At 69.8% G+C, this 55,300-nt stretch carries 55 protein-coding genes (2 of these 55 only partly in view); 28 read left to right on the top strand and 27 right to left on the bottom strand.

Features of this window, described 5'->3' with window-relative positions; translation table 11 throughout:
- Positions 1-1,322 carry the 5' portion of an acetolactate synthase 3 catalytic subunit gene (locus AC07RV_RS19200; RefSeq protein ID WP_296789226.1) on the bottom strand. It extends 463 nt beyond the left edge of the window, so the window shows 1,322 of its 1,785 coding nt (coding positions 1-1,322); its start codon is at positions 1,320-1,322; its stop codon lies off the left edge, out of view.
- A gap of 296 nt (positions 1,323-1,618) precedes the next feature.
- Here AC07RV_RS19200 and AC07RV_RS19205 point away from each other — a divergent pair, with 296 nt between their 5' ends.
- From AC07RV_RS19205 to AC07RV_RS19230, 6 genes are all read left to right on the top strand, one after another.
- Complete coding sequence (locus tag AC07RV_RS19205) at positions 1,619-2,185, top strand: RNA polymerase sigma factor (protein WP_208511881.1); 567 nt, start codon at positions 1,619-1,621, stop codon at positions 2,183-2,185.
- Positions 2,182-2,613: a DUF3619 family protein gene (locus tag AC07RV_RS19210; RefSeq protein ID WP_093341407.1), complete on the top strand. Its 432-nt coding sequence runs from the start codon at positions 2,182-2,184 to the stop codon at positions 2,611-2,613. Before AC07RV_RS19205 ends, AC07RV_RS19210 begins: the two co-directional genes overlap by 4 nt.
- A 168-nt stretch (positions 2,614-2,781) precedes the next feature.
- Positions 2,782-3,660 carry a DUF3106 domain-containing protein gene (locus tag AC07RV_RS19215; protein ID WP_296789225.1) on the top strand — a complete coding sequence of 293 codons (879 nt, stop codon included), beginning with the start codon at positions 2,782-2,784 and terminating at the stop codon, positions 3,658-3,660.
- Between the two features lie 12 nt (positions 3,661-3,672).
- Complete coding sequence (locus AC07RV_RS19220) at positions 3,673-4,251, top strand: RDD family protein (protein WP_296789224.1); 579 nt, start codon at positions 3,673-3,675, stop codon at positions 4,249-4,251.
- Positions 4,248-4,655: a diacylglycerol kinase gene (locus AC07RV_RS19225; protein ID WP_057592491.1), complete on the top strand. Its 408-nt coding sequence runs from the start codon at positions 4,248-4,250 to the stop codon at positions 4,653-4,655. Before AC07RV_RS19220 ends, AC07RV_RS19225 begins: the two co-directional genes overlap by 4 nt.
- A gap of 31 nt (positions 4,656-4,686) precedes the next feature.
- Positions 4,687-5,277, top strand: coding sequence for an LOG family protein (locus AC07RV_RS19230; RefSeq protein WP_296789222.1), 591 nt, complete (start codon positions 4,687-4,689; stop codon positions 5,275-5,277).
- Between the two features lie 44 nt (positions 5,278-5,321).
- Here AC07RV_RS19230 and AC07RV_RS19235 read toward each other — a convergent pair whose 3' ends face one another.
- Entirely contained in the window at positions 5,322-5,660 is a 339-nt protein-coding gene (locus AC07RV_RS19235) for a P-II family nitrogen regulator (RefSeq protein ID WP_013540975.1), read from the bottom strand.
- Entirely contained in the window at positions 5,657-7,348 is a 1,692-nt protein-coding gene (locus tag AC07RV_RS19240; RefSeq protein ID WP_296789219.1) for an NAD+ synthase, read from the bottom strand. The genes AC07RV_RS19235 and AC07RV_RS19240 overlap by 4 nt, the downstream gene beginning before the upstream one ends.
- 19 nt (positions 7,349-7,367) lie before the next feature.
- Between AC07RV_RS19240 and AC07RV_RS19245 the strand changes: the two genes are divergently transcribed.
- The 3 genes from AC07RV_RS19245 (at position 7,368) to AC07RV_RS19255 (ending at position 10,155) form a co-directional block, all read left to right on the top strand.
- The gene (locus tag AC07RV_RS19245; protein ID WP_296789218.1) at positions 7,368-8,534 is read left to right on the top strand and encodes a GNAT family N-acetyltransferase; all 1,167 of its coding nucleotides are present in this window, start codon (positions 7,368-7,370) and stop codon (positions 8,532-8,534) included.
- Positions 8,535-8,618: 84 nt separating this feature from the next.
- A complete protein-coding gene (locus AC07RV_RS19250) occupies positions 8,619-9,371 on the top strand; it encodes a hypothetical protein (protein WP_057592495.1) in 753 nt (250 codons plus the stop codon).
- Between the two features lie 115 nt (positions 9,372-9,486).
- Positions 9,487-10,155, top strand: a complete 669-nt coding sequence (locus AC07RV_RS19255) for a lysozyme inhibitor LprI family protein (protein WP_296789216.1) — start codon at positions 9,487-9,489, stop codon at positions 10,153-10,155.
- A 30-nt stretch (positions 10,156-10,185) separates the two neighbouring features.
- Here AC07RV_RS19255 and ppa read toward each other — a convergent pair whose 3' ends face one another.
- Entirely contained in the window at positions 10,186-10,713 is a 528-nt protein-coding gene (gene ppa, locus AC07RV_RS19260) for an inorganic diphosphatase (RefSeq protein WP_093341396.1), read from the bottom strand.
- A 264-nt stretch (positions 10,714-10,977) separates the two neighbouring features.
- Here ppa and AC07RV_RS19265 point away from each other — a divergent pair, with 264 nt between their 5' ends.
- From AC07RV_RS19265 to AC07RV_RS19285, 5 genes are all read left to right on the top strand, one after another.
- Entirely contained in the window at positions 10,978-13,482 is a 2,505-nt protein-coding gene (locus AC07RV_RS19265) for a sodium-translocating pyrophosphatase (RefSeq protein ID WP_093342400.1), read from the top strand.
- A gap of 173 nt (positions 13,483-13,655) precedes the next feature.
- Positions 13,656-15,095, top strand: a complete 1,440-nt coding sequence (locus AC07RV_RS19270) for a TolC family protein (protein ID WP_296789213.1) — start codon at positions 13,656-13,658, stop codon at positions 15,093-15,095.
- The gene (locus tag AC07RV_RS19275) at positions 15,096-16,082 is read left to right on the top strand and encodes an HlyD family secretion protein (protein ID WP_093341394.1); all 987 of its coding nucleotides are present in this window, start codon (positions 15,096-15,098) and stop codon (positions 16,080-16,082) included.
- 3 nt (positions 16,083-16,085) lie between these two features.
- On the top strand, positions 16,086-17,270 hold the full coding sequence (locus AC07RV_RS19280; RefSeq protein WP_296789211.1) for an ABC transporter permease: 1,185 nt from the start codon (positions 16,086-16,088) through the stop codon (positions 17,268-17,270).
- The gene (locus AC07RV_RS19285) at positions 17,270-18,418 is read left to right on the top strand and encodes an ABC transporter permease (protein ID WP_296789210.1); all 1,149 of its coding nucleotides are present in this window, start codon (positions 17,270-17,272) and stop codon (positions 18,416-18,418) included. The genes AC07RV_RS19280 and AC07RV_RS19285 overlap by 1 nt, the downstream gene beginning before the upstream one ends.
- Here the strand turns inward: AC07RV_RS19285 and AC07RV_RS19290 are convergent.
- A complete protein-coding gene (locus AC07RV_RS19290; RefSeq protein ID WP_209540631.1) occupies positions 18,415-19,041 on the bottom strand; it encodes a TetR/AcrR family transcriptional regulator in 627 nt (208 codons plus the stop codon). The two genes, AC07RV_RS19285 and AC07RV_RS19290, sit on opposite strands and share 4 nt — an antisense overlap.
- A 129-nt stretch (positions 19,042-19,170) precedes the next feature.
- On the opposite strand from AC07RV_RS19290, the gene AC07RV_RS19295 reads away from it, so the two are divergent.
- Positions 19,171-20,022 (top strand): metal-dependent hydrolase, encoded by an 852-nt coding sequence (locus AC07RV_RS19295; RefSeq protein WP_296789209.1) that lies wholly within the window; start codon positions 19,171-19,173, stop codon positions 20,020-20,022.
- 10 nt (positions 20,023-20,032) lie between these two features.
- Here the strand turns inward: AC07RV_RS19295 and AC07RV_RS19300 are convergent, their stop codons facing one another.
- The 8 genes from AC07RV_RS19300 to AC07RV_RS19335 form a co-directional block, all read right to left on the bottom strand.
- Positions 20,033-20,623 (bottom strand): hypothetical protein, encoded by a 591-nt coding sequence (locus AC07RV_RS19300; protein ID WP_296789208.1) that lies wholly within the window; start codon positions 20,621-20,623, stop codon positions 20,033-20,035.
- A gap of 256 nt (positions 20,624-20,879) precedes the next feature.
- A complete protein-coding gene (locus AC07RV_RS19305) occupies positions 20,880-21,140 on the bottom strand; it encodes a hypothetical protein (protein WP_057592505.1) in 261 nt (86 codons plus the stop codon).
- Positions 21,127-21,498: a hypothetical protein gene (locus AC07RV_RS19310; RefSeq protein ID WP_208511219.1), complete on the bottom strand. Its 372-nt coding sequence runs from the start codon at positions 21,496-21,498 to the stop codon at positions 21,127-21,129. Before AC07RV_RS19310 ends, AC07RV_RS19305 begins: the two co-directional genes overlap by 14 nt.
- Before the next feature lie 17 nt (positions 21,499-21,515).
- Entirely contained in the window at positions 21,516-22,451 is a 936-nt protein-coding gene (locus AC07RV_RS19315; protein ID WP_296789207.1) for a DUF6999 family protein, read from the bottom strand.
- Positions 22,438-24,363, bottom strand: coding sequence for an iron-containing redox enzyme family protein (locus AC07RV_RS19320; protein ID WP_296789206.1), 1,926 nt, complete (start codon positions 24,361-24,363; stop codon positions 22,438-22,440). Before AC07RV_RS19320 ends, AC07RV_RS19315 begins: the two co-directional genes overlap by 14 nt.
- Positions 24,364-24,366: 3 nt before the next feature.
- A complete protein-coding gene (locus tag AC07RV_RS19325; protein ID WP_296789205.1) occupies positions 24,367-25,290 on the bottom strand; it encodes a fatty acid desaturase in 924 nt (307 codons plus the stop codon).
- Positions 25,274-26,068, bottom strand: coding sequence for a sterol desaturase family protein (locus AC07RV_RS19330; protein WP_296789204.1), 795 nt, complete (start codon positions 26,066-26,068; stop codon positions 25,274-25,276). The genes AC07RV_RS19325 and AC07RV_RS19330 overlap by 17 nt, the downstream gene beginning before the upstream one ends.
- A 10-nt stretch (positions 26,069-26,078) precedes the next feature.
- Positions 26,079-27,659: a phospholipase D family protein gene (locus AC07RV_RS19335; RefSeq protein ID WP_296789203.1), complete on the bottom strand. Its 1,581-nt coding sequence runs from the start codon at positions 27,657-27,659 to the stop codon at positions 26,079-26,081.
- Positions 27,660-27,828: 169 nt separating this feature from the next.
- On the opposite strand from AC07RV_RS19335, the gene AC07RV_RS19340 reads away from it, so the two are divergent.
- Entirely contained in the window at positions 27,829-28,392 is a 564-nt protein-coding gene (locus AC07RV_RS19340) for a peroxiredoxin (RefSeq protein ID WP_296789202.1), read from the top strand.
- Between the two features lie 42 nt (positions 28,393-28,434).
- Entirely contained in the window at positions 28,435-29,868 is a 1,434-nt protein-coding gene (locus AC07RV_RS19345; protein ID WP_093341372.1) for an aldehyde dehydrogenase family protein, read from the top strand.
- Positions 29,869-29,942: 74 nt separating this feature from the next.
- Here AC07RV_RS19345 and AC07RV_RS19350 read toward each other — a convergent pair whose 3' ends face one another.
- Complete coding sequence (locus tag AC07RV_RS19350; RefSeq protein ID WP_296789283.1) at positions 29,943-30,833, bottom strand: ZIP family metal transporter; 891 nt, start codon at positions 30,831-30,833, stop codon at positions 29,943-29,945.
- Between the two features lie 38 nt (positions 30,834-30,871).
- Positions 30,872-31,522, bottom strand: coding sequence for a superoxide dismutase (locus AC07RV_RS19355; protein WP_296789201.1), 651 nt, complete (start codon positions 31,520-31,522; stop codon positions 30,872-30,874).
- Positions 31,523-31,708: 186 nt separating this feature from the next.
- On the opposite strand from AC07RV_RS19355, the gene AC07RV_RS19360 reads away from it, so the two are divergent.
- From AC07RV_RS19360 to AC07RV_RS19395, 8 genes are all read left to right on the top strand, one after another.
- A complete protein-coding gene (locus AC07RV_RS19360; protein WP_296789199.1) occupies positions 31,709-32,416 on the top strand; it encodes a hypothetical protein in 708 nt (235 codons plus the stop codon).
- Positions 32,417-32,528: 112 nt separating this feature from the next.
- Complete coding sequence (gene moaA / locus AC07RV_RS19365) at positions 32,529-33,674, top strand: GTP 3',8-cyclase MoaA (RefSeq protein WP_296789198.1); 1,146 nt, start codon at positions 32,529-32,531, stop codon at positions 33,672-33,674.
- Positions 33,675-33,682: 8 nt separating this feature from the next.
- A complete protein-coding gene (gene moeA, locus AC07RV_RS19370; protein WP_296789282.1) occupies positions 33,683-34,996 on the top strand; it encodes a molybdopterin molybdotransferase MoeA in 1,314 nt (437 codons plus the stop codon).
- 169 nt (positions 34,997-35,165) lie between these two features.
- Positions 35,166-36,146 (top strand): Bug family tripartite tricarboxylate transporter substrate binding protein, encoded by a 981-nt coding sequence (locus AC07RV_RS19375; RefSeq protein WP_296789197.1) that lies wholly within the window; start codon positions 35,166-35,168, stop codon positions 36,144-36,146.
- Between the two features lie 14 nt (positions 36,147-36,160).
- On the top strand, positions 36,161-37,906 hold the full coding sequence (locus tag AC07RV_RS19380; protein ID WP_296789196.1) for a CocE/NonD family hydrolase: 1,746 nt from the start codon (positions 36,161-36,163) through the stop codon (positions 37,904-37,906).
- 60 nt (positions 37,907-37,966) lie between these two features.
- Entirely contained in the window at positions 37,967-38,638 is a 672-nt protein-coding gene (locus AC07RV_RS19385; protein ID WP_093341362.1) for a TetR/AcrR family transcriptional regulator, read from the top strand.
- A 25-nt stretch (positions 38,639-38,663) separates the two neighbouring features.
- On the top strand, positions 38,664-39,107 hold the full coding sequence (locus AC07RV_RS19390) for a VOC family protein (RefSeq protein ID WP_093341360.1): 444 nt from the start codon (positions 38,664-38,666) through the stop codon (positions 39,105-39,107).
- Positions 39,104-40,321 (top strand): FAD binding domain-containing protein, encoded by a 1,218-nt coding sequence (locus AC07RV_RS19395; protein WP_296789195.1) that lies wholly within the window; start codon positions 39,104-39,106, stop codon positions 40,319-40,321. The genes AC07RV_RS19390 and AC07RV_RS19395 overlap by 4 nt, the downstream gene beginning before the upstream one ends.
- 9 nt (positions 40,322-40,330) lie before the next feature.
- Here AC07RV_RS19395 and AC07RV_RS19400 read toward each other — a convergent pair whose 3' ends face one another.
- From AC07RV_RS19400 to AC07RV_RS19455, 12 genes are all read right to left on the bottom strand, one after another.
- Complete coding sequence (locus AC07RV_RS19400) at positions 40,331-41,320, bottom strand: acetamidase/formamidase family protein (RefSeq protein WP_296789194.1); 990 nt, start codon at positions 41,318-41,320, stop codon at positions 40,331-40,333.
- Positions 41,321-41,345: 25 nt separating this feature from the next.
- Entirely contained in the window at positions 41,346-42,059 is a 714-nt protein-coding gene (locus tag AC07RV_RS19405) for an ABC transporter ATP-binding protein (protein ID WP_093341355.1), read from the bottom strand.
- Complete coding sequence (locus AC07RV_RS19410; RefSeq protein WP_296789193.1) at positions 42,046-42,774, bottom strand: ABC transporter ATP-binding protein; 729 nt, start codon at positions 42,772-42,774, stop codon at positions 42,046-42,048. The genes AC07RV_RS19405 and AC07RV_RS19410 overlap by 14 nt, the downstream gene beginning before the upstream one ends.
- Positions 42,771-43,865, bottom strand: coding sequence for a branched-chain amino acid ABC transporter permease (locus AC07RV_RS19415; RefSeq protein WP_296789192.1), 1,095 nt, complete (start codon positions 43,863-43,865; stop codon positions 42,771-42,773). The genes AC07RV_RS19410 and AC07RV_RS19415 overlap by 4 nt, the downstream gene beginning before the upstream one ends.
- A gap of 33 nt (positions 43,866-43,898) precedes the next feature.
- Complete coding sequence (locus tag AC07RV_RS19420) at positions 43,899-44,765, bottom strand: ABC transporter permease subunit (RefSeq protein WP_296789191.1); 867 nt, start codon at positions 44,763-44,765, stop codon at positions 43,899-43,901.
- Positions 44,766-44,803: 38 nt separating this feature from the next.
- Positions 44,804-46,027, bottom strand: coding sequence for an urea ABC transporter substrate-binding protein (locus tag AC07RV_RS19425; RefSeq protein WP_093341349.1), 1,224 nt, complete (start codon positions 46,025-46,027; stop codon positions 44,804-44,806).
- Positions 46,028-46,092: 65 nt separating this feature from the next.
- Positions 46,093-47,493: an amidase gene (locus tag AC07RV_RS19430; protein ID WP_203205634.1), complete on the bottom strand. Its 1,401-nt coding sequence runs from the start codon at positions 47,491-47,493 to the stop codon at positions 46,093-46,095.
- A 151-nt stretch (positions 47,494-47,644) separates the two neighbouring features.
- Positions 47,645-49,057, bottom strand: coding sequence for an amidase (locus tag AC07RV_RS19435; RefSeq protein ID WP_296789190.1), 1,413 nt, complete (start codon positions 49,055-49,057; stop codon positions 47,645-47,647).
- A complete protein-coding gene (locus tag AC07RV_RS19440; protein WP_296789189.1) occupies positions 49,054-49,293 on the bottom strand; it encodes a hypothetical protein in 240 nt (79 codons plus the stop codon). The genes AC07RV_RS19435 and AC07RV_RS19440 overlap by 4 nt, the downstream gene beginning before the upstream one ends.
- A gap of 127 nt (positions 49,294-49,420) precedes the next feature.
- The gene (locus tag AC07RV_RS19445; protein ID WP_296789188.1) at positions 49,421-50,356 is read right to left on the bottom strand and encodes an AraC-like ligand-binding domain-containing protein; all 936 of its coding nucleotides are present in this window, start codon (positions 50,354-50,356) and stop codon (positions 49,421-49,423) included.
- Positions 50,357-50,512: 156 nt separating this feature from the next.
- Complete coding sequence (rnhA, locus tag AC07RV_RS19450; protein ID WP_057594204.1) at positions 50,513-50,962, bottom strand: ribonuclease HI; 450 nt, start codon at positions 50,960-50,962, stop codon at positions 50,513-50,515.
- Positions 50,963-51,005: 43 nt separating this feature from the next.
- Positions 51,006-51,791, bottom strand: coding sequence for a class I SAM-dependent methyltransferase (locus tag AC07RV_RS19455; protein ID WP_256222384.1), 786 nt, complete (start codon positions 51,789-51,791; stop codon positions 51,006-51,008).
- Between AC07RV_RS19455 and gloB the strand changes: the two genes are divergently transcribed.
- From gloB to AC07RV_RS19470, 3 genes are all read left to right on the top strand, one after another.
- A complete protein-coding gene (gene gloB, locus AC07RV_RS19460; RefSeq protein WP_296789187.1) occupies positions 51,790-52,569 on the top strand; it encodes a hydroxyacylglutathione hydrolase in 780 nt (259 codons plus the stop codon). The two genes, AC07RV_RS19455 and gloB, sit on opposite strands and share 2 nt — an antisense overlap.
- Positions 52,566-54,152, top strand: a complete 1,587-nt coding sequence (locus AC07RV_RS19465) for a transglycosylase SLT domain-containing protein (RefSeq protein WP_093341336.1) — start codon at positions 52,566-52,568, stop codon at positions 54,150-54,152. Before gloB ends, AC07RV_RS19465 begins: the two co-directional genes overlap by 4 nt.
- Positions 54,153-54,234: 82 nt before the next feature.
- A protein-coding gene (locus AC07RV_RS19470; protein WP_296789186.1) for a monovalent cation:proton antiporter-2 (CPA2) family protein crosses the window boundary here: on the top strand, positions 54,235-55,300 show its 5' portion. It continues 701 nt past the right edge of the window; the window shows 1,066 of its 1,767 coding nt (coding positions 1-1,066); the start codon lies at positions 54,235-54,237; its stop codon lies beyond the right edge, outside the window.

Genomic DNA, 55,300 nt, shown 5'->3' on the forward strand with positions numbered 1-55,300 from the left:
CCGGAGTTGATCCAGCGGCGCGGCTCGTCGAAGCGGTAGTACTGCGCGGCCCACATCTGGTGCTGGCCGACGTCGGACGTGATGTACGCGTCGGCGTCCTTGGTCATGTTCCACAGCGTCTCGACGACGAACTGCGGCTTGATCACGTCCTTGTTGCCACGGTCGTACTTGAGGCAGTCGCGCGAGCGCCAGCCTTCGATGGTGGTCCACCAGTTGGCGAGCGCGCCGGCATCGGGCTTGGTCGTGCTCTCGCGGATCATCGAGATCAGCTCGGTGAGCACGTCCTTGACGTCGCCCACGATCGGGATGTCGACCTTCACGCGCTTGGAGATGCTCGACGGGTCGATGTCGACGTGGATGATCTTGCGTTCGTTCTGCGCGAAGTGCTTGGGGTTGCCGATCACGCGGTCGTCGAAGCGCGCACCCACGGCCAGCAGCACGTCGCAGTTCTGCATCGCGTTGTTGGCTTCGATGGTGCCGTGCATGCCCAGCATGCCGAGGAACTTGCGATCGCTCGCCGGATAGGCGCCCAGGCCCATCAGCGTGTTGGTGACCGGGTAGCCGAGCATGTCGACCAGCGTGCGCAGCTCGTTGGTGGCATTGCCCAGCAGCACGCCGCCGCCGGTGTAGATGTAGGGGCGCTTGGCGTTGAGCAGCAGCTGCAGCGCCTTGCGGATCTGGCCGCCGTGGCCCTTGCGCACCGGGTTGTACGAGCGCATCTCGATCTTCTCGGGATAGCCGGCATAGGCCACCTTCTTGAACGAGACGTCCTTGGGCACGTCCACCACCACGGGGCCCGGACGGCCGCTGCGTGCGATGTGGAAGGCCTTCTTCATCGTCATCGCCAGGTCCTTCGGATCCTTGACGAGGAAGTTGTGCTTGACGATCGGGCGCGTGATGCCGACGGTGTCGCATTCCTGGAAGGCATCCAGGCCGATCGCCGCCGTGGGGACCTGGCCCGAGATGATCACCATCGGGATCGAGTCCATGTAGGCCGTGGCGATGCCCGTGACCGCGTTCGTCAGGCCCGGGCCCGAGGTGACCAGCGCCACGCCCACCTCGCCGGTGGCGCGCGCATAGCCGTCGGCGGCGTGGACGGCCGCCTGCTCGTGGCGCACCAGCACGTGCTGGATGGTGTCCTGCTTGTAGAACGCGTCGTAGATGTAGAGAACCGCGCCGCCGGGGTAGCCCCAGACGTACTGGACGCCTTCGGCCTGCAGTGCCTTGACCAGCACTTCGGCGCCCATGAGTTCTTGCGTGTGATTGCCGGCGCCGGAGGACGCGGCTGCTGCGGAAGCGAGTTCCGCCTTCGAGATTTCCATGATCAACCTTTGGAGTTTTTTCGGGAACGAAAAACCTTGGGTGCCCCTTGCCAACCCTTGTGGGGCCGCGCCAGGACTTGAGGCCAAAGCCATGAGCGGACTGATTGTTCCGCCGGACCGTGACCCGTTTGCCTTTTGACTTGCGAGCGCGATTATGACACCGCCGCGGCGTTCCGCCGAGCCCGTATCGCCCCGCAACACGATTCGTCAAGAGCGGCGGGCATAATTCGCGGCCAACAACGAGGCATTCCCGCCCGACATCCATTCCCACGCGGCGCCCGGCGCCCCTCTCACGCTTGGCCACCGAACAAGAACTCTCCGATTTCCTGAAAAGCGTCGAACGCCGCGCTTTCAAGCGGTCGGTCTATCACGTGCGAGACGAGGAAGCGGCGCTCGACATCGTGCAGGACAGCATGATGAAGCTGGCCCAGCACTACGGCGACAAGCCCGCCGCCGAGCTGCCGATGCTGTTCCAGCGCATCCTGTCGAACTGCACGCTCGACTGGTTCCGCCGCCAGAAGACCCGCCGCGCCCTGTTCTCGAACCTCAGCGATTTCGAGGCCACCGACGACGACGGCGATTTCGACCTGCTCGAGAACTTCGCCTCGCCGACCGACTCCAGAGAAACCGAGAGCGCCGAGGACACCACGCGCCGGGCACAGGTTCTGCATGAGATCGAAGAACAGATCGCGGCATTGCCGGGCCGTCAACGCGAGGCTTTCCTGATGCGTTACTGGGAAGAAATGGACGTCGCAGAGACGGCCGCCGCAATGGGCTGCTCCGAGGGCAGCGTCAAAACCCACTGCTCGCGCGCCGTCCACGCTCTGAGCAAGGCGCTCAAAGCCAAGGGAATTTCGCTATGAATACTAAGGTTCCTCTTTCTTCTGTCGCCGAAAACGAATTCGGTCAACGCGTGGCCGCGCGCCTGTCCGCCGGCAACCAGGCGTTGCCGCACGACATCGGCGAACGCCTGCGCGTGGCGCGCGCGCAAGCCGTGGCCCAGCGCAAGCAAGCCCCGCAGTTGCGCGCCGCACCCGCCGTGGTACAGGCGGGCAACACCGCCGCGTTGGGCGGCGGTGGTGGCTGGGGCTGGTGGACGCGCATCGGCACCGTGGTGCCGCTCGTAGCTCTGGTGGCCGGCCTGGTCACCATCAGCGTGATGCAGGACGAGGACCGCGCCAGCGAGCTGGCCGAGGTCGATTCCGCGCTGCTCACCGGCGACCTGCCGCCGGCGGCCTACACCGACCCGGGCTTCGCGCAGTTCCTCAAGTCCGACGGCGCTTCCGACTGACGAGGGCCTCACCCGCCCTGTCAGCTCCGCGCCCGGCTTCGCCGCTCCCGTCTGCCGCCTAGACCTTCCCGCCTGTCCGAAGCCTCCATCCGACCGATCATCCGAATGCCACGCCGCCCCCTGCCCCCCGCGATTTCGCCCCGCTCCTCGCGCTCGTGGTCGCAAGGCGTGGCGGCTCGTCTCGCCGGCGCCGGCACCGTGGCCGCCGCGGCACTGGGACTGACGATCGCGGCCGCGCAGACCACGCCCGTGCGTTCGGAAGCCGTTCGCGCGGAGACGCCCAAGGCCGCGCCGACCGGCACCATGGCCGCGTCCGCCGCCGCCAAGCCGCCCACCCTCACCAAGCCGCTGTGGGCCGAGCTCACCGCCGAGCAGCAGCAGGCCCTGCAACCGCTGGCGCCGCACTGGAACACCCTCAACGTCGGCCAGAAGCGCAAGTGGCTCGCGCTGTCGCGCAACTACGCCTCGCTGCCGGCCGAGGACCAGATCACGCTGCGCAGCCGCATGATCGAGTGGGCCGCGCTCAGCAACCAGCAGCGCGTCCAGGCGCGCCTGAACTTCGCCGAGGTCAAGCGCGTGCCGGCCGACGAGCGCAAGGCCAAGTGGGAGCAGTACCAGGCGCTGAGCGAAGAGGAAAAGCGCAAGCTCGCCGAGCGTGCGCCGGCCAAGCCCAAGGGCGCCGCCATCCCGGTGCGGCCGGTGTCGTCCCAGAAGCTCGTGGCCGTGCCCACGGTCACACCGCCCGGGCAGCACACGCCCCGCATCCAGCTCGCGCCGCCGATGGCGCCCGCGACGCCGGCCATCGTGCCCGCTGCGGCCATCGTCGCGACCCCGCCGGCCGCATCGTCCGGCACGGCTGCGGCCACCGTCGCCCCGGTGACGCCCTCGGCCGCGGCCCCCGCCACCTTCACGCCCCAGCCGGTGCCGGCCGAAGCCCAGGTGCCGTCTCCGTACTCTTCATCGTCCGGCCCGTCGACTTCGGTATCCTCCACACCGTCTTCCACTTCTGCGGGGCGCACGCTCGAGCAACCCTCGGCCGCCCCCTGACCCAAGGTCTCGATGGTTTCCAGCTCTTCCGAGGTTTCGGAGTCGGATTCGCCTGCTTCGCTCGTCCCTCCTGCGTCTGACGTTTCTTCTTCCACGGCACAGGGCCCGGTTCCTGGACTCTGGCGCCGCATGGCCTGCTGGCTCTACGAAGGCATGCTGCTGTTCGCGGTGGTGTTCGTTTCGGGCTGGCTCTTCAGCACGCTGGGCCAGATGCGCGACGCCATGGATTCGCGGCGCCACCTGTTTCAAGCCTTCCTCTTCGTGGTGTTCGGCGTCTATTTCGTCTGGTTCTGGGCCAAGGGCCAGACGCTGGCGATGAAGACCTGGAACATCCGCATCGTCGACACGCACGGCCACCCGGTCAGCCAGCGCCGCGCGCTCGCGCGCTACCTGCTGAGCTGGATCTGGTTCCTGCCGCCGCTCGCTGCCGTCGCGCCCTTCAAGCTGTCGGGCCCCGAAGTCACGGTGCTCGTCTTCGGCTGGGTGGCCATCTGGGCCCTGCTGGCACGCTTCCATCCGCAACGCCAGTTCTGGCATGACGCCTGGGCCGGCACCCGGCTCATTACCTCCAAGCCCATGAGCCGCCGATGAGCGCCCTGCCCGAACTTCCCGATCCCGCCGTCAATCCGCAGAAGGCCCGCAAGGGCTTCGATCGCGTCTGGCACGCCACGCTGATCTCGCTGCACGGCCTGCGCGCCGGCTGGGGCGAGCCGGCCTTCCGGCAGGAAGCCATCCTGTCGATGGTCATGATCCCCGCCGCCTTCTGGCTCGGCCGCAGCTGGGTCGAGATCGCCCTGCTCGCGGGCAGCGCGGTGCTGGTGATGATCGTGGAGCTGCTCAACACGGCGGTGGAAGCGGCCATCGACCGCATCGGCCCCGAATGGCACGACCTCTCCAAGCGCGCCAAGGACATGGGCAGCGCCGCGGTGCTGCTGTCGCTGTCGCTGTGCACCTGCATCTGGGCCGCCGCCCTGTGGACACGCTTCGTGTCATGAGCGGGCCCGCCACGCGAGGCATGATCGGGGGATGACCCCTGAATTTTCGATTTGCGTGTATTGCGGCTCGCGCCCCGGCGAGCGTCCCGAGTTCACTGAAGCCGCCATGGCGGTCGGCCGCTGGATCGGCCAGCAGCGCGGCCAGCTGGTCTACGGCGGCGGCCGCACCGGCCTGATGGGCACGGTGGCCGAGGCCACGCGCGCCGCGGGCGGACGCGTGGTCGGCATCATCCCCAAGGCACTGGTCGACAAGGAACTGGCCAACCCGCTGTGCGACGAGCTGCACGTGGTCGACACCATGCACGAACGCAAGGCGATGATGGGCGAGCGCGCCGACGCCTTCCTGGCCATGGCCGGCGGCATCGGCACCTTCGAGGAACTGTTCGAGATCTGGACCTGGCGCCAGCTCGGCTACCACGACAAGCCGGTCGGCATCCTCAACAGCGCCGGCTACTACGACAAGCTGCTCGACTTCCTCGACCAGAGCGTGCGCGACGGCCTGATGGGCGACTGGCAGATGAGCCTGGTGCGCACCGGCACCGAAGCCGAGCCGCTGCTCGCGGCGCTGCGTGCCGAGGTGCCGCGCCATCCGCGCGACGACCGGCTGGCCGAGAACCTCTGAACCTCTTGTGAAAGGCCGGCGAGCGCCGGCCCCTGCGGTTCAGCTCAGACCGCGTTCTCGTTCTCTTCGCCGGTGCGGATGCGCACGATGCGCTCGACGGCCGTCACGAAAATCTTGCCGTCGCCGATCTTGCCGGTGCGCGCCGAATTGACGATGGCCTCGATGCAGCGCTCGACGTCGCCCTCGTTGACGACGACCTCGACCTTCATCTTCGGCAGGAAGTCGACCACGTACTCGGCGCCGCGGTACAGCTCGGTGTGGCCCTTCTGGCGGCCGAAGCCCTTGACCTCGGTCACGGTGAGTCCGGTGACGCCCACTTCGGCCAGGGCCTCGCGTACGTCCTCGAGCTTGAAGGGTTTGACGATGGCGGTGATCTGCTTCATGGTTTGCGTGCTCCGGCGGTTTCGTTGAATTTGCTGGTGATAGGGTAACGCCAATCCTTGCCAAAACTGCGGTGCGTCACCCGGATGCCTACCGGCGCCTGGCGCCGCTTGTATTCGTTGATCTTGATGAGCCGTGCCACCCGCTCGACCACCGCGCGGTCGTAGCCCGCGGCAATGATCTCGTCGATGCCCTCGTCGTCCTGCATGTAGCGTGCCAGGATCGCGTCGAGGATGTCGTAGGGCGGCAGGCTGTCCTGGTCGGTCTGGTCGGGCCGCAGCTCAGCGCTCGGGGGCCGCGTGATGATGCGTTCGGGGATCGGCTCGGCGCCGGTGCCGTAGGGATCGTGGGCATTGCGCCAGCGCGCGAGCGCGAACACTGTCGTCTTCAGCAGGTCCTTGATGACCGCGAAGCCGCCCGCCATGTCGCCGTAGAGCGTGCAGTAGCCGGTGGCCATCTCGCTCTTGTTGCCCGTGGTGAGAACGATCGAGCCGAACTTGTTCGACAACCCCATCAGCAGCGTGCCGCGGATGCGGGCCTGGATGTTCTCTTCGGCCGTGTCCTCGGCCCGGCCCGCGAAATCGGGGGCCAGCGCCGCCTTGAACGACTCGAAGGTGTGCCGGATCGAGATCTCGTCGTAGCGCACGCCCAGGCGACCCGCCATGTCGCGCGCATCGATCCAGCTGATGTCGGCCGTGTAGGGCGAGGGCATCATCACCGCTCGCACCTTGTCCTTGCCGAGCGCATCGACCGCGATCGCGAGCACCAGCGCCGAATCGATGCCGCCCGACAGCCCGAGGATCGCGCCCGGAAAACCGTTCTTGCCGACGTAGTCGCGCACGCCGAGCACCAGCGCATCCCAGAGCTGGGCCTCGGCGTCGCGCGGCGCGGCGATGGGCTCGGGCAGGAAGCGCACGCCCTGCGACGGTGCACGCTCGAGCTCGGCCAGCACCAGCTTCTCCTCGAAGCCCGGCGCCTGCATCGCGAGCGCGCCGTCGGCCTGCAGCGCGAAGGAGGCGCCGTCGAACACCACCTCGTCCTGCCCGCCCACGAGGTGGGCATAGACCAGCGGCAGCCCCACGGCGCGCGCGCGATCGGCCATGCGCGCCACGCGCTCGCCCTCCTTGCCCACGTGGTAGGGCGAGGCATTGATGACGGCCAGCACCTCGGCGCCGGCGGTGCGTGCCAGCTCGGCCGGCGCGTCGAACCAGGCGTCCTCGCAGATCAGCAACCCGACCGATACGCCGCCGGCCTCGAACACGCAGGTGCCCTGCCCCGGCGCGAAGTAGCGGCGCTCGTCGAACACCTGGTAGTTGGGCAGCTCGCGCTTGGCGTAGGTCTGGAGGATGCGGCCTTCCTTGAGCACGCTGGCCGCGTTGTGGCGCAGTTGCACCGACACGGAGCGCCCGCGCAGGCTGCCGCCGCTCGGATGCCCCACCACCACGACCATGTCTTTGAGGTCGGCCAGCGCGGCGGCGATGCCTTTCACGGCATCATCGCAAGCTTCGATGAAGGCCGGCCGCAGGAACAGGTCCTCGGCCGCATAGCCGGCGATCGAGAGTTCGGGCGTCAGCAGAAGGCGAGCGCCCCGGGCATGGGCCTCGCGCGCGGCCGCCACGATTTTTCGGGCATTGCCGGGGAGATCGCCCACCACGAAATTGAGTTGCGCGATGGCGAGCTTGAGCGTCATACGGAAGGAAGAAACAGGCTTGAACGATTATGTCATTCGGGTTGTCGCGTCGCCGTCGGACGTGAACCCGCAGGCCTGGAACGCGCTGCTCGCCGCGCAGGCCGAACCCTCGCCCTTCATGCGCCACGAGTACCTGGCCGCGCTGCACCAGAGCGGCAGCGCCACGCCCGAGAGCGGCTGGACGGCCCAGTTCTTCACCCTCTGGCGCGGCGACACCCTCGAGGCCGCCTGCCCGGTCTACGTCAAGGACCACTCCTACGGCGAGTACGTGTTCGACTGGGCCTGGGCCAACGCCTACCAGCAGCACGGCCTGGCCTACTACCCGAAGGCGACGGTCGCGGTGCCGTTCACGCCCGTGCCCGGCGCGCGCCTGCTCGCGCGCGACGCGGCCGGCCGCGCGCTGCTGGCCCAGGCGCTGGTGGCCTGGTGCAAGGAGAGCGAGCTGTCGTCGCTGCACCTGCTGTTCGGTGCCGAGGCCGACATCGAGGCCTGCACGGAGGCCGGGCTGATGCTGCGGCACACGGTGCAGTTCCATTGGCAGAACCCGGCGCCCGGCTACGCGGACTTCGAGGCCTTCCTCGCGAGCCTCTCGCACGACAAGCGCAAGAAGATCCGCCAGGAGCGCCGCAAGGTCGCCGATGCCGGCGTGCGCTTCCGCTGGTCGCGCGGGACCGACATCTCGCGCGCCGACTGGGACTTCTTCTACCGCTGCTACGCGCGCACCTACCGCGAGCACGGCAACCCGCCCTACCTCACGCGCGACTTCTTCCATCGCATGGCCGACACGCTGCCCGAGGCCTGGCTGCTGTTCGTCGCCGAGCGCGAGGGCAAGCCGATCGCCGCCAGCCTGATCGCATTGGCCACCGACGAGAGCACCGGCAGCCCGCTCGTGGCCTACGGCCGCTACTGGGGCGCGGTCGAGCGCGTCGACTGCCTGCACTTCGAGGCCTGCTACTACCAGCCGCTGGCCTGGTGCATCGCGCACGGCGTGCAGCGCTTCGAGGGCGGCGCGCAGGGCGAGCACAAGATGGCGCGCGCCCTCATGCCCGTGAAGACCACCAGCGCCCACTGGCTCGCGCATCCGGCCTTCGCCGACGCGGTCGAGCGCTTCCTCGAGCGCGAGGGCGAAGGCATCGAGAACTACATGGACCACCTGGGCGAGCGCAGCCCGTTCAAGGCCGCCTGAAAGCGACGGCGGGCCCGCGTCAGGCCACGGCCAAACACGGCTGCTATAAACCCCGGCAGATCACCAACAACAAGGGGAAAAGTCATGCCATTCGTCGGCCTGGGTCTGCACATCCTGATCGCGCTGTTCTTCGCGGTGCACGCGATGCGCCACGGCAAGCAGATGTACTGGCTCTTGATCCTGTTCAGCTTTCCGCTGCTGGGCAGCATCGTCTACTTCGTGGTCGAGTACCTGCCCGCCTCGCGCATGCAGCGCACCGCGGGCAAGGTCGCGAGCGCGGCCATCGGCTTCATCGATCCCGAGCGCGAATACCGCGCGGCCGAGCAGGCCTACGACCTCGCGCCGACAGCGCAGAACAAGCTGCGCCTCGCCAAGGCCGCGCTCGACCGCGGCCAGGCCGGCGAGGCGGTCGGGCACTACCGCGATGCGCTCAAGGGCCCGCTGGCCTCCGATCCCGAGCTGCAGTTCGGCCTCGCGAGCGCACTGCTGGCCGCGGGCGGTCCCGGCGCGGGCGGCGAGGCCATGCAGGCGCTGCAGAGCCTGCGCTCGACCCGCGACGACTACCGCAAGGACGAGGTCGCGCTGCTGGTAGCCCGCGCCCTGGCCGCCGAGGGCCGCAACGACGAGGCGCGCCAGGCCTTCGAATCGACCCTGAGCCTCTACAACACCGTCGAGGCCCGTGCGCGCTACGTGGCCTGGCTCGCGCAGCAGGGCGACGGCGCCGCCGCGCAGCGTCAGTGGGACGAGCTCCAGCAGGCCGCGCGCCACTGGAATTCGCACGCCCGCTCGGTCAACCGCGAATGGATGCGGCTGGCCGGCGACGCGGCCCGCGGCTGAGGTCGAGGCTCCGACCAAGGGCATAGCCGGCCCTGCCGTTCGGCAGATCGACAGCGGCCGGCGCGGGAACGAGCATGCGGCCATCGCGCGCGCCCGGCGCGCAGGAGAGCACCGCATGCCCGCATCGATCCGCCCCCTCTTCCCCTGGGCGCTGGCCCTGGGCCTCGCGGCCCTCGCCTGCGTCCCGGCCTATGCCGCCAGCTTCGACTGTGCCAAGGCCTCGAACCCCACCGAGAAGACCATCTGCGCCACGCCCGCGCTCTCGCTGCAGGACGAGAGCATGGCCGAGCTCTATCGCAAGCAGCTCGCGATACCCGATGCCGGCCAATGGGCCACCTACCTGAAGCGCGACCAGCGCGACTGGCTCGCGGTGCGCAACCGGCACTGCAAGGCCGACGTGAAATGCCTGCGGGAAGACTACGAGCGGCGCATCCGCTACCTGGTGGAGCCGCTGCTGCACTGGACCGGCCGCTACGTGGAGGGCCGCTGTCCGAAGGACGGGCGTTTCCTGGACGTGACGCCGTCGAACGACGGCGCGCTCGACATCGAGCTCTACGTCTGCCCCGATGCGCGCGGCAACATGCTGCTGCAGGGCGGTGGCCGGCTCGACGAGCGGCAGCGGCTGGTGGTGCCGTTCGGCGGGCGTTGCACCCGCACCCTGCAATTCAGCGCTGACCGCATCGTGGTGACCGACACGCCCGCGGGCGCCGCGGAATGCGCGAGCCCGTCGACGGCCGGCACCTTCGTGCGCGATGCGCGCCGGTCGCCGTTCGAGCAGGAGTGACTGCCCGAGCGACCCGCGCGCCCCGCCCGATCACTTCTTGTAGGCGGCGATACCGTCGAGGATTTCCTTGCGGGCGGCGTCGATGCCTTCCCAGCCCAGCACCTTGACCCACTTGCCGGCTTCGAGGTCCTTGTAGTGCTCGAAGAAGTGGCTGATGGCCTTCAGGCGCATCGGGTTCACGTCGTCCACCGATTTCCAGTGGCTGTAGATCGGCAGCACCTTGTCGGTCGGCACGGCCAGCACCTTGCCGTCCACGCCGGCTTCGTCTTCCATCATCAGGATGCCCAGCGGGCGGCAGGGCACGACCACGCCCGGCAGCAGCGGGTACGGCGCGATGACCAGCACGTCGACCGGGTCGCCGTCGCCCGACAGCGTCTGCGGCACGTAGCCGTAGTTGGCCGGGTAGTACATGGCCGTGGTCATGAAGCGATCCACAAAGATCGCGCCCGATTCCTTGTCGACCTCGTACTTGATCGGGTCGGCATTCATCGGGATTTCGATCACGACGTTGAAGGCATCGGGGACGTTCTTGCCGGGGGAGACTTTGTCGAAGGACATGACGTTTTTCGAGTAGTTGAAAAGTATGAGGGGGATGCGGACAAACCCGAAGTTTACTTTCCGAGTCACGGACCCGTCGCACGCGATTTCGTTTTTGCCTGTAAATTGCAGCCGTTGGCCAATCGGCTCCGCACCCCGGCTCCCCGGGATGCAGCGAGCTTCGAGGAAGCAACGCGGCGGAAATCTCGACTCCCGCGCGTTGCACGCAACGGATCCTCGCGCTTTCCGTCTCCACGTCACAACGAACGAATGGAGAAGCAACGCATGAATGGCAACACCCCCCTCATCCTCGCCATCGTCTGCGGCCTCGTGGCCGTGGCCTACGGCATCTGGGCCCGAAGTTGGATCCTCGCCAAGGACGCGGGCAACGCGCGCATGCAGGAGATCGCGGCGGCGATCCAGCAGGGCGCGGCGGCCTACCTGGCCAAGCAGTACCGCACCATCGCCATCGTGGGCGTGGTGCTCGCGATCCTGATCGCCCTCTTCCTCGACCTCACGACCGCGGTCGGCTTCGTGGTCGGCGCGGTGCTCTCGGGCGCCTGCGGCTTCATCGGCATGAACGTCTCGGTGCGCGCCAACGTGCGCACCGCGCAGGCCGCCACCCAAGGCATCGGGCCGGCGCTCGACGTGGCCTTCCGCGGCGGCGCCATCACCGGCATGCTGGTGGTCGGGCTGGGACTGCTGGGCGTGTCGATCTTCTACTGGTTCCTGGCCTCCAGGGGCCTGCCGAGCGGCAACCATGCGCTGGCGGCGCTGCTCAATCCGCTGATCGGCTTCGCCTTCGGCTCCTCGCTGATCTCGATCTTCGCGCGGCTGGGCGGCGGCATCTTCACCAAGGGCGCCGACGTCGGCGCCGACCTGGTGGGCAAGGTCGAGGCCGGCATCCCCGAGGACGATCCGCGCAACCCCGCGGTGATCGCCGACAACGTGGGCGACAACGTCGGCGACTGCGCCGGCATGGCGGCCGACCTGTTCGAGACCTACGCGGTGACGCTGATCGCCACCATGGTGCTCGGTGCGCTGATGGTCACGGCGGCGCCGGTCAACGCGGTGCTCTATCCGCTGGCGCTGGGCGGCGTGTCGATCATCGCGTCGATCATCGGCTGCTTCTTCGTCAAGGCCTCGCCGGGCATGACCAACGTGATGCCGGCGCTCTACAAGGGCCTGGCGGTGGCGGGCATCCTGTCGCTGATCGCGTTCTGGTTCGTCACCAGCTGGCTCATTCCCGACAACGCGATCGCGGCCAGCGGCAGCCAGCTCAAGCTGTTCGGCGCCTGCTTCGTGGGCCTGGCGCTGACGGCGGCGCTGGTGTGGATCACCGAGTACTACACGGGCACGCAGTACAAGCCGGTGCAGCACATCGCGCAGGCCTCGACCACGGGCCACGGCACCAACATCATCGCGGGCCTCGGCGTGTCGATGCGCTCGACGGCCTGGCCCGTGATCTTCGTGTGCATCGCCATCCTGGCCTCGTACGCGCTGGCCGGCCTGTTCGGCATCGCGGTGGCCGCGACCTCCATGCTCAGCATGGCCGGCATCGTGGTGGCGCTGGACGCCTACGGCCCCATCACCGACAACGCCGGCGGCATCGCCGAGATGAGCGAACTGCCCGCGAGCGTGCGCGACATCACCGACCCGCTGGACGCGGTGGGCAACACCACCAAGGCCGTGACCAAGGGCTACGCGATCGGCTCGGCCGGCCTCGCGGCGCTGGTGCTGTTCGCCGACTACACGCACAAGCTCGAGAGCTTCGGCCTGAACATCACCTTCAATCTCAGCGATCCGATGGTGATCGTCGGCCTGTTCATCGGCGGCCTGATCCCCTACCTGTTCGGCGCGATGGCGATGGAAGCCGTGGGCCGCGCCGCGGGCTCGGTGGTCGAGGAAGTGCGCCGGCAATTCCGCGACATCCCCGGCATCATGGAAGGCACCGCCAAGCCCGAATACGGCAAGGCCGTGAGCATGCTGACCGGCGCGGCCATCAAGGAGATGATGATCCCCTCGCTGCTGCCGGTGCTGGTGCCGATCGTGGTCGGCCTGCTGCTCGGACCGAAGGCCCTGGGCGGCCTGCTGATGGGCACCATCGTCACGGGCCTGTTCGTCGCCATCTCCATGTGCACCGGCGGCGGTGCCTGGGACAACGCCAAGAAGTACATCGAGGACGGCCACTTCGGCGGCAAAGGCAGCGAAACGCACAAGGCCGCCGTCACCGGCGACACCGTGGGCGATCCCTACAAGGACACGGCCGGCCCGGCCGTGAACCCGCTGATCAAGATCATCAACATCGTGGCGCTGCTCATCGTGCCGCTGGTGGTGAAGTTCCATGCCGGCGATGCGACGGCGGCCGTGCCGCCCCCGGCACCGGTGGCCGCCACGGCACCTGCCGCGGTCAGCACGCCGGCCGGCGCCGTGGCCTCGGGCGCGGTGACCGCGGCCGAAGCCGCCGCGGTCAAGGTCGAGAACGGCGTGGTCAAGTTCTACTTCGCCACCGGCAGCGCCGAGGTCGCGCCCAATGCCAGGGAAGCGCTGGCCGACGTGATCAAGGCGGTGCAGAGCGGCAACACGGTGCTGGTGAGCGGCTACCACGACGCCACCGGCGACGCCGCGAAGAATGCCGAGCTCGCCAAGCAGCGCGCGATGGCGGTCGGCGATGCGCTCAAGGCCGCGGGCGCGCCCGAGGACAAGATCGAGCTCGCCAAGCCCGAGCAGACCCAGGCCGACGGCCCCGCGGGCGAAGCGCGGCGCGTCGAGGTGAAAGTGAAGTCCTGAGGCTCGCGCCCGACTGAAACGCCATTCCGCACGGGGCGACGCTGCATCGGCGTCGCCCCGTTTTTCTTGCGCCTTCGGGAACACCCGCCACCGAAGCGAGGTGCGCGCGCCACGTTTCGCGTGACCGGGCCGCGCCGGCCCGCTACGCTTGCGCGCAAGGCATTTCGAATCCGATGACACACCCTCACCTTCGCAACGCCCTCCTCCAGGCCCTGGCGCCGCTGCTGCTCGCGGCCACCGGCGGCGCGGCCTTCGCGCAGGCCCCCGCGCCAGCCGACGATGCCACCGCGATGAGCTTCGATGCCGCGCGTGCCCGCATGCTCGACCGCTCCGACAAGCTGGCCGCCGCGCGCGCCGCGGTCGAGGCCAAGCAGCTGCAGAGCGATGGCCTCAAGCGGCTCGGCGGCCCGGTGGTCAGCGTGTCGGGCCTGGCCTATGCGTACAACGCCAACCTGAACCTCGACCTCGATCCGCTCAACCAGAAGCTCGGCCAGATCGGGCAGGCGCTGCCGCCCTCGATCCAGAGCTTCATCGCGCGGGTGCCGATCCCGCAACTGCCCAACAGCTACACCCTGAACCGGCACGACACCGGCTCCAACGCCTCGGTGTCTGCGGTCTGGCCGATCTACCTGGGCGGCGCCACCGACGCGGTGCGCGGCTTCGTGTCGGCGCAGACGCGCGAGGCCGAAGCCGACGCCGAACAGGCGAGCCACGAGGTCGACACGCTGCTGGTGCAGCGCTACTTCGGCGCCCAGCTCGCGCAGCGCGCGGCGCAGTTGCGCGCGCAGGCCGAACGCACCATCGCGCAGCACGACGCGGCGGCGCAGAAGATGCTCGCGGCCGGCGTGATCTCGCGCGTCGAACGGCTGCAGGCCAGCGCGGCCTACGAGGAGGCGCGCCGCAACGCGCGCAAGGCCGAGAACGACGCCGCGCTCGCGGCCGTGGCGCTGGCGCGCACGGTGCGCGCCGAGGGCCGCGTGGCACCGCAGACGCCGCTGTTCGTGATCAGCGCGCCGATCGAGCCGCTGGGCTGGTTCATCGATTCGGCGCTCAACCGCCATCCGGGCCTCGAGAAGGTCGCGGCCAAGAAGTCGCAGGCCGAACAGCTGCACGAGGGCGAGGAAGCGCTGCGGCGCCCGCAGGTCATCGCCTTCGGCACGCGCCAGCTCAAGAGCGGCAATGCCGACTGGGTGGCGGGCCTGGGCGTGCGCTGGACGCTGTACGACTCGGTCGACCGCGATGCGCTCTCGGCCGCGTCGCAAAAGCAGGTCGAGCAGGCCGAACGCACCGGCGCGCAGGCGCGCAGCGACATCTCGCTGCTGGTGGAACGCAACTGGCGCGCGCTCGACAACGCGCGCCGCCAGTACCTCGAGATGCAGGCCTCGGTGGAACTGGCGCGCGAGGTGCTGAAGCTGCGCACCTCGGGCCTGCGCGAAGGCACCAGCACCACGCTCGACCTGATCGATGCCGAGACCAACCAGGCCAAGGTGCTGACCGAGCGCGCGCAGGCCGCCAACGAGTACGTGCAGGCGCTGGCCCAGCTGCTCGAGAGCGCGGGCCTGTCCGACCGCTTTTCCGACTACATCGCGCGTGCCGACGTGAAGGTGAATTGAATGATGAGTGCCAAGACCCGCAAACTGATCGCGATCCTGGCCGCGCTGCTCGTGCTGGCGCTGCTGGCCTGGGGCTTCTGGCGCGCCTCGCGGCCCGCGCCCGAGGTGTTCCAGGGCCAGATGGAGGCACGCGAGACCGACGTGGCCGGCAAGGTGACGGCGCGCGTGGCCGAGGTGCTGGTGAAGGAAGGCGACCGCATCCAGGCCGGCGCGGTGCTGGTGCGCATGGACAGCCCCGAGGTGCGCGCCAAGCTCGCGCAGGCCACCGCCGCCGAGCAGGCCGCGCAGGCCGTGGCGCAGAAGGCGCAGAACGGCGCGCGGCCGCAGGAGATCGAGATGGCGCGCATGCAATGGCAGCGCGCCGAGACCGCGGCACAGCTCGCGCAGACCTCGTTCCGCCGCGTCGACGGCCTCGCGCGCGAAGGCCTGGTGGCCGACCAGAAGCGCGACGAGGCCGAGGCCAACTGGAAGGCCTCGCGCGACGCGGCCATCGCCGCCAGGGCGCAGTACGACATGGCACGTGCCGGCGCACGCCCCGAAGACCAGGCCGCGGCCAGCGCGCAGGCGCGCCAGGTGGCCGGCGTGGTCGCGGAAGCCGAGGCCGCCAAGGCCGAGACCGAACTGCGCAGCCCGGTCGCCGGCGAGGTGGCCAAGGTGCTCGCCAAGGTCGGCGAACTCTCGCCGCAGGGCGTGGCGGTGGTCACGGTGGTCGACCTGGCCGACCAGTGGGTGGTGCTCAACGTGCGCGAGGACCGGCTGCCGCGCTTCGCGATGGGCAGCGAGTTCGAGGCCCGCCTGCCCGCGCTGGCCGAGGACCGGCGCACGGCGCGCTTCAAGGTCTACTACAGCGGCGTGCTGCCCGACTTCGCGACCTGGCGCGCCACCCGCGGCGGCGCCGGCTTCGACGTGCGCACCTTCGAGGTCCGCGCGCGGCCGCTGCAGCCGATCGAGGGCGCGCGGCCGGGCATGAGCGTGCTGGTCGACTAGAACATGGGCCTTCGCGGCTTCTCCACCGCCAGCGCACGGCGCGAGTTCGCGCTGCTGCGCACGCGGCCTTGGGACCTCGCGATGATCACCTGGGTGCCGCTGCTCGCGGTGCTCTTGATCTGGTGGATCTTCTCGGCCGGCCTGCCCGAGCGGCTGCCGATCGGCGTGCTCGACCAGGACCGCTCGGCGCTGTCGCGCCAGATCGTGCGCTTCCTCGATGCCACGCCGGGCCTGCGCGTGGTGCAGCGCTTCGACGACGAAGGCGCGATGGCGCGCGCGCTCACCAGCGGCGCGGTCGATGCCGCGGTGCAGCTGCCGCGCGATCTCAACCGCGAGGTCAAGCAGGGCCGCACGGGCCAGGTCGTGCTGCTGCACAACGCTCAGCTCGGCACCCATTCGAGCCTGATCCAGCGCGACGTGCGCACCGTGGTCGCCACGGTCTCGGGCGGGGTCGAGCTCGCGGTGCGCAACAAGCGCGGCGAATCGATGATCGCCGCGCGCGCGACCATGGAGCCGCTGAAGGCGGGCACCGTCGCGCTGTTCAACACCTCGGGCGACTACGAGCAGTTCCTCGGCGCCGCGCTGATCCCGGCGCTGCTGCACATCCTCGCGATGACCGCCGGCGCCTGGGCCGTGGGCCGCGAGCTGCGCGACCGCAGCATCGGCGGCTGGCTGGGCGCCGCGCCGCGCTGGCACGAGGCGCTGGCCGCGCTCGCGGGCAAGCTGGCGCTGCCGTTCGCGAGCCTGTCGCTGGTCGGCATCGCCGCCATGCTGTGGATCACGGCCGGGCGCGGCTGGCACCCGGTGGGCTCGCTCGGCTGGACGCTGTTCGCGCTGGTGGTGTTCCTCGCGCTGTCGATCGCACTCGGCGGCTTCGTGGCGGCACTCACGCGCTCGCTGCGCACCGCGCTGTCGGCCACCGGCTTCATCACAGCGCCGGCCTTCGCGTTCGGCGGCGTGGGCTTCCCGCTGGTAGCCATGCCCGCGCTGGCGCAGCTGTGGGCCGCGCTGCTGCCCTACACCCACTACATCCGCGTGCAGATGGAGCAGCTGCAGATGGGCGCGCCGCTGGCTTATTCGGCCGCGACGCCGCTGTGGATGGTGCTGGGCAGCGCCGTGCTGCTGGCCGCGACGGCCGCCGCGCTGGGCCGCGCGGCGCGCGCGCCCGATTCGTGGGGCGGCCGCTGATGGACCGCCAGCGCGCCCTCGCCCGCTTCGGCGCTGCCTGGAGCGACACCGCGCTGGCCGTGCTGCGCGACAAGGGCGTGCTGCTGATCATGCTGCTGGCGCCGATCATCTACGGCTTCTTCTACCCCTGGCCCTACGGCTCGCAGGCCGTGACCCGCGTGCCGGTGGCGGTGGTGGACCAGGACCACACCGGGCTGTCGCGCCAGATCGCACGCTTCGCGATGGCCAATCCGCGGCTGGACGTGCGCCTGGTCACGGCCGACGTGCACGAGGCCCAGCAGGCCCTGTGGCGCGGCGAGATCGAGGGCTATGCGCTGCTGCCGGCCGACCTCAAGCGCAGCGTGCTGCGCGGCCTGCCGGCGGTGGTCAGCATCGAGGGCAACGGCGCCTATGCGTTGCTCAACAAGGCGGTGCTCTACGGCTTCTCGGAGGCGGTGGGCACGGTCTCGGCCGGCGTCGAGATCCGCAAGCTGCAGGCCGGCGGCCAGAGCGCCGTGCAGGCCGCGCGCAGCCGCAGCCCGCTGGTCACGCAACTGGTGGCGCTGTTCAATCCCACCGAAGGCTACGGCAGCTACGTGGTGCCGGCGGTGGCGCTGCTGATCCTGCAGCAGACGCTGTTGATGGGCACCGCCATGCTGGCCGGCACCTGGGCCGAGGCGCGGCGGCTGCGCGCCTCGATGAGCGCCTGGCTGGGCCGGCTGGCGGCGCTGTCGGGCTTCGGCGTGCTCAGCGGCATCTTCTATTTCGGCTGGGTGTTCTTCCTGCAGGACTACCCGCGCGGCGGCAACCCCTTCGGCGCGCTGGTGCTGCTGGCCTTCTACGTGCCCGCGATCTGCACGCTGGGCCTGCTGCTGGGCTGCTGGTTCCGCGACCGCGAACGGGCGCTGCAGGTGCTGCTGTTCACCGCCCTGCCGATGGCTTTTCTCTCGGGCTTCTCGTGGCCGGTCGAGGCCCTGCCCGCGCCGCTGCAGGCCCTGCGCTGGCTGTTCCCGAGCACGGCCGGCATCCAGGCCTCGCTGCGGCTCAACCAGATGGGCGCGCCGCTGCACGACGTGCTGCCGCACCTGGGCGTGCTGCTGGCCTTGCTGATCGCGGGCCTGCTGACGCTGTGGCTCGCGGCGACGCCACGGCGCGCGGCACCCGCCTAGCGCTGGCTCTCCGCCGCCACCGCGCGCACCAGCCGCGTGGCCGGCGCGACCAGCTCGCGCAGGTCGCCCGCGCGTTCCTGCTCGATGGCCTGCAGCACCAGCTCGTTGATGCCGCCGACCACCGTCATCGCCATCTCGCTCGTCAGGTGCGCCTGCGGGCCCGGGCCGGTCGTGCCGCTGCTGTTGATCGCGGCCTGGATGAAGTTCGCGATCTCGTCGTTGACCCGGCGCCGCGCCACCAGCCCCGGCATGCCCAGGCCGAGGATCTCGACGAACAGCGTGCGCAGCAGCACCGGGTCCTGCGCGAGGTAGTCGAAATAGGCCGTGATCGCGCGCTCCACCTGCGCATGCCAGGGCTGCACGGGATCGAAGGCCTCGCTGACCGCCTGCAGCGCCAGGTGGCTGGCGGCCTCGTAGAGGGCGATCAGGCATTCGGTCTTGGTCGCGAAGTGCTCGTAGAAGGTGCGGCGCGACACCGCGGCCTCGCGCACGATGTCGGCGATGGTGGTGTCGGCGTAGCCCTTGGCGGCCACCGCGCGGGCCATGCCCTCGAGCAGCCGGTGGTAGTGCTCGTTGCGCGATTCGACCGGAGTCTGGGAGGTGTTGTCGGTGACGGCACTCATGAACGGAACATTTTCCTACGCACTGGTACTTGACAGTACCAAGCACCCGGAGGCACCATGCAGGCATCGCGGTACGCATCTGTACCACGCCCCTTGCCACCACCATTCCGATTCACGAGGATTGTCTTCATGAGCACCGAACTCGTCGTCCGCCGCCTTCTGATCGATCTCCAGGCCCCGTTTGCCCGCGACTGGTGCGGCGGCGATGCATTCTCCACCGCCTTCTTCAACGCCCTGTCGATGAGTTTTCCCTTCGGTGAGCAGTTCTTCATCGACGCGGTGCGCGACGCCGTCGCCACCCTGCCGCCCGAGACGCAGGACAAGTACCGCGCCGAAGTGCGCGGCTTCATCGGCCAGGAGGCGACGCACCGGCGCATCCATTCGCTGTTCAATGCCCACCTCGAGAAGCAGGGCCTGGTCGACCGCTGGACCGAGCGCGCGAGCAAGCGGCTGTCGCTGATGGAAGGCGCCGATCCCCGCCACGCGCTCGCGGTGACGGCCGCCACCGAGCATTTCACGGCCATGTTCGCCGAGTGGCTGCTCGCGCATCCGCAGATCCTCGACGGCGCCGAGCCCCGGCTGCGCACGATGTGGCTGTGGCACAGCGCCGAGGAACTCGAGCACAAGAGCGTGGCCTTCGACGTCTACCGGGCCGCGGGCGGCTCCGACGAATGGCGCACGCGCTGGTTCCGCCGCGTCACGCTGATGTTCCTCGGCGACCTGATGCACCAGACGCTGGCCAACCTGCGGCACGAGAAGCAGCTGTGGAAATGGTCGACCTGGAAGAGCGCCGCGCGCATCCTGCTCGCGCGCGACGGGCTGCTGCGCGGCAACTACGCGATGTGGCGCCGCTACCTGCGCGCCGATTTCCATCCGGCGCAGCAGGACAGCAGCCTGTCGGAACGCTGGCTGGTGGAGAACCGCGCAGCCTATGTGCCGGTCGGCGCGGCCGCGACGCAGCCGGACACCGCCGCGGCCTGAGCACGGCCCCTCAGAAGAAACTGGTGCGGTGCTGCGGCACCGTGCCGCCGGCCTGCTGCTGCTGCGGGTCGACGCGCAGCGGCACCTCGTGCAGGGTGTCGAAGTCCGACGGCGCGTCGGGCACGCGCATCACGGCCTCGAGCTCGTGCATCGAAGCCACCCAGCGGCCGGCCGGCGACTCGGCCGGCTCGTCGTTGGCGAAGGTGCCGTCGCGGATGTAGAAGGTCTCGCCCTCGGGGCGCTCGCCGTGCAGCTCGACCAGGCGCGCGATCGAGAAGTTGTAGGTCACCAGCTTCTCGCGCGTCAGGCGATCCTTGCCGCCGCAGTTGAACGAGCCCTCGGCCGCGATCACGATGCACGAGCCGTCCACGCTGCTGTCGGTGCCGTGGCCCGAGCGCCAGATGGCGTTGGGCAGCCGCACCCGCACCTTGTCGATGACCAGGTCGCGCTGCTTGTTGAGGCTGCCCAGCGGCGGCACCAGCGAACGCAACTGCCGCAGACGCTCGGCGAAGTTGTCGTCCATCACGAATTCCACATGGTGCGACGCGCTGCCCGAAGACCGCTTGACCACCTGCATGACGACGTGACGCGGTTTAGCCACGGCAGCTTCCTTTTGCGCGCGCGGACGGCCGCACTACGCCAAAAGCACCCATTGCCTTGCTGCAAATCATCTGATGTCGGCCTGAAATTAGAACTTTTTGACCAATGCAATTACATGCATCAATTGTTTCTAACTGTATAACTATTGCGGCCACTGTGGAAGTCGGACGACGCGATGCCCGCACGGGCATGTCGCCAAGGCGTCGCCCCGCCGTGCTAGACGAGGCGCGCGGAAAAACGCCCTTGCGGGCGCGGCGTCATTCGGGCGACGACGGCGCGGCCGCGGCGGCTTCCAGTGCTTCGTCGAGCGCCTTGCAGGACGGCGCGCAGACGGTCTGGGACTTGCCGAGCACCTGGCGGGTGCGCAGTTGCGAGCGCACGCGGTGCTTGCCGCACATGAAGCACGACATGGTGGCGCCGCTGAACGACGCGGAGGCGCGGAACGGAGACCCCGGCGTCTTCGACTTGTAGCGCAAGCCGTCCTCCAGGACGGCAGTCTTCACCTCAGCCTTGGCCATCGGTTTCTTCCTTCTTCTTCGGTTCGGGGCGGCGCATGGCGCGCGCGATCGCTTCCCTGGCGCGGGTCTCGGCCGCCAGCGAGGCGTCGAGCGCGGAGCGGCACAGGCCGGCGTGCTGGTAGTTGAGGTTCTCGTACACCTCGGCGGCGGCCGGATAGGCGTCGAGCAGGCGACTGAGGTCGGCGCCCGATTCGACGTCTTCGAACTCGTGCACCAGGTGCGCGACCACCGAGCGGTACTGCTCGGCACCGACGGGCACCTTGCTGTGCTCCAGCCGCTCGAGCAACTGGGCCAGCACATGGGTCACCGACAGATCGGTCTTGGGGGACGGAGTGTGGGTCGTGTTCATGGTCTGCATCTGGGGACAGCATACCCCTATGCAAGTGGCGGGGTGTCGGCCGAAGCCCCTTCCCCGGCCGGGACGAAGCCGGATTCGCCGCCTTCGCCGGCCCGCGCGGCTTTCATGCGCTGCAGCAGGCTGTGCAGCATTTCGGTCGAGAGGCCATGGATCACCAGCCGGTGCCCGGCCCGCAGGGTCGACAGCGGCACCAGCGGGTGCTTGTTGTTGACCAGGATCAGGTGCTCGGGCGCCGCCAGGATGGTGGCGGCATAGATGCCGATGGTTTCATCCAGTTGCAGCGAGTTGGCGGCGCGCCAGAAGTCGTTGTCGGTCAGCATCAGCTGGTAGAGCGGCGTGAACAGCTCGATGGCGCTCTGCAGGTCGAGGAAGTTGAGCCGCCCGTGCGGCATGTCCTCCAGGCGCAGTGCGGGCTCCCGGATCATCGAGAAATCGGGCGCCTCCGCCCTGCCCAGCGCCAGCCCGCGGTCGCGCAGCGCCTGGTTCAGCCGGATCACGAAATTGAACAGGTTCAGGTCGTGCTTGAGGAACATGTCGTCCTTCAGCGCCTCGATGTCCGGCGGCTCCAGCGGCGAAGTGGCCACCGGCGCCGGCGAATTGCGCCCGATGAAGGCCAGCACCTGCGAGCCCAGGTGGAAGTGCCGCAGGATCAGCCAGTTGGCCTCGGGCGACACGAAATGCTGGAGCCCCCAGGCCAGGATCCGGTGCAGCAGCCGCGAGTGCGACCAGTTGCGCGGCACGAACACCTTCACCACCTGGATCAGGACGATGGTGGCGCGCGCGATCGGCCGCAGGAACGGCAGCAGGTACTGCCGCGAGCCCGAGCTCGAATCGGCGAGCCAGGCCGCCTTGACCTCGTCGGGCAGCGGCGTGCTCTGGTCGAGGTAGAGCGCCAGCCAGGGGCTGGGGTCGCGCTCGTCGTGCCCGCGGGCCAGGAATTCAGGCGTTCGCATGGGAAATCCGCTCGGTGATGTGCTGGAACTGCATCAGGTAGAGGGCGGCCGTGTGGCGCGCGGTGTCGGCGATCTGGCGCGCGGCGCGGGCCTGGCCTTCGACGGCCATCACCATCTCGACCGCGAGCAGCCAGCGGTTCAGGTGGTTCTCGTCGTTGTGGCCGTGGTATTCGAGGAAGCGAAAGGCATCGGGCGGCAGCCGCAGGCTGGCCTTGAGCAACGGCAGCAGCGCCGGCACGATACGCTGGCCCGTGCCCTCGATGATGTAGATCGCGCCCAGCAGGCCGATCGGGTCGCGCGTGGCGGCCAGCGCATGCAGGTAGGCGTTGAGCGCCTCGCCGCCCGGGTTGCGGCGCAGGTCTTCGATGCGCTCGACGGTGCCACCGGCCTTGCGGTAGTCGCTGAACAGGATCTGGAAGTCGTTCTGCTCCTCGCCCGCGTGCACGCCGATCAGCGACGACAGCGCCTGGTACGGCTCGCTCAGCGAGGCCGCGCCCTCGCGCATCCAGAGGCTGCCTTCGCGCACCTGCGGCACCCACTGCTCCATCCAGTTCAGGTAGTCGGGCACCGCGAAGCGGCGCTCGCGGATCTGCCGCACGAGCGGCGTGCGCCAGACGCGCGAGCGGTAGTCGTGCCAGATCGCGGCCAGTTCGGTCAGCAGCGCGCCCAGGCCCGCGGGCGCGGCGGCCGGGTCGTGCGGCGGCGCGATCACGAGCTCGTCGTCGGCTGCAGCTGCTGCAGTTGCGGCGGCGCGCGGCGCGACCATCACGGGCGGCGCCTCCACCGCCTCGACCTCGAACAGCATGTAGGCCGCCATGAAGCGCCCCGACTCCGGCACGTAGCAGAAGACCTGTTCGCCGGGCTTCAGCGCGCGGGTGTGGAGGAACTCGGCCAGCATCACCAGGATCGACGCCGCCCCGGTGTTGCCGCGCCAGGCGAGGTTGCTCCACCAGCGCTCGCGCGGGATCGACAGCTCGGCCTTGGCCATCAGGTCCTCGACCACCGGGATGAACTTCTCCGACGAGTAGTGGCAGAGGAAATGGTCGACGCGCTTGGGATCGACCCAGCCGTCGCGCACCAGCCCCGCGTACTCGTGGATGCCGATGTCGAACAGGTGCGGCAGCAGCCGAATGTCCTGGCGCAGCGACAGCGCGCCGGCCGCCTCGGCCTCGGACCAGGAGGCGAAGTCGAGGTGGCCGCGCGCCCGGTCCTCGGTCAGGCCCAGCTGCATGCAGACCGGGTAGTCGCCCGAGAACGAGCGCTGGTGCACCCACTTCAGGCGCAGCCGCAGGCCCGGCGAACCGGCCAGCGCGGGCGCACCGTCGGACAGCAGCAGCGCCCCGGCGCCGTCCGACAGCATCCAGCGCAGGAAGTGCGAGTCGAAGTCGGTCTCGTAGCCGCGCGCCGCGAAGCGCGAGCGCTTGAACAGCCGCGAGGGCATCTCGCTGGCCACCGCGAGCGCCGAGCGGTGCGCGCCCAGCTCGATGCCCTGCGCGGCGGCCTGGATCGCCGACACGCCGGCCGCGCAGATACCGTGCACCGCGAGCGTCTCCATCGGCGCTGCAGCGAGCTCGCCCTGGATCATGTTGGCGAAGCCGGGCATCAGCGTGTCGCCGCCCGAGGAGCCGCTGGCCAAGAGCGACACGCGCGACAGCTCGGCGCCGCCGCGTTGCAGGCAGTCGCGGATCGCGCCGGCCGCCATCTGCGCATTGGTGTGGCGCGTCGCGCCCTCGGCATCGATCGCGTAGTGGCGCGTGCGGATGCCGTTCTCGGCCAGGATGCGGCGCTTGATGCGCTCGGACATCCGGTTGAGCGGCGCGATGAAGTCGTCCATGCGCTCGTTGGGCACGGGGTCGCCCGGCATGAAATAGCCGGCGCTTTCGAGGTAGACGCGTTGGAAGGGAACTGGCATGTGTCAGGAAGTGAAGGAATCGCCCGGCATCAGCGGTCGGCTGCGCCATCGCGGCCAGACCGCGCCGAGCACGAACACGCGCGCCATGTACGGCACCAGCCCGCCCTCGTTGAGCGACGGATCGACCCGCGCGCGGTAATGCGTGCGATGCAGATGCGTGAGCTCGGACCAATGGGCATGCGGGTTCTCGTGGTGCGCCGTGTGGAGCCCGATGTTGAACAGCAGCGGATTGACCCAGCCCTCGAAATTGCGCGCGTAGTTCAGCGGGGTACCCGAGGTATCGCCGCGCGCCCCTCGTTCGGGCCGGCGACCGTCGGCATGCGCGTGCTGCAGGTAGTTGGTGGCCAGCAGCCAGTGCAGGCCGTGCAGCTGCGGCAGGATCACGAACACCAGCGCCTTGCGCCAGTCGAGCGCGAGCAGCACGGCCCAGCTCGCGAGCCACAGTGCGTACTGCGCCATGCAGTAGCGCCAGGCCCCGCGCCGATGGCGATACAGGCGGCCCAGCCACGCAATGAACAGCGGGAACAGCACCCACACCGCCTGGAACGGATGCAGCAGGTAGCCGCGCAGGTGGTTGCTGTCGCCGCCGAAGCGGTAGGTGCGCGCCACGTCCTTCGGGCCATGCCGATGGCGGTGGTGGTTCGCCACGTGCGCGGGCCAGAACACGAAGGTCGGATGGCCCTGCAGCAGCGTGATCCAGAAGTCGGTCAGCCGGTTCATGCGCCGGCCGCGCCACATGCGCAGGTGCACGTGGTTGTGGTGGATCACGCCGACGCCGAGCGTGAGGAACAGCATCGGCGCATAGAGCCAGAGGCTGAAGCCGTGCACCCATTGCCAGGCGGCGAGCGCCGGCAAGGCCGCCAGGTAGAACAGGCTCTGCCAGTCGCGCCAGTGACGCAGCCGCGGCATCTCAGGCCGGCCTGCCATCGTGCGTGGCCGCACGGCCGCGCTGCCTGTCGCGAAAGCCCCGGAACAACGGCTCGGCCGCGTCGGCCGCGATGCGGGTGCCGAACAGCCGGTCCATGAAGGTGAACTGGAAGCCGTAGTTGCCGTTGTGGCAGGCGTGGTGCAGGTGGTGGCGGCGGCTGGCCGCGAACCAGTGGCTGTACGACACGCGCGGGAAGAAGTCGTAGTTCGAATGCCCGACGCTGTTGAAGAACAGGCTGAACACCGGCACCGAGGCCAGCGACCAGAAGCTGAAGTCGTGCAGCACCATCGGCAGCAGGATCACGTTGCCGAGCATCGCGGCCTCCAGCGGATGGAAGCTGTAGGTGGCCCAGGGCGTGGTCACGAAGGAGCGATGGTGCGGCCCATGGAAGCGCCGCAGCCAGCGCGTGTGCAGCAGCCGATGGTTGAGCCAGAAATGCACGTCGTTCCACAGCGCGAGCACCACGATCTCGGCCACGACCTGGCGCCAGCCCGCATCGGGATCGAGCCGCGCCCAGCCCAGCTGCAGCAGCCCCCAGGGAAACACCATGCCGAGCCCGAAGATCAGCACCGAGATGCCCGACTGCGTGAGCTCGCGCCGCAGTTGCCCGGGCTGCAGCGGCCGTGGGTCGAGCACCCGGCCGATGCCCAGCGCCGGCAGCACGCGGCGGGTCAGCAGGGCATTGAGCGCGCCGAAGCCGAGGTAGATGCCGCCGAAGAACAGCAGCCCCCACAGCATCACCTGCGGGGCGGAAAGGGACGTGAAGGTCTGCGCCATCCCCCCGAGGCTACAGCAGCATCTCGGGCACGATCGGGGCGATCAGCATGTTGTAGAAGCGCTGGAAGAAATCCGACTCGGGCTCGGCGGTGAGGATCAGCTCCTTCTCGCCGTCGGTCGTGAGCCATTCCAGGGTGCCCGTGCCCTTGGCCAGCCGCAGCCGGTAGGAGTTCTGCAGCTTGCTGATGTTGATCACGCGCAGCATCTCGCGCGCGAGCTGCGGGCTGTCGGCCACCACGCCCATCTCGGTGTTCTGGCTGGCCGAGCGCGGATCGAGGTTCATCGAGCCGATGAAGATGCGGCGCTTGTCGATGGCCGCGGTCTTGGCATGCAGCCGGCCCAGCGACTTGCCGAACATGCCGAAGCGCTCGCCCGCGCTGGTGCGCTTGGGGCTCAGCTCGTAGACGTCGGCACCGCTGCGCAGCAGCCGCTCGCGGTAGCGCGCGTAGCCGGTGTGCACCAGCGGCTCGTCGTTGGCGGCCAGCGAGTTGGTCAGCAGCGTGAGCTTGACCTTGCGCTTCGTGAGTTCCTCGAAGGCGGCCATGCCGCGCTCGCCCGGCACCAGGTAGGGCGAGGTCAGGTCGACCTCGCTCTGCGCATCGAGCATCAGGGTCCAGACCTTCATCGTCACGCTGCTGGCGATGGCCTCCTCGGCGGTCATGGTGGTCGGCTTGGTCGGCGGATCGGCGATGGCCCGCGCCTCGCCCCACAAGAGGCCCATGCGGCCCGCGTCGAGCTCCTCGGCGATCGGCCCGTAGCCGAGGATGTCGACCGGCGGCAGCACGATCTTCGGCGGCGGCGCGGCCATGCCGATCCAGGCGTCGAAATCGGCCGCGCCCGGCGCGTGGCCGCCCTCGCCCGTCACGATGTCGGCCACGGGCCAGACCTGCTGGCTGTTCCAGTAGGTGTCGAAGATCGATTCGAGCTGCGGCACCACCTTGCCGACCACCAGCGCGTCCATGTCGATGAAGTTCTGCGCCTCGCTGAGCACGAAGTACTCATCGGCGATGTTGCGCCCGCCCACCACGGCCACCGCGCCGTCGGCGATGAACAGCTTGTTGTGCATGCGGTGGTTGAGCCGCGCGATTTCCAGCGGCGAGGCCGCGAAGCGCGACAGCAGCCCGCCGCCGCGCCCGCAGCAGAAGGGGTTGAACAGCCGCACCTGCACGTTGGGCACGGCGGCCAGCGCCAGCAGCAGTTGCTGGCTCTTCATGGTGTAGAGGTCGTCGACCAGCAGGCGCACCTGCACGCCGCGCGCGGCGGCCTCGCGCAGCGAACGCAGCAGCAGCCGGCCGGTGGCGTCGTTCTCGAGCTGGTAGTACTGCACCACGAGCGAACGCTGGGCCCGCTGCGCGAGCTGGATGCGCGCGTCGAGCGAATACACGCCCAGCGGCATCAGCCGGAAGCCCGAGTGCTCGCCGGGCGGCGTCGAGGCCTCGGCGATCTTCGCCAGCCGGGTCGAGGGATCGAAGGCCGCGGCATGCTCGGCGGGCCGTTCGCGCGCGGGCGGCAGCGCACCGCAGGCGGCGAGCGTCGCGGCCACGCCGAGGGCGTACACGAGGCGCAGTGCGCGCCGGATCCAGGCATTCATCGTCATTTCCGTCCTTCCCCACCATCGGCGCGATGGGCGCGCTCCTCGGGGCCGCATCTTCCCTCTTTTCGAGCGCGGCCCCTGCAGCGGGTACGGCGCACACGCCGCGCCGGTTTCAGCGGCGGCATCGTCCTAGAATCCGCCCCCACAGCGACCGGAGCACACCGCCATGCAACTTCCGACCTTCTCGCGCGCGGCATTCGGAACCCTCGTGCTGGCCGCGGCGGCACTCTGCGCACCCGCGCGCGCCGCGCTCGACATCGGCGATCCCGCGCCCCGCTTCACCGCCACCGCCGCGCTCGGCGGCAAGACCTTCCGCTACTCGCTGGCCGATGCGCTCGCCAAGGGGCCGGTGGTGCTGTACTTCTTCCCGGCCGCCGACTCGAACGAGTGCTCGATCGAGGCCCATGCCTTCGCCGAGGCCATCGACCAGTTCGCGGCCCTGGGCGCGACGGTGATCGGCGTCTCGGCCGACGACATCGACACGCTGTCGAAGTTCTCGGTCAAGTCCTGCCAGAGCCGCTTTCCGGTGGCCTCCGACGAATCGAAGGCCGTGATCCAGTCCTTCGACGCGGTGATGCAGACCCGGCCCGACTTCGCCAACCGGCTGTCGTACGTGATCGCGCCCGACGGCAAGGTCGCCTCCTACTACCAGAACCTCAATCCCGACAAGCATGTCGAGCGCATGCTCAATGCGGTGAAGGCATTGCCCAGGGCCGCGGCCGGGCGCTGAGCGCCGCGCGGGGTTTCGCCGCTTCGCGCAGAATCCCGGCCCATGCAGCTCAACTTCATCGCCAACGCCGACGTTCCCTCGGCCTCCGGCCGCACCCTCCCCGTCATCGACCCTTCCGACGGCCAGCCCTACGACGAGATCCAGCGCAGCAATGCCGCCGACATCGACAGCGCGGTGCGTGCCGCGCGCGACTGCTTCGAGGGCGTGTGGCACAAGGTCAGCGCGGCCGACCGCGGCCGGCTGCTGTTCAAGCTCTCGCTGAAGATCGCCGAGCACGTCGACGAGCTCGCGGCCATCGAGCAGCGCGACTGCGGCAAGCCCGTGAAGCAGGCGCGCGCCGATGCGCTCGCGCTGGTGCGCTACTTCGAGTTCTATGCCGGCGCCTGCGACAAGCTGCACGGCGAGACCATCCCCTACCAGGACGGCTACAGCGTCTTCACCTGGCGCGAGCCGCACGGCGTGACCGGCCACGTGATCCCCTGGAACTACCCGATGCAGATCTTCGGGCGCAGCGTGGGCGGCGCGCTCGCGGCCGGCAACGTCTGCGTGGTCAAGCCGGCCGAGGACGCCTGCCTGTCGCTGATCCGCGTGGCGCAACTCGCGGCCGAGGTCGGCTTCCCGGCCGGCGCGCTCAACATCGTCACGGGCTACGGCCACGAGGTGGGCGACGCGCTCGCGCGCCACGAGGGCATCGACCACATCAGCTTCACCGGCAGCCCGAAGATCGGCACGCTGATCCAGCAGGTGGCGGCCGAGCGCCATTGCCCGGTCACGCTCGAGCTCGGCGGCAAGAGCCCGCAGATCATCTTCGCCGACGCCAACCTCGACGCGGCGATCCCGGTGCTGATCAACGCCATCGTGCAGAACGCTGGCCAGACCTGCTCGGCCGGCTCGCGCGTGCTGGTCGAGCGAGCCATCTACGAGCCGCTGCTCGAACGCCTGGGCCACGCCTTCGAGGCGCTGCGCGTGGGCCCGGCCGCGATGGACCTCGATGTCGGCCCGCTGATCCGACAGACCCAGCAGCAACGCGTGTGGGATTTCCTCAGCGACGCGCAGGTGGCCGGCATCCCGATGGTGGCCCAGGGCATCGTGGTCGACGAAGCACCCGAGACCGGCTTCTACCAGGCGCCCACGCTGCTGCGCGACGTGCCGGTGAACCATCGCCTCGCGCAGGAGGAGGTGTTCGGCCCGGTGCTCGCCGCCATGGCCTTCGCCGACGAGGACGAAGCGGTGGCGCTCGCCAACGCCACCCAGTTCGGCCTGGTCGCCGGCATCTGGACCGAGAACGGCGCGCGCCAGTTCCGCATGGCCAAGCGCGTGCGCAGCGGCCAGGTGTTCATCAACAACTACGGCGCCGGCGGCGGCGTCGAGCTGCCCTTCGGCGGCGTCAAGTCCTCGGGCTATGGCCGCGAGAAGGGCTTCGAGGCGCTGTACGGCTTCACCACGCTGAAGACGGTGGCGGTGAAGCACGGCTGAGATCGCCTTCCTTCAAGCAAAAACGCGGCGGACCGAAAGGCCCGCCGCGTTTTTTTCTTGCGCGCCGAAGCCGCTCAGCCCAGCGCCGTGTCGAGCAGCATCATCAACACGAAGCCGACCATCAGCCCGCCGGTGGCGAAGGCCTCGTGCCCCTTGCGGTGCGACTCGGGAATGATCTCGTGGCTGATCACGAACAGCATCGCGCCCGCCGCGAAACCGAGCCCCCAGGGCAGCAGCATCGCCGAATGGCCGACCACGGCCGCGCCGAGCACCGCGCCCAACGGCTCGACCAGGCCCGAGGCCATGCCGATCAGCACGGCGAAGCTGCGGCTGTAGCCCGCGGCCAGCAGCGCCACCGCCACCACCAGGCCCTCGGGCACGTCCTGGATCGCGATGCCGGTGGCCAGCGCGTCGGCGCGCAGGCCGTTGTTGGCCGCGTAGCCGACACCGATCGCCAGCCCCTCGGGCACGTTGTGCAGCGCGATCGCGAACACGAAGAGCCAGGTGCGCCGGATCTGGCGCGCTGCCTGTCCTTCGCGGCCCTTGATGAAATGCTCGTGCGGCAGCACGCGGTCCATCACCATCAGCGCGATGCCGCCGAGCAGGATCGCGCCGCCGATCACGCCGCCGGCCGCCCAGTCGCCGCCGCCGAACACGCCGATCGACTTGGCCGCCTCGAGGCCCGGAATGATCAGCGAGAAGGCGCAGGCCGCGAGCATCACGCCGGCGCCGAAGCCGAACAGCGTGTCCTGCACGCGGTCGGGCAGGCGCTGCGAGAAGATCACCGGCGTGGTGCCCAGCGCCGTGGCGAAGGCCGCCACCGAGCCGCCGAGGAACGCGTTCCACACCACCGGGTCGGCGGTCACGAAACGCCAGAAATGCGCCACCACGACGAGCGCGCCGGCCGCCACGATCGCCAGCCCGAGCCATTCGCGCGCGCTGCGGGCGGGACGCGGGCCGTGCATGGCGGGAGCCGCTGCCGGTTGCTCGGAGCTGTCGGGGTTCATGCGCCGGAATTTCCGCCGCGCAGCGCCGCGGCATGGCGACGGGCCACCTCGGCCCAGTTCACGACGTTGTAGAAGGCCGCGATGTACTCGGGGCGGCGGTTCTGGTACTTGAGGTAGTAGGCGTGCTCCCACACGTCGAGCCCGAGGATCGGCACGTTGCCCGAGCCGATGCCGCGCATCAGCGGGCTGTCCTGGTTGCCGCTGCTCTCCACCGCGAGCTTGCCGGCGGGCGAGACCGTGAGCCAGGCCCAGCCGCTGCCGAAGCGCGTGAGCGCGGCCTTGGTGAAAGCCTCCTTGAAGGCCTCGAAGCCGCCGAGGTCGGCATCGATGGCCTTGGCGAGTTCGCCCTCGGGCAGGCCGCCGCCGCCCTGGCCCACGGGCGCCATCACGGTCCAGAACAGGCCGTGGTTGGCATGGCCGCCGCCGTTGTTGCGCACCGGCGCGCGCAGGGCTTCGGGCAGTTGCTCGACGCCGGCGATCAGCGCCTCGACCGGCTGGCCTTCGTGCGGCGTGTCCTTCAGCGCGGCGTTGAGGTTGTTGACGTAGGCCTGGTGGTGCTTGCCGTGGTGGATTTCCATCGTCTGGGCGTCGATGTGGGGCTCGAGCGCGTCGAAGGCATAGGGCAAGGCGGGAAGAACGTAGGGCACGATGACAAAGCTCCTGGTTGAAAGAAGCCCTTTGCGTCGTCCATTCGCTACGTACTCAGGCGCACAAATGATAATTGTTCGCATTGTCTATGTCCAGACAGGCTGCATGGGAATGGCGAGAACCCGCCAGGCGGGGCGCGGCCGATACACTGGCCGGGCCGTCGCCGCCCGCGCAAAGAACGCCCGATGAACGCTCCACGTCCCCTGCCCTTCGTCCGCCTCCTCCCCGTGCTGGCGCTCGCCGCCGCCGGCCTCGCCCGCGCCGAGTTCGCCTCGCCGCCGCCCGGCGAATACATCTACCAGGGCGGCAACGGCGCGCTGCGCGTCAAGCCCAACGGCCATTTCGACATCACGACCATCGGCGCCAACGCCCACACCTGCGCGCTCGACGGCAACGTGGCGCGCGGTACGGCGAAGCTCGACGACTCGAGCTGCGTGGTGAACTTCACCGTCGACGGCGGCACGGTCAAGGTCGGCAGCAACGGCGCCGACCAGTGCCGCGACAGCTGCGGCGCGCGCGCCACCTTCGAGGGCACCTACACCCGCCCGGCCCCGGCCTGCACCGACAAGGCCGTGGCCGCCTCGCGCCAGGGCTTCAAGCGCCGCTACGACGCGCGCGACTACGCCGCCGCCCTCACCACGCTGGCGCCTGTGCTCAGCGAGTGCGACAAGACCCTCGACTGGATCAGCAAGGGCTGGATGCGCAACGACCTCGCGCTGACCCAGTACAAGCTCGGCGACCGCGCCGCCTGCCTGCAGACCCTGGCGCCGCTGGCCGAGAGCGCGGGCAAGAGCGACGAGAAGATCCAGGAGGAATACCCGCCGGCCGACGCCGAGATCTACCTGCCGGTGGTGCGCGCCACCCGCACCAACCTCAAGCTCTGCCGCGGTTGAACGGCCCCGTATCGCCGAAGCTTGACCGCGGGCAAGGTCCGCCGCGGCGCGATCCAGTAGCCTGCGCGGCACAGGCCCTTGGGCCATGGCGCAAAATCGGACCCCTCGCCCCATGAACAACCGCAGCAGCTCCAGCACCGTCATCCCGATCGCCGAGATCGGCCGCGCGCGCGCGGCCCTCGCCGTGCCCGGCGTCGCGGTGCCCGCCACCGGCGTGCTGCACGACCGCCTGGGCCGGCCGCTGACCGACCTGCGCATCAGCGTGACCGACCGCTGCAACTTCCGCTGCAGCTACTGCATGCCGAAGGACGTGTTCGACAAGGACTACCAGTACCTGCCGCACAGCGCGCTGCTGAGCTTCGAGGAGATCACGCGGCTGGCGCGCCTGTTCGCCGCGCACGGCGTGCGCAAGATCCGGCTGACCGGCGGCGAACCGCTGCTGCGCAAGAACATCGAGGGCCTGATCGAGCAGCTGGCCGCGCTGCGCACGCCCGCGGGCGAGCCCCTCGAGCTCACCCTCACCACCAACGGCTCGCTGCTCAAGCGCAAGGCCGCCGCGCTCAAGGCCGCCGGCCTGCAGCGCGTGACCGTCAGCCTCGACAGCCTCGACGACGCCGTGTTCCGCCACATGAACGACGTCGACTTTCCCGTCGCCGACGTGCTGGCCGGCATCGAGGCCGCGCATGCCGCGGGCCTGGGCCCGATCAAGGTCAACATGGTGGTCAAGCGCGGCACCAACGAGCAGGAGATCCTGCCGATGGCACGCCACTTCCGCGACCAGCTCGACGGCAAGGTCGTGCTGCGCTTCATCGAGTACATGGACGTCGGCGCCACCAACGGCTGGCGCATGGACGAGGTGCTGCCGTCGGCCGAGGTGATAGCGCGCATCGGCGCCGAATTCCCGCTCCGCCCGCTCGAGGCCAGCGTGGCCGGCGAGACCGCCCAGCGCTGGGCCTATGCCGACGGCCGCGGCGAGATCGGCGTCATCAGCAGCGTCACGCAGGCCTTCTGCCACGACTGCAGCCGCGCGCGGCTGTCGACCGAGGGCAAGCTCTACCTGTGCCTGTTCGCGAGCGCCGGCCACGACCTGCGCCCGTTGCTGCGCGGTACCGCCAGCGACGAGGAGATCGCCTCGGCCATCGGCCACGTCTGGCAGGGCCGCGCCGACCGCTACTCGGAACTGCGCGCGCTGCGCGGCCCCGACGATGGCGGTGCCAAGGCGCAGCGCCGCGTCGAGATGAGCTACATCGGCGGATGAGCGCACCGATGGGCCGCATCGCCGACATCGCCGCCGGCCTCGCCTGCCACGACCCCCAGGACCTCGGCGTCGACGGCGTGCGCAGCTTCATCGAGCGGCTGGTCGAGGGCGCCGTCGTCGCGCAGCGCGAGCAGCTCGGCCTGCGCCAGGCGCTCGGCCGGGTGCTGGCCGAGGACATCGTCTCGCCGGTCAGCGTGCCGCCGCACGACAACTCCGCCATGGACGGCTTCGCCTTCGACGGCGCGCTGCTGCGCGACGATGCGCCCAGCGATGCCTCGGTCTCGCTGCGCATCGTCGGCACGGCATTGGCCGGCGCCACCTGGCGCGGCGCGCTGGCCGCGGGCGACGCGGTGCGCATCATGACCGGCGCCGTCATGCCCGCCGGGCTCGACACCGTGATCCCGCAGGAGTTCTGCCGCGTCGAGGACGATCGCCTGAGCTTTCCCGCGCGCGTGGTGCGCCGCGGCGACAACCGCCGCCTCACGGGCGAGGACCTGATGCAGGGCCAGCCCGCGCTGCGCCGCGGCCAGCGGCTGTCGCCGGCCGCGCTCGGCATGGTCGCGAGCCTGGGCCTGACCGGCGTGCCGGTGCTGCGGCGGCTGCGCGTGGCCTGCCTGTCGACCGGCGACGAGATCCTCGAGATCGGCGACGCGCCGCGCGAGGGCGCCGTCTACGACAGCAACCGCTACACCGTCACCGCCCTGCTCGAGCGGCTGGGCTGCGAGGTCATCGACCTCGGCCTGGTGCGCGACGATCCCGCCTCGCTGGCGGCCGCCGTGCAGCGCGCGGCGCGCGAGGCCGATGCCATCGTCACCAGTGGCGGCGTCAGCGCCGGCGCGGCCGACCACACGCGCGAGGTGATGCAGCAGCTCGGCGACATCGCCTTCTGGCGCGTCGCGATGCGCCCGGGCCGGCCCATGGCCGTGGGCCTGATCCCGCGCGAGCCCCAGGGTTCGGAATCCGTCGTGCTGTTCGGCCTGCCCGGCAACCCGGTCGCCGTGATGGTCACCTTCCTCGCCTTCGTGCGGCCCGCGCTGCTGCGCATGATGGGCTGCCATGCCGCCGCTGCCGCGCACCCGCCGCTGCTGCGCGCGCGCAGCCTCGGACCGATCCGCAAGAAACCGGGCCGCACCGAGTACCAGCGCGGCTTCGTGCAGTCGGTGCCCGGCACGCTGCCCGAGGTGCGGGTGGCGGGCAACCAGGGCTCGGGCGTGCTCAGTTCGATGGTCGAGGCCAACGGCCTCGTGGTGCTGCACCACGACCAAGGGCCGGTGGCCGCGGGCGACGAAGTCGACGTGATGATGTTCGACGGGATCGTCTAGCGCGCCCGCCGGGCGGCCTGCCGCCAAATCGTTGCAGTTGATAAATAAAGAGCTGCAACTCCTCTCCCCACCTCTCCTAGTCCCTTCGGGTTAACACCGAGAAATTCCTATTTCTCGCGGGCTATGCTTCGCCCAGTTATTGATCAAATGATTATTTAAAGGAGACAAGATGCAGCCCGACCGAAGAGCCTTCCACCGACTGTCCGCCGCGCTGGCCGCCCTGCTGCTGCCCGCGTTCCCGCTCGCCGCGCTGGCCGCCGACGGCCCGGCCGTGGTGCGCATCGTCGTGCCCTTCGGCGCCGGCAACCCGCTCGACACCTCGGCGCGCGTGCTCGCACAGAGCCTGTCGCAGGTCACGCAACGGCAGTTCATCGTCGACAACAAGCCCGGCGCCGGCGGCCTGATCGGCACGGCCGAGGTGGCGCGCGCCAAGCCCGACGGCTCGGTGCTGCTGTTCACCACCGGCGGCCACACCACCAACGCCGTGCTCTACAACAAGCTGCCCTACGACACGCTGGCCGACTTCACGCCGATCACCCAGATCCACAAGGCCGACGGCTTCGTGCTGCTGGTGCGCGCCGACTCGCCCTACAAGAGCGTGGCCGACGTACTGCAGGCCGCGCGCGCCAAGCCCGGCGCGGTGAGCTACGGCTCCTGGGGCACCGGCAACACCACGCACCTGGTGGGCGAGCTGTTCTCGCGCTCGGCCAACGTCAGCCTGCTGCACGTGCCCTACAAGGGCTCGCCGCTCACGGACTTCCTCGGCGGCCATGTGCAGCTCACCTTCCTCGGCACCTCGCTGGCGCAGCCGCTGCTGCAGGAAGGCAAGGTGCGCGCGCTCGCCATCACCAACCCGGTTCGAGTGGCCAGCCTGCCCGAGGTGCCCACGCTCGAGGAACTCGGCATCCGCAACGTCGACGTGCCCGCCTGGTCGGGCCTGCTCGGTCCGGCCGGCATGCCCGCCGCGATGGCCGACGGCCTGCAGAAGGACCTGGCCAGCGCCGTGAAGCTGCCCGACTACCAGGCCAGCATGAAGATCCAGGGCGTGACGCCGGTGGTCTCCACGCCCGCGCAGTTCGCGGCCTACATCCGTTCCGAGGTGCAGCGCTACAGGCAGCAGCTGGCACCGCTCCACATCAGCCTCGACTGAGGAAAGACCTCACCATGCACAGCGAAACAAGAGACGGCATGCGCATCGACTGGGATGCGCCGATCGAGATGTCCGACGGCCTCGTGCTGCGGGCCGACGTGTTCCGCCCGGTCGGCGAAGGCCGCTACCCGGTGCTCATGAGCTACGGCCCCTACGGCAAGGGACTCGCGTTCCAGGAAGGCTATTCGACTGCCTGGACCATCATGGCCGCGCAGAAGCCCGAGGTGCTCGAGGGCAGCAGCAACAAGTACCAGCAGTGGGAAGTCTGCGATCCCGAGAAGTGGGTGCCGCACGGCTACGTCTGCATCCGCGTCGACTCGCGCGGCGCGGGCCGCTCGCCGGGCGTGCTCGACTGCCATTCGCTGCGCGAGACCGAGGACTTCCGCGAATGCATCGAATGGGCCGGCGAACAGCCATGGTCCAGCGGCAAGGTGGGCCTGAGCGGCATCTCCTACTACGCGATGAACCAGTGGCGCGTGGCCGCGCTGCGGCCGCGCCACCTGGCGGCGTTGATGATCTGGGAAGGCGCGGTCGACCGCTACCGCGAGGCCTCGCGCCACGGCGGCATCGCCTGCTCGTTCTCGAAGAACTGGCTCGAGATGCAGGTCAAGCCGCTGCAGCATGGCCGTGGCGAACGCGGGGCGCGCAGCGCCGTCACGGGCGAACTGGTGTGCGGCCCCGAGACCGTGCCCGACGAGGAACTCGCGAAACTGCGCGTCGATGCCTGGCCCTCGCTGATCAACCGGCCGCTCGACGACGACAACTACCGCGACCGCAGCGGCCTGCCCGAGCGCATCGAGGTGCCGCTGCTGTCGGCCGCCAACTGGGGCGGCCAAGGCCTGCACCTGCGCGGCAACATCGAGGGCTTCCTCGCGGCCGGCTCGCGGCGCAAATGGCTCGAGGTGCATGGCGGCACGCACTGGGTCGAGTACTACACCGACTACGGCATCGGGCTGCAGCGGCGCTTCTTCGACCACTTCCTCAAGGGCATCGACAACGGCTGGGACCGCGAGCCGCCGGTGCTGCTCAACGTGCGCCGGGTCGACGGCTTCGTGCAGCGCGCCGAGCACGAATGGCCGCTTGCGCGCACCCGCTGGACCCGCCTGTACCTGCATGCCGAGGGCATGGCGCTGCGCCCCGAGCCGCCCACCGCCGCCGCCACGCTCGACTACGACACGATGGGCGAAGGCCTCAGCTTCCGCTCGGCCCCGATGGCCGAGGAGACCGAGATCACCGGACCGAGCGCGCTGCGCCTGCGCCTGTCCTCGCGCACGCGCGATGCCGACCTGTTCGCCGTACTGCGCGTGTTCGATCCCGCGGGGAAGGAGCTGCTGTTCTACGGCGCGCTCGATCCCAAGACGCCGGTCGGCCAGGGCTGGCTGCGCGCCTCGCACCGCAAGCTCGACGCCGCGCGCAGCACGCCCTGGAGGCCCTACCACACGCATGACGAGCTGCAGCCGCTGGCGCCCGGCGAGCCGGTCGATCTCGACGTCGAGATCTGGCCCACCTCGGTGGTGGTGCCCAAGGGCTGGAGCGTCGCGCTCACGCTGCTCGGGCGCGACTACGAGCACGGCCAGGACAGCGCGGCGCTGTCGAACATGAAGAACCCGATGCGCGGCTGCGGCCCCTTCGTGCACGACGATGCCGACGACCGGCCGCCGGCCGTGTTCGACACCGTCTGCACGCTGCATCTCGATCCGGCCGACCCGGCCTGGCTGCTGCTGCCCGTCGTGCCCGAAGCCGCGAAGGAGGTAGGATGACTCCGGCAACCCAGGCCACGCGCCGGCCCGTCGGCCGCGTGCACCGCCCTTCCGTTTTTCATGCCCGAGAAATCCTCCCCTTCCATCGCGACCGAGCGTGCCCCGCGGCGGCGGCTGGCGCCCGAAGACCGGCAGGAGCAGATCCTGCAGGCGGCCATCGCCTTCTTCGCGCGCCATGGCTTCGAGGCCAGCACGCGCGACCTCGCCAGCGAGATCGGCATTACCCAGCCGCTGCTCTACCGCTACTTCCCGACCAAGGAGTCGCTGATCGACAGCGTGTACGAGGAGATCTTCGTGCGGCGCTGGAACCCCGAATGGGAGGAATGGCTGGCCGACCGCGCGGTGCCGCTCGAGGCGCGGCTTCAGCGCTACCTGGTCGACTACGGCCGCTTCGTGCTGCGCAGCGACTTCGTGCGCATCTTCATCCAGGCCGGCCTGAGCCGCGAGGGCATCAACCAGAAGTACCTGGCGCGGCTGCGCGAGCGCCACTTCGTGCTGATCGCGCGCGAAATGCGCCAGACCTTCGGCATTCCCGAACCGAAGGACCAGGCCGCGCTCGACGAGGAGATCGAGCTGATCTGGGCCATGCATTCGAGCGTGTTCTATCTCGGCGTTCGCAAGTGGATCTACCAGTTGCCGACACCGCGCGAAGTGGAGCGCGTGATCGACCTGCGCGTGCGTGCCTTCCTCTCGGGCGTGCCGGCGGTGCTGAAGGCCGAGCGCGGCGCCTGAGCCGCCTCGCGCGGGAGGCCCGCGCATGACGATCCGCAAGCTCGACCACTGCTCGATCCGCACGCCCGACCTCGCGGCCTCGCTGCGCTTCTACGTCGACATCCTCGGCCTGCGCGAGGGCCACCGGCCGCCGTTCGACTTTCCGGGCGCCTGGCTCTACCGCGACGGCGACCAGGCCGACTACGGCGTGGTCCACCTGATCGGCATCGACCGCGACCATCCCGAGGGCCTGGCCGCCTACCTCGGCGACAAACCCGAGGCGCAGCTGCACGGCTCGGGCGCGATCGACCACCTCGCCTTCCTCGCCAGCGGCCTGGCCGGCATGCGCGCGCGGCTGCGCGGCGCCGGCCTGCCGTTCACCGAACGCACCGTGCCCGCGATGGGCCTGCACCAGCTCTTCGTGGCCGACCCGTCGGGCCTGACGATCGAGCTCAACTACGAGGCCGCCGAAGCGGTGGAGACGCGATGAAGGCGGTGATCGCGGGCGGTTCGCTCGGCGGCCTGTTCGCGGCCCACATGCTGCGGCGCCGGGGCTGGACCGTGGAAGTGCACGAGCGCGTCGAGCAGGCGCTGCAGGGCCGCGGCGCCGGCATCGTGACCCATCCCGCGCTGCTCGAGGCCCTGCGCGCGCTCGGCCTGCCGGCCGACGATTCGCTCGGCGTGCGCGTGGCCCAGCGGATCGTGCTGGCGCGCGACGGCGGCGTGCGCGGCCATCGCGAGGTGCCGCAGCTGCTGACGGCTTGGTCGCGCCTGTTCCACCTGCTGCGCACGGCGCTGCCCGACGACTGCTATCGCTCGGCCAGCGAAGTCGTGGGTTTCGAGCAGGACGACGAGTGCGTGCGCATCCGCCTCTCGAACGGCCGCGAGGAGGAAGCCGCCCTGCTGGTGGCCGCCGACGGCCTGCGCTCCGCGATCCGCAAGCGCCTGCTGCCCGGTGCCGAGCCGCGCTACGCGGGTTATGTCGCCTGGCGCGGCATGGTCGACGAGGCCGTGCTCTCCGCGCCGGTGCGCGAGCGCGTGTTCCCGCATTTCGTCTTCGACCTGCCGCCCCACGAGCAACTGGTCGCCTACCCGATCGCGGGCGCCGACAACAGCGTGGCGCCCGGCTGGCGTCGCTTCAACTTCGTCTGGTATCGCCCGGCCGACGAGCACGGCGCGCTGCGCGACCTGCTGACCGATGCCGAGGGCCGCCACTGGCCCGAAGGCATACCGCCGCCGCGCGTGCGGCCCGAGGTGCTCGCGGCCGCGCGCCGCGCCGCGGCCGAGGTGCTGTCGCCGCAGTGCGCCGAGGTGATCGCCAAGGCCGCCAACCTGTTCTTCCAGCCGATCTTCGACCTCGAGAGCCCGCGCCTGGCCTTCGGCCGCGTCGCGCTGCTCGGCGATGCGGCCTTCGTCGCGCGGCCGCATTGCGGCATGGGCGTGAGCAAGGCGGCCGACGACGCGAGCGCACTGGCCGAGGCGCTCGCGGGCACGGCCTCGGTCGCCGAAGCGCTGCAGGCCTACGAGCGCAGGCGCCAGCCCGAGGGCACGCGCATCGTCGCGCATGCCCGCGCGCTCGGTGCCTACATGCAGGCGCAGCTGCAGACCGCCGAGGAGCGCGCGATGGCCGAGCGCCACCGCTCGCCCGAGGCCGTGATGCGCGAGACGGCGATGCCGATCACCCCGGGCGTCGCCGTGGACTGAACGCGCGGTTCAGGGCGCCAGATACTCCTTCGAGATCCCCGCCCCCACCGTGTACTTCGGATCCACGAAGTTGCCCAGCCGCACCTTGCCGCACTGGCTCAGCATCATGTAGGCGTCCCAGCGGTCGTAGCCGTACTCGGCCTCCATCCACAGCACCAGTTCCTTGTAGGCGATGCGGGTCGCGTCCTCGAGCGGGCGGGCGCTGCCGATGGCCATGATCATGGCCTCGGTCTCCAGCCGCGGCCACTCGAGCTTCCAGCCCTTGATCAGGTCGACGCGGATGGTCGTGAGGCTCGGGTACTCGACCGCGGTGCCGCAGACCTCGCCGTCGCCCTGGCAGGCATGGGCGTCGCCGATGAACAGCCGCCCGCCCGGCGTGCGCACCGGCAGGTAGGTGATGCTTCCCGGGCCCATGTCGGGCAGGTCCATGTTGCCGCCGTGCTGGTCGGGCGTGAGGCTGTTGATGGAGTCGAGCTCGGGCGAGCAGCTCAGGGTGCCGATGTGCGGGCGGTACGGCAGGGTGACGCGCTTGCTCCAGTACACGCCCTCCTCGTCCACGTCGATCTTGCGCACGGTCTCGGGCAGCGGCTGGTTCAGCAGCGCGGTGAAGGCGGTGCCGCTCAGCGCGCCGAAGTCCGGGATCATGCAGCAGGTGCCGCGCGGATTGGGCCCGCGCGGCGCCATCGATTCGATGTGCACCGCGATCGCGTCGCCGGGCTCGGCGCCCTCGATCATGATCGGGCCGTTCTGCGGATTGACGAAGGGCATGGTCAGCACCTTCGAAGGCAGGTCCTGCTCGGTCTTGACCTTGCCGTCGAAGGCATCGCGCGTCTCGACCACGATGCGGTCGCCGGGCTTCACCGTCAGCACGGGCTGGGTGTAGGGGCCGATGGTGAAGTGGTAGGTGCCCTGCTTCGCCTCGGTGAGTTCGTGGGTGGCGACGCTGCGCGCACGGCCCTCGCCGCGCGTCTGCATGATCGATCGTTCGAGCCAGCTCATGGATTGGGTCTCCTTCTTGGTTGCTTCACAGCGAGAGGTGCTCGCGCACCGCCTGCGCGTTCATGGCGCCGGGCTCGATGCGCCCGACGATGCGGCCCTTCTCCATCACATAGGCGCGCTCGCCCACGTCGAGGATGGTGTCGAGGTTCTGCTCGACGAAGAGGATGGTGGTGCCGAGGTCGCGCCGGATGGCGCGCAGCACATCGCAGATCAGCTGCACGATCGAAGGCTGGATGCCTTCCGAGGGTTCGTCGAGCAGCATCAGCGCCGGGTTGCCCACCAGCGCGCGGCCGATGGCGAGCTGCTGCTGCTCGCCGCCCGACATGGTGCCCGCGAGCTGGTCGCGCCGCTCGGCCAGGCGCGGGAAGTACTGGTAGACCAGCTCGGGCTGCTTGCGGCCGCGCGGGCCGCCGATCAGCTCGCCCACCATCAGGTTCTCGGCCACCGTCATGCGCGGGAACACCTCGCGCCCCTGCGGCACGTAACCGATGCCCAGCCGCGCGCGTGCATCGCTGGTCAGGGTCTCGATGTCGCGCCCCAGGAAGCGGATGCCGCCGCCGCGCGTGCGCAGCAGGCCCATGAGGCAGCGCATGGTGGTGGTCTTGCCCACGCCGTTGCGCCCGATCAGCGCCACGATCTCGCCCTTGCCCACTGTCAGGTCGACGCCCTGGAGGATCGGCGTGGCGCCATAGCCGGCCTGCAGGCCGCGGATCTCGAGCACGGTCTCAGTGGTGTTCATGCGTCTTCCCCAGGTAGATCTCGGCCACGCGCGGATCGGCGATCACCTCGGCGATCGAGCCCTCGGCGAACACCTTGCCGAAATGCAGCACGGTCACGCGCTGCGCGATCTGGCGGATGAAGGCCATGTCGTGCTCGACCACCAGCACCGTCATGCCCTCGGCATTGAGCTTCTGGATCAGCTCGCCGGTCTTGAAGGTCTCCTCGGGCGACAGCCCGGCCGTGGGCTCGTCCATCAGCAGCAGCACCGGCTTGAGCGCCAGCGCCATGCCGATCTCCAGCCACTGCTGCTGGCCGTGGGCCAGCTCGCCCGCGGGCTTGTCGGCATCGGCCGCGAGGTCCAGCAGCTCGAGCAGCCGGTCCTCCTCGCGCCGCAGCTCGGCCAGCCGCGCGTGGTGCTGCAGCGCGATGTGGATGTTCTGCCGCACCGGCAGTTCGCGGAACACGCTGGGCGCCTGCATCTTGATGCTCATGCCCTGCTGCACGCGCTGGTAGGGCCGCTCGTCCGTCACCTCGCGGCCCTGGAACTCGATGCGGCCCTCGCTCGCTTCGTGGGTGCCGACGATCAGCTTGAACAGCGTGCTCTTGCCCGCGCCGTTGGGCCCGATCAGGCAATGGATCTCGCCGCGGCGCACCGAGAGGTCGACCTCCGACACCGCCGAGTGGCCGCCGAAGCGCTTCGACAGGCCGTGGGTCTGCAACAAGACATCGCTCATGCGCGCACCTCCGCGGTCGTGGCTTCAGGCAGCTTCGACGGCGCCGCGGCCTTGGTTGCGCCGCGCCGCGCGAACAGCCGCCGCACCGCGTTCGCCACGCCGATCACGAAGCCCTGCGGCGCCACCATCACGGTGCACAGCAGCATCGCGCCCATCAGCAGCAGCGCCGCCTGCTGGCTGTAGACCGTCAGCGCCTGGAAGGCCCAGAGCACGAGGAAGGAACCGACCAGCGTGGCCGTGATGTCGCCGCGGCCCGAGAACGCGACCCAGACGATCGGCATCGCGGCGGCCGGCAGGCCGATGCTCGCGGGCGTGATGAACTGGCCCCAGGAGGTGTAGAGCACGCCGCTGAGGCCCGCCAGCGCGGAGCCGATGACGAAGGTGGCGAGCTGGTACTTGCGCACGTCGTAGCCGAGCAGCTCGGCGCGCTGCGGATCCTCGCGCACCGCCACCACCACGTTGCCGAAGCGCGAGTTCAGCAGGATGCGCAAGCCCAGGTAGACCACGAGGATCAGCGCCACCACCAGGTAGTACAGCGCCACGCCCTCGAAGAACAACGGCTCGCCGCCGAACCACGGGATGTTCAGCGGCGCCATGTCCTTCATGCCGTTGAAGCCGTTGAGCCGCGCGTTGCCGATGTGCCATTCGGGCCCGGCCGTCTGGCCGAGGAAGAAGGCCAGCACCAGCGTGGCCGACAGCGTGACGATGCCGAAGAACACGCCGCCCACGCGGCCCCAGATCATGAAGTAGCCGAGCACCGCCGCCGCCAGCGCGGCCAGGCCGAGGGCCAGTGCCAGCGCGAGGAAGGTGGTGCCCGACTCGCCGCCCAGGTTGGTCGCCAGCACGCCGTAGCCGTAGCCGGCCACGCCGAAGAAGAAGGTCTGGCCGAAGGACAGCATGCCGCCGTAGCCCCAGACCAGGCACAGGCCCATGGCCATGAAGGTCCAGGTCAGCAGGTAGGCCATGTTGCCGACGTCGTACGAATCGGCGACAGCCGGGTACGCGAGCACCAGGACCAGCACGGCAAGGAAGGGAAGCCAGAAGACGCGGCTGGCGCCCAGCGTCTGCGGCCCGTTGATGAGTTGGAACATGCGAGAAGGACTCCGTGCAGGGGAAGACGCCGTTCAGCGGGTGCGCCGGGCCAGCCAGCCCGACACCCCTTCGGGCAGGATGCGGATCACCACGATCACCGCCAGCAGCATCCCGATCTGGCCCACGATCTGGCCGCCCCAGCCGTTGAGGCCGGTGCGGATGACCGCGAGCAGGATGCCGGCCGGCGCGGTGCCCAGCAGCACGTTGGCGCCGCCCACCACCACCGTGACGAAGCTCTCGACCAGGAAGGCCGCGCCCATGGTCGGGATCAGGGTCATGGTCGGCGCATAGAGCGCGCCGCACAGCCCCGCGAGGCCGGCGCCGATGCCGAAGCTCAGCGCGTACACGCGGCCCACGCGCACGCCGGTGGCCTGCGCGATCGAGGCGTTCTGCATGGTGGCGCGCGCATGCACGCCGAAGCGGGTGCGCATGAAGACCAGGTAGATGCCGCCGAGCACCGCAACCGCGGCCGCGAACAGCACCAGCCGGTAGACCGAGAAGCTGTAGCCGCCCACGCTGAAGCTGCCCTCGGGCGTGCCCACGCCCGCGAGCGTGGAGCCGAACACCAGCAGCATGCCCTGCGTGACGATCAGGCTCAGGCCGAAGGTGGCGAGCAGCGAGTCGAGCGGGCGCTTGTAGAGCTTGCGCACCAGGCTCCACTCCACGGTCATGCCGATCAGGCCGGCCGCGAGCGTGCCGCACAGTTGCGCGAGCGGCAGCGGCAGCCCGCCGTGCACCAGGCCCACGGTGACGTAGGCGCCGCACATGATGAACTCGCCGTGCGCCATGTTGATCACGCCCATCATCCCGAACACCACGGCCAGGCCGGCCGCCGAGAGGATGAGGAACGCGAACACGTCGGCGAACTGGTAGAGGAAGGAGAAGATTTCGGCGAACACCGCGGCTCCCGGTCAGTGGCTGGCTGCTGCAAACGCGCTCAGGACTTCTTCGGCAGGTCCGAGGGCGTGTACTGCTTGCGGTCGTTCTTCTTCGTCAGGTCGCAGCCGATCTGGCCGAGCCAGTAGGGCTGGATGGTCCCGTAGTCCTTGAGCACCTTCACCGCATGCTTGTCGTCGACCGAGATCAGCCGCATCTGGTGCGACACGTGCTGGCTCTTGGGATCGATGCAGATCTTGCCCTCGGCCGCCTCGATGCAGGCGTCGCCGGTGGCGATCACCTTGCGCAGGTCGGCCAGCTTGGTCGACTTGGCCTTCTCGACCAGCGTCTTGTACATGTAGAGCGTGTTGTAGGCGTTGTAGCCCATGTCGTTGATGTAGGGCTCGTTCGGGAACTTGGCGTGCCAGCGCTTCTTGAACTCGGTGGCCGCGGGCGTGTCGATCTCCTCGAACCAGTTGGCCGTGGCATGCATGCGGTTGAGCGCGGGCGGCGCGAAGCGCTTGTGCTCGAAGCCCAGCATCACCTTCACCGACGAGCCCATCGGCAGGTTCAGCTTGGCGGCCGCGGCCTGCTCGAAGAAGGAGTCCTGCGCCGCGCCCACGTTGAGCATCAGCAGCCAGTCGGGCTTGGCCTTCTGGATGTTCTGGATCGTCTGCGCGAACTGCGACACGCCCAGCGGGATGAACTCCTCGCCCACCACGGTGCCGCCCAGGTCCTTGAGGATGGTGCGGTTCCACTCGGCGGAGATCTGGCCGAAGTTGTAGTCGGCCGCCACCACGTAGACCTTCTTGCCGAAGGTCTGGACCATGTAGGGGATCAGCGTGGAGAACTGCTGCTCGGGCACCGCGCCCATGCTGATCATGTTGGCGTCGCACACGCCGCCCTCGTACTGGTTGGTATAGAAGTACGGCGTCTGCGTGCGGTCGACGATCGGGCGCACCGCCTCGCGCGAGGCCGAGGTGATGCCGCCGATCAGCAGGTCGACCTTGTCCTTGCTCAGCAGGCGCCGCGTGAACTCCTGGTAGCGCGCGTTGTCGCCCTGCGGATCGAGATGGATCAGCTCGATCTGGCGGCCCATGATGCCGCCGGCCTTGTTGATCTCCTCCACGGCCAGCAGCGAGCCGTTGAGCTTGGGCTTGCCGAGCACGGCGAGGTCGCCCGAGACGTCTTCCATCAGACCGATCTTCAGCGGATCGGCGGCCATCGCCGAGGTGGCCAGCGCCAGCGTGCAGCCCAGGGAGAGAAGCGCATTGCGTAGTGTCATGGTGGTGCTTTCGAGGGAAGAGAAAAAGAACGAGGGAGAACGAAGAAAGGGGAAGCCCGCGGCGCTCACAGCGCGGGATGGCGGCGGTGCCAGTCGGTGAGCTGCTGGAAGGCCGCGCCGGCGCGCACCAGCAGCGCCTCGTCGAAGTGGCGCGACACGAACTGGAAGGCCACCGGCATGCCCGCGGGCGTGAAGCCGCCGGGCAGCGTGATCGTGGGGCTGCCGGTCATGTCGAAGGGGCAGGTGTAGCGCAGCATCGCGGCCATCAGCTCGGCGTCGACACCCATCTGCGCCATGCGCTCCATGGTCGGCGAGGCGATGCCGGTGGCCGGGATCAAGAGCAGGTCGATGTCCTCGAACATCGCGCGCACGCGGCCGCTGAAGTCGTGGCGGTGCAGCACGATCTTCTGGTAGTCGGTGCCGCTTTGCGCCAGCCCCAGCTCGATCAGGCCGGCCACGGCCGGGCCGTACATCTCCTTGCGCGCCGGATAGGTCTTCTCGTGCACCACCGCGGCCTCGATGCCGCACAGCGGGAACCAGTCGGCCAGCGCCTGTGCCGGATCGGGAAAGCGCACCTCGCGCAGTTCGCCGCCCAGCGTCTTCACCGCGGCGACGGCGGCATCGAAGACCTCGCGCGTCGGCGCGTCCACGCCCTCGGTGGCCCAGCGCAGGTCGATGCCCACGCGCAGCCCGGCCAGGCCCCGGCCGATGTCGGCCAGGTAGTCGGGCACCGGCAGCAGGCTGGCGGTGGGATCGTTCGCGTCGGCGCCCGCGATGGCGCCGAGCATCGCGCCGGCATCGGCCGCGCTGCGCGTCATCGGGCCGATGTGGTCGAGCGTGGCGGCGAGCTCGAAGGCGCCGTGGCGGCTCACCCGGCCCCAGGTCGGCTTCAGGCCCGTGAGGCCGTTGGCGGCCGAGGGAAAGCGGATCGATCCTCCCGTGTCGGTGCCCAGCGAGCCGTAGCACAGGCCCGCCGCGGTGGCCACGCCCGAGCCGCTGGACGACACGCCCGGCCAGTGCGCCGCGTTCCACGGATTGACCGGCGGCGACACGCTCGGATGGTGGTCGGCATAGGCGCTCTCGGTGAGCTGCAGCTTGCCGAGGATCGGCGCGCCGGCCTCGCGCAGCTTGCGCACCACGGTGCCGTCGACCTCGGGCACGAAGTCCTGGTAGAGCGTCATGCCGGCGGCCGTGGGCACGCCCGCGGTCCAGCACAGGTCCTTCACCGCCACCGGCACGCCGTGCAGCGGGCCGCGCGATTCGCCGCGCGCGATCTCGGCGTCGGCGCGCTTGGCCTCGGCCAGCGCCGAGTCGGCCATCACGCGCACATAGCTGCGCAGGCCGCCGTCGACCTGCCCGATGCGGTCGAGCTGGGCCTGCGTGACCTCGACGCTCGAGAGTTCCTTCGACTGGATCAGGCGGCCGACTTCGAGCAGTTCGAGGTAGTGCAGATCGGTGTTCGGCATGGTGTGGAGGCTCCGTTCGTTGGGGATGGAAAAGGGGTCGGCCTGTAGGAAGACGCCGACATCGAAGGTATAGAAGCGCCGCCTTGGCGGCTTGGCTCGCAGCGCCATCGCGATGTGCTGGCGCGGCCAGTCGGTGGGTGGGTTGGCGCTTTCAGGCCAGCGCGGGAGCGCGGCGGTGGAAATCGGTGGCCTGCTGGAATGCATGGCCCGCGCGCAGCAGCGCGGCCTCGGCGAAGGGCCGGCCGATCAGCTGCATGCCGATCGGCAGGCCGTCGGGATCGAAGCCGCAGGGCACGTTGAGCGAGGGCAGCCCCGTGAGGCTGGCCACGCCGGTGAACTGCATGATCGCGGACAGCATGTCCTCGGGCCGGCCCGGCTCGATCTCCACGCTGGTTTCGCCGATGCGCGTGGCCGCGAAGGGCAGCGAGGGACAGACGAACACGTCGACGCGGCGGAAGGCCTCGAGGAATTCGGCGCGCAACAAGGCACGGTAGCGCTGCGCCTGCAGGTAGTGGGTGGCCAGCAGCATCTCGCCGGCCTCGAGCAGGGTGCGCACGTCGTCGCCGTAGTCGCCGGGCCGCTCGCGCAGGCTGCGCTGGTGGTAGGTGCTGGGCTCGGCCGACTCGATGGTGAGCTGGGCCGAGATGTTGCCGTGGATGTGGCCGATGTCGACCTCGACCACCTGCGCGCCGAGTTCGACGAAGGCCGCGATCGCGGCCTGCACGGCGTCGTGCACCGGTGCCTGCAGGTGCTCGAAGAAGTAGCCCGGCACGATGCCGATGCGCAGGTGGCGGCAGCCACCCTCGAGGTCCTGCAGGTAGTCGTCCACCGCGCGCGGCGCACTGGCCGCGTCCTTCGGATCGAAGCCCGCGATGGCGCCGAACATCAGCGCGCAGTCCTCCACGCTGCGGGCCATCGGGCCCACCGTGTCCATGCTCCAGGCCAGCGGGATCACGCCGTGGTTGCTGACCCGGCCATAGGTGGGCCGCAGCCCGACGATGCCGTTGATGGCCGAGGGCAGCCGGATCGAGCCGCCGGTGTCGGTGCCGATGGCGCCGAAGCACAGCCGCGCGGCCACTGCCACGGCCGAGCCGCCGCTGGAGCCGGCCGGGAAGCGATCGGTGTCCCACGGGTTGCGCACCGCGCCGTAGTGCGGGTTGGCCGAAGTGCCGCCCCAGGCGAACTCGTGCATGTTGGTCTTGCCGATGAAGACCGCACCGGCCTGGCGCAACCGTGTGGCGACAGTGGCGTCGGCCTCGGGCACCCAGTCGGCCAGCAGCTTGCTGCCGGCCGTGGTGCGGCTGCCGCGCAGCGCGACGTTGTCCTTGAGCGCCAGCGGCACGCCATGCAGAGGTCCGAGCTCGTGGCCCGCGGCCGACAGCATCTCGGCCGCGCGCGCGACCTGCAGCGCCTGTTCCTCGAACACGGTGATGAAGGACTTGAGCACGCCGTCGTGGGCGCGGATGCGCGCGAGCGAGGCCTCGACCAGTTCCACGGGCGAGACCTTGCGCGCGCGCACCAGGCGCGCGGCTTCGGCCAGCCCCAGGTTCGCGATGTCGTTCATGCGCCCTCCTCCGGCAGCTCGTGCGCATGCGTGAAGGCCGTGACCGGCATCAGCGCCTGCCGCGCGGGATCGCTCATCTGCGCGCTGAGCGCATTGGCGGCGGGGATCCAGGCCTGCAGCACGGCATCGACCGCGGCCAGCCGCTCGGGGCTCAGGTCGAGGCCGGCGCAGCGCGCCAGCGCGGCGGCGTCGATCGCCGGCGGGGCATCGGAGGGGGCGGATGAGGGGGAAGGCATCGTCGTTTCCTTGCGTGAAGCGCCCGTCTGGGGGCTGGCTTCACGATAGGCAACGACGCGGTTCGCGGCTTGGCTGCGCCTGCCATCGCGATGGGCTGGAACCGCCAGCCGCGGCGGACGGCCGTGCTCAGTGGCGGCGCAGCAGGGTCTGCGGCGTCACGCCGTAGGCCTTCTTGAACACGCGGCAGAAATGCGAGAGGTCGCTGAAGCCGTGCTGGAACGCGGCCTGCGTGACCTGCCGCACCCGGCCTTCGCTGAGCGCCGCATGGCTGGCCTCGAGCCGCTGCTTCCACAGGTGCTGGATCGGCGTGCTGCCGTACTCGGCGAACACGCGCGCCAGCGTGCGCGCCGACACGTGCTGCGCCGCGGCGATCTGCTCCACGTCGAGCTCGCAGTCGTCGAGATGCGCGGCGATGTACTCGCGCGTGCGCTGGTAGAGCTGGGCATGCGAGGACAGCGCGGCCTCGGCGCCGTCGCTCTGCACCTGCAGCACGGCCGAGAGCATGTCGAGCATCGAGCCCGCGAGGCTGGCCTCCATGGCCTCGCTGCCCGAGAGCTCGAGGCTCGCCGCCTCGCGGATCATGTGGCCGAGCAGCCGCGCCGTGGGATGGCCCTCGGCCAGGTGCATCGCCGTGAGGTTGTGGGCCTCGGGAAAGCGGCACAGCAGTTGCCGGCGCGGAATGCGAACCAGCAGCGTGGACTCGGGCGCGAGGTCGAAGCTGAAGGGCCGCGCGGCGTCGTAGAGCACGATGTCGCCGTTGCGCTGCACCACTTCCCGCCCCGACTGCGAAAGCACGCCGTGGCCCGACACCATCAGGCTCAGCATGAAGTCCTCGTTGGGGCCGCTGCGCAGGTGCTGGGCATCGCGCTCCCAGACATGGCGCGGCGACGACATCTCGGCCAGCGCGAGCTTGCCGAGCGAGCGCAGCCTGAAGCGCGCGTTGAAATGCTGGCGGTCGGGCACCACGCTCTTGGCCGGGATCAGGTGCTGGCAAACCACGTCGCTCCAGTACGCAAAGCGCTGGGCGTCGTCGACCGTGTCGGTGGAGTAGTCGATGTGCATGCTGCGAGCGAAGGGTTGGAAACCATCTCGCGATGGCCATCGCAACGCCTCAAGCAACATCCATGCCCTTGCCGAGGCCTGCCCGCGCACTCTAGCGTGCGGGCCCCGCTTCCCTCTGAGGGCTGACCCGTAGTCTCCGCGTGTTCAGCCGCGCGCTCAGCCGCGGCCGAGCGCCTTGTCCACGCCCTTGTTGGCCAGCATGTCGGCGCGCTCGTTGCCCGGGTCGCCCGAATGGCCCTTGACCCAGCGCCACTCGATGGCGTGGCCGCCCTCCTGCACCAGCTTGTCCAGCCGCTGCCAGAGCTCGACGTTCTTCACCGGCTGCTTGGTCGAGGTGAGCCAGCCCTTGGCCTTCCAGCCGCGGATCCACTCGGTGATGCCCTGGCGCACGTACTGGCTGTCGAGGTAGAGCGTGACCTTGCAGGGCCGCTTGAGCGCGGCCAGGCCCTCGATCACGGCCGTGAGCTCCATGCGGTTGTTGGTGGTGTTCAGCTCGCCGCCGAACAGCTCCTTCTCGGTGGGGCCCGACTTGAGCCAGGCGCCCCAGCCCCCGGGGCCGGGATTGCCCTTGCAGGCACCATCGGTGTAGATCACGACTTCGTTCAAGCTCTCTGTTCCTTCATTTCTTCACTGTCGATATTCATTCACGTCATTCGCCGTCGGCGCGGCGTCCCTGCCGGTGCACCTTGCCCGCGATCGGCACCGGCGCCGTGGCGCGGGCACTGGCGCGGCGCCACTCGGGGCTCAAGAGGCGCATGCCGCGCACGCGCTTGACCGCCACCAGGAAGTAGGCCGCGCCGAAGATCGGCCACCAGCGCTCGCCGGCCACGTCCATCCAGCGGCTGCGCTCGAGCCAGGCCTCGCTGCGCGCGGACGGCCGGTAGACGCCGAAGCGGCCCGACTCGACCTCGAAGCTCAGCAGGCGCAGCCAGTCGCGCATGCGCCAGTAGCCGATGAACTCGCCGCCCTCGGGCAGGAAGAGTTCGCCGAAGCCCAGGCGCCGGTACAGGTGCGCGCGGCGCTGCCGCATGCCCCAGAGGCTGGTCGGGTTGAGCCCGCAGATCACCACCCGGCCCTCGGGCACCAGCACCCGCTCGACCTCGCGCAGCGTGGCGTGCGGATCGGGGCTGAGCTCGAGCGCATGCGGCAGCACCACGAGGTCGAGGCTGTTGGCCGCGAACGGCAGCGCCGCGAAATCGGTCAGCAGCACGGCCTGCGGCGCATGCGCGAGGTGCGCCGGGTCGTCGAGCGCCAGCCAGCGGTGCGGCATGCGGTTGGCGCGCAGGCCCTCGACCTGGGCGGCCCCGAGCTGCAGCGCGTGGTAGCCGAAAACGTCGGCCACGGCCTGGTCGAACTGGGCTTGTTCCCAGGCGAGAAGGTAGCGTCCGGGGGGGGTCGCGAACCACTCCTGCAAACCTATAATTTGACCGCTCATGACCCTCGTTCCGCTGCCCGCCTTCGCCGACAACTACATCTGGATGCTGCAGGACGGGTCCAACGCGATCGTGGTGGACCCGGGCGATGCCCGGCCGGTGCTCGACGCACTGGCAAGCGGCAAGCTGCAACTGGCCGCGATTCTAGTCACGCACCATCACGCCGATCACACGGGCGGCGTGGCCGAGCTGCGCGCCGCCACCGGCGCCGCGGTGTGGGGTCCGAGGCACGAGCGCATCCCCGAGCCCTATGCCCCGCTGGTGCAGGGCGACCGGGCCGAGGCGCTGGGTCTGCGCTTCGAGGTGATCGACGTGCCGGGCCACACGGCCGGCCACATCGCCTACTTCCTGCCGGCCACCGAGGGCCGTGCACCGCTGCTGTTCTGCGGCGACACTCTGTTCTCGGGCGGGTGCGGGCGCCTGTTCGAGGGCACGCCCGCGCAGATGCTGGCCTCGCTCGACGCGCTCGCCGCGCTGCCCGGCGACACCCGCGTATGCTGCGCCCACGAATACACACTTTCTAACCTGCGCTTCGCCCAGGCGGTGGAACCCGGCAACACCGACCTGACTCAGTACCGGGCGCATTGCGAAAGCCTGCGCGCCCAGGGCGAGCCCACGCTGCCATCGCAGCTGGCCCTCGAACGCCGGATCAACCCCTTTCTTCGCAGCCGCGAAGCCACTGTCCTTCGAGCGGTGCGCGCGCATGCCGAGCTGTCCCCCGAGGCGGGCGAAGCCGACGTGTTCGCGGCGCTGCGCCAATGGAAAAACGACTTCCGATGAAACTCACCGCTGCCGCCTGCCTTGCAGGCATCCTGTTGCTCGCCGGCTGCGCGGGCACCGGCACCCCCTCTTCCTCGTCTTCCTCCCCTTCCCCCTCCTCTCCCCCCACCGCCGGCGGCACCGGCGCCGCCGCCAGCCGGGCCGCGCCCATCTACCCGAGCGGCCAGCTCGCCCCGATCGCCAGCAGCGAAGCGCGCTCGCAGAGCGTGGTCACGCTGGCCCCGCCGGCCGACATGTGGGACCGCATCCGCCGCGGCTTCAAGATGCCCGACCTCGACAGCGACCTGGTGCGCGATCGCGAGCAGTGGTATGCGAGCCGGCCCGACTACATCCAGCGCATGACCGAGCGCTCGAACAAGTACATCTTCCACATCGTCGAGGAACTCGAGCGGCGCAACATGCCCACCGAGCTGGCACTGCTGCCCTACATCGAGAGCGCGTTCAACCCGCAGGCCGTGTCGAGCGCGCGCGCCGCCGGCATGTGGCAGTTCATGCCGGCCACCGGCACCGACTTCGACCTCAAGCAGAACATCTTCCGCGACGACCGCCGCGACGTGGTCGCCTCCACGCGCGCCGCGCTCGACTACCTGCAGAAGCTCTACAACATGTTCGGCGACTGGCAGCTCGCGCTGGCCGCCTACAACTGGGGCGAAGGCAGCGTGAGCCGCGCCATCGCCAAGAACCAGCGCCTGGGCCTGCCCACCACCTACAGCGACCTCACGATGCCGGCCGAGACCCGCATGTACGTGCCCAAGCTGCAGGCGGTGAAGAACATCGTGGCCAACCCGCAGGCCTTCAACGCCGAGCTGCCGGTGATCGCCAACCACCCCTACTTCCAGACCGTGCCGCTCACGCGCGACCTCGACGTGGAACTGGCCGCCAAGCTCGCCGACGTGCGCATCGAGGACTTCCGCGCGCTCAACCCGGCGGCCCACAAGCCGGTGCTGATCGCCGCCGGCACCTCCGAGATCCTGCTGCCCTGGGACAACGCCGCCGTGTTCCAGCGCAACTTCGACGCCTACACGCAGGGCCAGTACGCGAGCTGGACCGCCTGGGTCGTGCCCAACACCATGACCGTGGCCGATGCCGCGCAGCGCGCCGGCATGAGCGAGTCGGACCTGCGCGCGCTCAACAATGTGCCGCCGCGCATGCTGATCAAGGCCGGCTCCACGCTGATCGTGCCGCGCGGCGCGCGCGTCAAGGAGGACGTGGCGGCGGTGGTGGCCGACAGCGGCCACCTGAGCTTCCAGCCCGAGATCGTCACGCGCCGCACCACCGTCAAGGCCGGGCGCAGCGACAACGTGGCGAGCATCGCGCGGCGCTACAACCTGCGGCCCGCGAACGTCGCCGAGTGGAACGACGTCAAGCCCAACCATGCCTTCAAGCGCGGCATCAGCGTGGTGGTCTACCTGCCGGTGCGCGCCGCCCCGGCCGCGCGCGTCGGCAGCGGTGCCGGTCCGCGCGCACGCCCGGTCGCGCAGGTCAAGCGCGGCAGCAACGTGAGCAAGGTGCCGGCCAGCGCGCCGAGCAAGCAGGTGGTGCGCGAGAAGCGCGGCGGCACGCCCTCGAAGAAGAAGCGCTGAAGAAGCACCGAAGTGGCGGCAAGGCCGGCGCATCGCCTTTCGCGGCGCCGGTCATGAATAACTAGATCAGGAGGGCCACGACATGGCAGTGGAAGGAAGCGCGGGCGATCTCGTCAAGGTCGTCACGCTGTTGGGGGCCGCGGTGGTCGCGGTGCCGCTGTTCAAGCGCATCGGGCTCGGCTCGGTGCTCGGCTACCTGGCCGCGGGGCTGGCCATCGGCCCGTTCGGCTTCGGCCTCTTCACCGATCCGCAGACCATCCTGCACACGGCCGAGCTCGGCGTGGTGATGTTCCTGTTCGTGATCGGCCTCGAGATGCGGCCCTCGCACCTGTGGAGCATGCGGCGCGACATCTTCGGCCTCGGCAGCCTGCAGGTGGTGGTCTGCGGCATCCTGCTGACCGGCGTGGGCATGGCCTTCGGCTTCCCGCTCGCCGTGTCCTTCGTCTGCGCGATGGGCTTCGTGCTGACCTCCACCGCCATCGTGATGCAGCTGCTCGGCGAACGCGGCGACATCGCGGCGCCGCGCGGCCAGAAGATCGTCGCCGTGCTGCTGTTCGAGGACCTGCTGATCGTGCCGCTGCTGGCCATCGTGGCCTTCATCGCGCCGCCCGACGCCACGCAGCACGTGGTCGAGGCCGGCTCGCGCTGGATCGGCGTGGGCATCGCGCTGGCCGCGCTCGCGGCGCTGGTGGCGGCCGGCATCTGGCTCTTGAACCCGCTGTTCCGCGTGCTCGCCAATTCGAAGGCGCGCGAGGTCATGACCGCCGCCGCGCTGCTGGTGGTGCTGGGCGCCGCGCTGCTGATGCAACTCGGTGGCCTTTCGATGGCCATGGGCGCCTTCATCGCGGGCGTGCTGCTGTCCGAATCCACCTTCCGCCACCAGCTCGAGGCCGACATCGAGCCCTTCCGCGGCCTGCTGCTCGGGCTGTTCTTCATCGGCGTGGGCATGTCGCTCGACCTCGCGGTGGTGGCGCGCAACTGGCAGCTGATCCTGGCCGGCGTGCTGTCGATGATGGTGGTGAAGTCGCTGTGCATCTACGCGGTGGCGCGGCTCGCGAAGAGCTCGCGCGCCGACGCGCTCGACCGCGCGGTGCTGATGGCCCAGGGCGGCGAGTTCGCCTTCGTGCTGTTCTCCTCCGCGCTCGCCG

Source organism: Variovorax sp. GW821-FHT09B01, assembly GCF_059418345.1.

Bases quoted from the DNA above. Each gene is read 5' to 3' on its own strand.
- AC07RV_RS19210 (WP_093341407.1), top strand. From the start codon at position 2,182: ATGAATACTAAGGTTCCTCTTTCTTCTGTCGCCGAAAACGAATTCGGT.
- AC07RV_RS19220 (WP_296789224.1), top strand. From the start codon at position 3,673: ATGGTTTCCAGCTCTTCCGAGGTTTCGGAGTCGGATTCGCCTGCTTCG.
- AC07RV_RS19225 (WP_057592491.1), top strand. From the start codon at position 4,248: ATGAGCGCCCTGCCCGAACTTCCCGATCCCGCCGTCAATCCGCAGAAG.
- AC07RV_RS19230 (WP_296789222.1), top strand. From the start codon at position 4,687: ATGACCCCTGAATTTTCGATTTGCGTGTATTGCGGCTCGCGCCCCGGC.
- AC07RV_RS19235 (WP_013540975.1), bottom strand. From the start codon at position 5,660: ATGAAGCAGATCACCGCCATCGTCAAACCCTTCAAGCTCGAGGACGTA.
- AC07RV_RS19240 (WP_296789219.1), bottom strand. From the start codon at position 7,348: ATGACGCTCAAGCTCGCCATCGCGCAACTCAATTTCGTGGTGGGCGAT.
- AC07RV_RS19250 (WP_057592495.1), top strand. From the start codon at position 8,619: ATGCCATTCGTCGGCCTGGGTCTGCACATCCTGATCGCGCTGTTCTTC.
- AC07RV_RS19255 (WP_296789216.1), top strand. From the start codon at position 9,487: ATGCCCGCATCGATCCGCCCCCTCTTCCCCTGGGCGCTGGCCCTGGGC.
- ppa (WP_093341396.1), bottom strand. From the start codon at position 10,713: ATGTCCTTCGACAAAGTCTCCCCCGGCAAGAACGTCCCCGATGCCTTC.
- AC07RV_RS19265 (WP_093342400.1), top strand. From the start codon at position 10,978: ATGAATGGCAACACCCCCCTCATCCTCGCCATCGTCTGCGGCCTCGTG.
- AC07RV_RS19270 (WP_296789213.1), top strand. From the start codon at position 13,656: ATGACACACCCTCACCTTCGCAACGCCCTCCTCCAGGCCCTGGCGCCG.
- AC07RV_RS19275 (WP_093341394.1), top strand. From the start codon at position 15,096: ATGATGAGTGCCAAGACCCGCAAACTGATCGCGATCCTGGCCGCGCTG.
- AC07RV_RS19280 (WP_296789211.1), top strand. From the start codon at position 16,086: ATGGGCCTTCGCGGCTTCTCCACCGCCAGCGCACGGCGCGAGTTCGCG.
- AC07RV_RS19285 (WP_296789210.1), top strand. From the start codon at position 17,270: ATGGACCGCCAGCGCGCCCTCGCCCGCTTCGGCGCTGCCTGGAGCGAC.
- AC07RV_RS19290 (WP_209540631.1), bottom strand. From the start codon at position 19,041: ATGAGTGCCGTCACCGACAACACCTCCCAGACTCCGGTCGAATCGCGC.
- AC07RV_RS19295 (WP_296789209.1), top strand. From the start codon at position 19,171: ATGAGCACCGAACTCGTCGTCCGCCGCCTTCTGATCGATCTCCAGGCC.
- AC07RV_RS19305 (WP_057592505.1), bottom strand. From the start codon at position 21,140: ATGGCCAAGGCTGAGGTGAAGACTGCCGTCCTGGAGGACGGCTTGCGC.
- AC07RV_RS19310 (WP_208511219.1), bottom strand. From the start codon at position 21,498: ATGCAGACCATGAACACGACCCACACTCCGTCCCCCAAGACCGATCTG.
- AC07RV_RS19315 (WP_296789207.1), bottom strand. From the start codon at position 22,451: ATGCGAACGCCTGAATTCCTGGCCCGCGGGCACGACGAGCGCGACCCC.
- AC07RV_RS19320 (WP_296789206.1), bottom strand. From the start codon at position 24,363: ATGCCAGTTCCCTTCCAACGCGTCTACCTCGAAAGCGCCGGCTATTTC.
- AC07RV_RS19325 (WP_296789205.1), bottom strand. From the start codon at position 25,290: ATGGCAGGCCGGCCTGAGATGCCGCGGCTGCGTCACTGGCGCGACTGG.
- AC07RV_RS19330 (WP_296789204.1), bottom strand. From the start codon at position 26,068: ATGGCGCAGACCTTCACGTCCCTTTCCGCCCCGCAGGTGATGCTGTGG.
- AC07RV_RS19335 (WP_296789203.1), bottom strand. From the start codon at position 27,659: ATGAATGCCTGGATCCGGCGCGCACTGCGCCTCGTGTACGCCCTCGGC.
- AC07RV_RS19340 (WP_296789202.1), top strand. From the start codon at position 27,829: ATGCAACTTCCGACCTTCTCGCGCGCGGCATTCGGAACCCTCGTGCTG.
- AC07RV_RS19345 (WP_093341372.1), top strand. From the start codon at position 28,435: ATGCAGCTCAACTTCATCGCCAACGCCGACGTTCCCTCGGCCTCCGGC.
- AC07RV_RS19350 (WP_296789283.1), bottom strand. From the start codon at position 30,833: ATGCACGGCCCGCGTCCCGCCCGCAGCGCGCGCGAATGGCTCGGGCTG.
- AC07RV_RS19360 (WP_296789199.1), top strand. From the start codon at position 31,709: ATGAACGCTCCACGTCCCCTGCCCTTCGTCCGCCTCCTCCCCGTGCTG.
- moaA (WP_296789198.1), top strand. From the start codon at position 32,529: ATGAACAACCGCAGCAGCTCCAGCACCGTCATCCCGATCGCCGAGATC.
- moeA (WP_296789282.1), top strand. From the start codon at position 33,683: ATGGGCCGCATCGCCGACATCGCCGCCGGCCTCGCCTGCCACGACCCC.
- AC07RV_RS19375 (WP_296789197.1), top strand. From the start codon at position 35,166: ATGCAGCCCGACCGAAGAGCCTTCCACCGACTGTCCGCCGCGCTGGCC.
- AC07RV_RS19380 (WP_296789196.1), top strand. From the start codon at position 36,161: ATGCACAGCGAAACAAGAGACGGCATGCGCATCGACTGGGATGCGCCG.
- AC07RV_RS19385 (WP_093341362.1), top strand. From the start codon at position 37,967: ATGCCCGAGAAATCCTCCCCTTCCATCGCGACCGAGCGTGCCCCGCGG.
- AC07RV_RS19390 (WP_093341360.1), top strand. From the start codon at position 38,664: ATGACGATCCGCAAGCTCGACCACTGCTCGATCCGCACGCCCGACCTC.
- AC07RV_RS19395 (WP_296789195.1), top strand. From the start codon at position 39,104: ATGAAGGCGGTGATCGCGGGCGGTTCGCTCGGCGGCCTGTTCGCGGCC.
- AC07RV_RS19400 (WP_296789194.1), bottom strand. From the start codon at position 41,320: ATGAGCTGGCTCGAACGATCGATCATGCAGACGCGCGGCGAGGGCCGT.
- AC07RV_RS19405 (WP_093341355.1), bottom strand. From the start codon at position 42,059: ATGAACACCACTGAGACCGTGCTCGAGATCCGCGGCCTGCAGGCCGGC.
- AC07RV_RS19410 (WP_296789193.1), bottom strand. From the start codon at position 42,774: ATGAGCGATGTCTTGTTGCAGACCCACGGCCTGTCGAAGCGCTTCGGC.
- AC07RV_RS19415 (WP_296789192.1), bottom strand. From the start codon at position 43,865: ATGTTCCAACTCATCAACGGGCCGCAGACGCTGGGCGCCAGCCGCGTC.
- AC07RV_RS19425 (WP_093341349.1), bottom strand. From the start codon at position 46,027: ATGACACTACGCAATGCGCTTCTCTCCCTGGGCTGCACGCTGGCGCTG.
- AC07RV_RS19430 (WP_203205634.1), bottom strand. From the start codon at position 47,493: ATGCCGAACACCGATCTGCACTACCTCGAACTGCTCGAAGTCGGCCGC.
- AC07RV_RS19435 (WP_296789190.1), bottom strand. From the start codon at position 49,057: ATGAACGACATCGCGAACCTGGGGCTGGCCGAAGCCGCGCGCCTGGTG.
- AC07RV_RS19440 (WP_296789189.1), bottom strand. From the start codon at position 49,293: ATGCCTTCCCCCTCATCCGCCCCCTCCGATGCCCCGCCGGCGATCGAC.
- AC07RV_RS19445 (WP_296789188.1), bottom strand. From the start codon at position 50,356: ATGCACATCGACTACTCCACCGACACGGTCGACGACGCCCAGCGCTTT.
- gloB (WP_296789187.1), top strand. From the start codon at position 51,790: ATGACCCTCGTTCCGCTGCCCGCCTTCGCCGACAACTACATCTGGATG.
- AC07RV_RS19455 (WP_256222384.1), bottom strand. From the start codon at position 51,791: ATGAGCGGTCAAATTATAGGTTTGCAGGAGTGGTTCGCGACCCCCCCC.
- AC07RV_RS19465 (WP_093341336.1), top strand. From the start codon at position 52,566: ATGAAACTCACCGCTGCCGCCTGCCTTGCAGGCATCCTGTTGCTCGCC.